Annotated in this window: 55 protein-coding genes and 1 pseudogene (1 of these 56 only partly in view); 33 read left to right on the top strand and 23 right to left on the bottom strand. The window is 71.3% G+C overall.

The window, feature by feature from the left end; all coding sequences use genetic code 11:
* Together E4V01_RS03855 and E4V01_RS03850 are read left to right on the top strand one after the other, a co-directional pair.
* Positions 1-1,428 carry the final stretch of a PAS domain S-box protein gene (locus tag E4V01_RS03855; protein WP_135297444.1) on the top strand. It extends 1,833 nt beyond the left edge of the window, so only the last 1,428 of its 3,261 coding nucleotides appear in the window; the start codon falls outside the window, past its left edge; it ends in the stop codon at positions 1,426-1,428.
* A 48-nt stretch (positions 1,429-1,476) separates the two neighbouring features.
* On the top strand, positions 1,477-2,019 hold the full coding sequence (locus E4V01_RS03850; RefSeq protein ID WP_135297443.1) for a GNAT family N-acetyltransferase: 543 nt from the start codon (positions 1,477-1,479) through the stop codon (positions 2,017-2,019).
* Positions 2,020-2,087: 68 nt separating this feature from the next.
* On the opposite strand, the gene E4V01_RS03845 is transcribed toward E4V01_RS03850, so the two are convergent.
* A complete protein-coding gene (locus E4V01_RS03845; protein ID WP_135297442.1) occupies positions 2,088-4,316 on the bottom strand; it encodes a glycosyltransferase in 2,229 nt (742 codons plus the stop codon).
* Positions 4,317-4,424: 108 nt separating this feature from the next.
* Positions 4,425-4,751, bottom strand: coding sequence for a cupin domain-containing protein (locus E4V01_RS03840; RefSeq protein ID WP_135297441.1), 327 nt, complete (start codon positions 4,749-4,751; stop codon positions 4,425-4,427).
* A 91-nt stretch (positions 4,752-4,842) separates the two neighbouring features.
* Here E4V01_RS03840 and E4V01_RS25540 point away from each other — a divergent pair, with 91 nt between their 5' ends.
* The 4 genes from E4V01_RS25540 to E4V01_RS03825 all read left to right on the top strand — a co-directional run bounded on the left by E4V01_RS25540 (position 4,843) and on the right by E4V01_RS03825 (position 6,966).
* Positions 4,843-5,004 (top strand): hypothetical protein, encoded by a 162-nt coding sequence (locus E4V01_RS25540; RefSeq protein ID WP_193763136.1) that lies wholly within the window; start codon positions 4,843-4,845, stop codon positions 5,002-5,004.
* Between the two features lie 4 nt (positions 5,005-5,008).
* The gene (locus E4V01_RS03835) at positions 5,009-5,659 is read left to right on the top strand and encodes a protein-L-isoaspartate(D-aspartate) O-methyltransferase (protein ID WP_245517412.1); all 651 of its coding nucleotides are present in this window, start codon (positions 5,009-5,011) and stop codon (positions 5,657-5,659) included.
* Between the two features lie 216 nt (positions 5,660-5,875).
* Positions 5,876-6,364: an Hsp20 family protein gene (locus E4V01_RS03830; RefSeq protein WP_135297440.1), complete on the top strand. Its 489-nt coding sequence runs from the start codon at positions 5,876-5,878 to the stop codon at positions 6,362-6,364.
* A gap of 104 nt (positions 6,365-6,468) precedes the next feature.
* The gene (locus E4V01_RS03825; RefSeq protein ID WP_083530923.1) at positions 6,469-6,966 is read left to right on the top strand and encodes a hypothetical protein; all 498 of its coding nucleotides are present in this window, start codon (positions 6,469-6,471) and stop codon (positions 6,964-6,966) included.
* Between the two features lie 133 nt (positions 6,967-7,099).
* Here E4V01_RS03825 and mutL read toward each other — a convergent pair whose 3' ends face one another.
* Together mutL and E4V01_RS03815 are read right to left on the bottom strand one after the other, a co-directional pair.
* On the bottom strand, positions 7,100-9,085 hold the full coding sequence (gene mutL / locus E4V01_RS03820; protein ID WP_135297439.1) for a DNA mismatch repair endonuclease MutL: 1,986 nt from the start codon (positions 9,083-9,085) through the stop codon (positions 7,100-7,102).
* Positions 9,086-9,155: 70 nt separating this feature from the next.
* Positions 9,156-10,382: an acyl-CoA dehydrogenase family protein gene (locus tag E4V01_RS03815; protein WP_135297438.1), complete on the bottom strand. Its 1,227-nt coding sequence runs from the start codon at positions 10,380-10,382 to the stop codon at positions 9,156-9,158.
* 203 nt (positions 10,383-10,585) lie between these two features.
* Here E4V01_RS03815 and E4V01_RS03805 point away from each other — a divergent pair, with 203 nt between their 5' ends.
* On the top strand, positions 10,586-12,451 hold the full coding sequence (locus E4V01_RS03805; protein ID WP_135297436.1) for an ABC-F family ATP-binding cassette domain-containing protein: 1,866 nt from the start codon (positions 10,586-10,588) through the stop codon (positions 12,449-12,451).
* 28 nt (positions 12,452-12,479) lie between these two features.
* Here the strand turns inward: E4V01_RS03805 and E4V01_RS03800 are convergent, their stop codons facing one another.
* A complete protein-coding gene (locus E4V01_RS03800) occupies positions 12,480-12,830 on the bottom strand; it encodes a hypothetical protein (RefSeq protein WP_135297435.1) in 351 nt (116 codons plus the stop codon).
* Between the two features lie 56 nt (positions 12,831-12,886).
* Positions 12,887-13,714: pseudogene (locus E4V01_RS26665) on the bottom strand (MFS transporter); the annotation flags it as partial.
* 221 nt (positions 13,715-13,935) lie between these two features.
* Between E4V01_RS26665 and E4V01_RS03790 the strand changes: the two are divergent.
* Complete coding sequence (locus E4V01_RS03790) at positions 13,936-14,967, top strand: alpha/beta hydrolase (protein ID WP_135297434.1); 1,032 nt, start codon at positions 13,936-13,938, stop codon at positions 14,965-14,967.
* On the opposite strand, the gene E4V01_RS03785 is transcribed toward E4V01_RS03790, so the two are convergent.
* Positions 14,943-15,659 (bottom strand): dihydrofolate reductase family protein, encoded by a 717-nt coding sequence (locus tag E4V01_RS03785; RefSeq protein ID WP_135297433.1) that lies wholly within the window; start codon positions 15,657-15,659, stop codon positions 14,943-14,945. The two genes, E4V01_RS03790 and E4V01_RS03785, sit on opposite strands and share 25 nt — an antisense overlap.
* Positions 15,660-15,795: 136 nt before the next feature.
* Here E4V01_RS03785 and E4V01_RS03780 point away from each other — a divergent pair, with 136 nt between their 5' ends.
* From E4V01_RS03780 to E4V01_RS03760, 5 genes are all read left to right on the top strand, one after another.
* Entirely contained in the window at positions 15,796-16,248 is a 453-nt protein-coding gene (locus E4V01_RS03780; protein ID WP_135297432.1) for an OsmC family protein, read from the top strand.
* Between the two features lie 68 nt (positions 16,249-16,316).
* Positions 16,317-16,754 carry a heme-binding protein gene (locus E4V01_RS03775; protein WP_015952420.1) on the top strand — a complete coding sequence of 146 codons (438 nt, stop codon included), beginning with the start codon at positions 16,317-16,319 and terminating at the stop codon, positions 16,752-16,754.
* A 200-nt stretch (positions 16,755-16,954) separates the two neighbouring features.
* On the top strand, positions 16,955-18,553 hold the full coding sequence (locus E4V01_RS03770) for a peptide ABC transporter substrate-binding protein (protein ID WP_135297431.1): 1,599 nt from the start codon (positions 16,955-16,957) through the stop codon (positions 18,551-18,553).
* Entirely contained in the window at positions 18,550-19,473 is a 924-nt protein-coding gene (locus E4V01_RS03765) for an ABC transporter permease (RefSeq protein ID WP_060771495.1), read from the top strand. Before E4V01_RS03770 ends, E4V01_RS03765 begins: the two co-directional genes overlap by 4 nt.
* The gene (locus tag E4V01_RS03760; protein WP_135297430.1) at positions 19,470-20,564 is read left to right on the top strand and encodes an ABC transporter permease; all 1,095 of its coding nucleotides are present in this window, start codon (positions 19,470-19,472) and stop codon (positions 20,562-20,564) included. Before E4V01_RS03765 ends, E4V01_RS03760 begins: the two co-directional genes overlap by 4 nt.
* Here the strand turns inward: E4V01_RS03760 and E4V01_RS03755 are convergent.
* Positions 20,540-20,830 carry a hypothetical protein gene (locus E4V01_RS03755; RefSeq protein ID WP_135297429.1) on the bottom strand — a complete coding sequence of 97 codons (291 nt, stop codon included), beginning with the start codon at positions 20,828-20,830 and terminating at the stop codon, positions 20,540-20,542. The genes E4V01_RS03760 and E4V01_RS03755 overlap by 25 nt on opposite strands.
* Before the next feature lie 131 nt (positions 20,831-20,961).
* On the opposite strand from E4V01_RS03755, the gene E4V01_RS03750 reads away from it, so the two are divergent.
* Positions 20,962-22,440 carry an MFS transporter gene (locus E4V01_RS03750; protein WP_135297428.1) on the top strand — a complete coding sequence of 493 codons (1,479 nt, stop codon included), beginning with the start codon at positions 20,962-20,964 and terminating at the stop codon, positions 22,438-22,440.
* 122 nt (positions 22,441-22,562) lie between these two features.
* Here the strand turns inward: E4V01_RS03750 and E4V01_RS03745 are convergent, their stop codons facing one another.
* From E4V01_RS03745 to E4V01_RS03735, 3 genes are all read right to left on the bottom strand, one after another.
* Positions 22,563-23,153, bottom strand: a complete 591-nt coding sequence (locus E4V01_RS03745; protein WP_135297427.1) for a hypothetical protein — start codon at positions 23,151-23,153, stop codon at positions 22,563-22,565.
* A 139-nt stretch (positions 23,154-23,292) separates the two neighbouring features.
* The gene (locus E4V01_RS03740; RefSeq protein WP_060771500.1) at positions 23,293-23,991 is read right to left on the bottom strand and encodes a DUF1013 domain-containing protein; all 699 of its coding nucleotides are present in this window, start codon (positions 23,989-23,991) and stop codon (positions 23,293-23,295) included.
* Between the two features lie 231 nt (positions 23,992-24,222).
* Positions 24,223-25,155 (bottom strand): LysR family transcriptional regulator, encoded by a 933-nt coding sequence (locus tag E4V01_RS03735; protein ID WP_193763141.1) that lies wholly within the window; start codon positions 25,153-25,155, stop codon positions 24,223-24,225.
* A gap of 194 nt (positions 25,156-25,349) precedes the next feature.
* On the opposite strand from E4V01_RS03735, the gene wrbA reads away from it, so the two are divergent.
* Positions 25,350-25,949 carry an NAD(P)H:quinone oxidoreductase gene (wrbA, locus tag E4V01_RS03730; protein WP_060771501.1) on the top strand — a complete coding sequence of 200 codons (600 nt, stop codon included), beginning with the start codon at positions 25,350-25,352 and terminating at the stop codon, positions 25,947-25,949.
* 99 nt (positions 25,950-26,048) lie between these two features.
* Here wrbA and E4V01_RS03725 read toward each other — a convergent pair whose 3' ends face one another.
* The 3 genes from E4V01_RS03725 to E4V01_RS03715 all read right to left on the bottom strand — a co-directional run bounded on the left by E4V01_RS03725 (position 26,049) and on the right by E4V01_RS03715 (position 31,665).
* Positions 26,049-28,223 (bottom strand): protein-disulfide reductase DsbD, encoded by a 2,175-nt coding sequence (locus E4V01_RS03725; protein ID WP_135297426.1) that lies wholly within the window; start codon positions 28,221-28,223, stop codon positions 26,049-26,051.
* A 191-nt stretch (positions 28,224-28,414) separates the two neighbouring features.
* Complete coding sequence (mutS, locus tag E4V01_RS03720; RefSeq protein WP_135297425.1) at positions 28,415-31,162, bottom strand: DNA mismatch repair protein MutS; 2,748 nt, start codon at positions 31,160-31,162, stop codon at positions 28,415-28,417.
* Positions 31,163-31,347: 185 nt separating this feature from the next.
* Positions 31,348-31,665, bottom strand: a complete 318-nt coding sequence (locus E4V01_RS03715) for a hypothetical protein (RefSeq protein WP_060771504.1) — start codon at positions 31,663-31,665, stop codon at positions 31,348-31,350.
* A gap of 172 nt (positions 31,666-31,837) precedes the next feature.
* Here E4V01_RS03715 and hrpB point away from each other — a divergent pair, with 172 nt between their 5' ends.
* Entirely contained in the window at positions 31,838-34,351 is a 2,514-nt protein-coding gene (hrpB, locus tag E4V01_RS03710; RefSeq protein WP_135297424.1) for an ATP-dependent helicase HrpB, read from the top strand.
* Here the strand turns inward: hrpB and E4V01_RS03705 are convergent.
* A complete protein-coding gene (locus tag E4V01_RS03705) occupies positions 34,308-35,072 on the bottom strand; it encodes a hypothetical protein (protein ID WP_135297423.1) in 765 nt (254 codons plus the stop codon). The genes hrpB and E4V01_RS03705 overlap by 44 nt on opposite strands.
* A gap of 148 nt (positions 35,073-35,220) precedes the next feature.
* Here E4V01_RS03705 and E4V01_RS03700 point away from each other — a divergent pair, with 148 nt between their 5' ends.
* Positions 35,221-35,592: a hypothetical protein gene (locus E4V01_RS03700; RefSeq protein ID WP_135297422.1), complete on the top strand. Its 372-nt coding sequence runs from the start codon at positions 35,221-35,223 to the stop codon at positions 35,590-35,592.
* A gap of 12 nt (positions 35,593-35,604) precedes the next feature.
* Here the strand turns inward: E4V01_RS03700 and E4V01_RS03695 are convergent, their stop codons facing one another.
* A complete protein-coding gene (locus E4V01_RS03695; RefSeq protein WP_003606818.1) occupies positions 35,605-36,000 on the bottom strand; it encodes a VOC family protein in 396 nt (131 codons plus the stop codon).
* Positions 36,001-36,122: 122 nt separating this feature from the next.
* Here E4V01_RS03695 and E4V01_RS03690 point away from each other — a divergent pair, with 122 nt between their 5' ends.
* Complete coding sequence (locus E4V01_RS03690) at positions 36,123-37,220, top strand: tyrosine recombinase XerC (RefSeq protein WP_135297421.1); 1,098 nt, start codon at positions 36,123-36,125, stop codon at positions 37,218-37,220.
* 99 nt (positions 37,221-37,319) lie between these two features.
* Complete coding sequence (locus E4V01_RS26510; protein ID WP_003606816.1) at positions 37,320-37,454, top strand: hypothetical protein; 135 nt, start codon at positions 37,320-37,322, stop codon at positions 37,452-37,454.
* Positions 37,455-37,535: 81 nt separating this feature from the next.
* On the opposite strand, the gene E4V01_RS03685 is transcribed toward E4V01_RS26510, so the two are convergent.
* A complete protein-coding gene (locus E4V01_RS03685; protein WP_060772391.1) occupies positions 37,536-38,132 on the bottom strand; it encodes a histidine phosphatase family protein in 597 nt (198 codons plus the stop codon).
* A gap of 189 nt (positions 38,133-38,321) precedes the next feature.
* Between E4V01_RS03685 and E4V01_RS03680 the strand changes: the two genes are divergently transcribed.
* The 3 genes from E4V01_RS03680 (at position 38,322) to E4V01_RS03670 (ending at position 42,049) form a co-directional block, all read left to right on the top strand.
* A complete protein-coding gene (locus tag E4V01_RS03680; RefSeq protein ID WP_135297420.1) occupies positions 38,322-39,326 on the top strand; it encodes a polyphosphate kinase 2 family protein in 1,005 nt (334 codons plus the stop codon).
* An 865-nt stretch (positions 39,327-40,191) separates the two neighbouring features.
* A complete protein-coding gene (locus tag E4V01_RS03675) occupies positions 40,192-41,358 on the top strand; it encodes an AAA family ATPase (protein WP_135297419.1) in 1,167 nt (388 codons plus the stop codon).
* A gap of 1 nt (position 41,359) precedes the next feature.
* Positions 41,360-42,049, top strand: a complete 690-nt coding sequence (locus E4V01_RS03670) for an MOSC domain-containing protein (protein WP_060771512.1) — start codon at positions 41,360-41,362, stop codon at positions 42,047-42,049.
* 66 nt (positions 42,050-42,115) lie between these two features.
* Here E4V01_RS03670 and fabI read toward each other — a convergent pair whose 3' ends face one another.
* The 3 genes from fabI to E4V01_RS03655 all read right to left on the bottom strand — a co-directional run bounded on the left by fabI (position 42,116) and on the right by E4V01_RS03655 (position 44,817).
* On the bottom strand, positions 42,116-42,943 hold the full coding sequence (gene fabI / locus E4V01_RS03665; protein ID WP_003605474.1) for an enoyl-ACP reductase FabI: 828 nt from the start codon (positions 42,941-42,943) through the stop codon (positions 42,116-42,118).
* Between the two features lie 245 nt (positions 42,944-43,188).
* On the bottom strand, positions 43,189-44,124 hold the full coding sequence (locus E4V01_RS03660) for a DnaJ C-terminal domain-containing protein (protein WP_135297418.1): 936 nt from the start codon (positions 44,122-44,124) through the stop codon (positions 43,189-43,191).
* 150 nt (positions 44,125-44,274) lie between these two features.
* Entirely contained in the window at positions 44,275-44,817 is a 543-nt protein-coding gene (locus E4V01_RS03655) for an RT0821/Lpp0805 family surface protein (RefSeq protein ID WP_135297417.1), read from the bottom strand.
* A gap of 88 nt (positions 44,818-44,905) precedes the next feature.
* On the opposite strand from E4V01_RS03655, the gene pdxH reads away from it, so the two are divergent.
* On the top strand, positions 44,906-45,550 hold the full coding sequence (gene pdxH, locus E4V01_RS03650; protein ID WP_060771514.1) for a pyridoxamine 5'-phosphate oxidase: 645 nt from the start codon (positions 44,906-44,908) through the stop codon (positions 45,548-45,550).
* Between the two features lie 24 nt (positions 45,551-45,574).
* Here pdxH and E4V01_RS03645 read toward each other — a convergent pair whose 3' ends face one another.
* Positions 45,575-45,958 (bottom strand): response regulator, encoded by a 384-nt coding sequence (locus E4V01_RS03645; RefSeq protein WP_135297416.1) that lies wholly within the window; start codon positions 45,956-45,958, stop codon positions 45,575-45,577.
* 319 nt (positions 45,959-46,277) lie between these two features.
* Between E4V01_RS03645 and E4V01_RS03640 the strand changes: the two genes are divergently transcribed.
* The 5 genes from E4V01_RS03640 (at position 46,278) to E4V01_RS03620 (ending at position 49,690) form a co-directional block, all read left to right on the top strand.
* Complete coding sequence (locus E4V01_RS03640) at positions 46,278-47,000, top strand: SDR family NAD(P)-dependent oxidoreductase (RefSeq protein WP_135297617.1); 723 nt, start codon at positions 46,278-46,280, stop codon at positions 46,998-47,000.
* Positions 46,993-48,138 carry a hypothetical protein gene (locus tag E4V01_RS03635; RefSeq protein ID WP_135297415.1) on the top strand — a complete coding sequence of 382 codons (1,146 nt, stop codon included), beginning with the start codon at positions 46,993-46,995 and terminating at the stop codon, positions 48,136-48,138. Before E4V01_RS03640 ends, E4V01_RS03635 begins: the two co-directional genes overlap by 8 nt.
* Positions 48,135-48,644, top strand: coding sequence for an NUDIX hydrolase (locus E4V01_RS03630; protein ID WP_060771517.1), 510 nt, complete (start codon positions 48,135-48,137; stop codon positions 48,642-48,644). Before E4V01_RS03635 ends, E4V01_RS03630 begins: the two co-directional genes overlap by 4 nt.
* The gene (locus tag E4V01_RS03625) at positions 48,641-49,096 is read left to right on the top strand and encodes a TIGR02301 family protein (protein WP_060771518.1); all 456 of its coding nucleotides are present in this window, start codon (positions 48,641-48,643) and stop codon (positions 49,094-49,096) included. Before E4V01_RS03630 ends, E4V01_RS03625 begins: the two co-directional genes overlap by 4 nt.
* Before the next feature lie 339 nt (positions 49,097-49,435).
* Positions 49,436-49,690: a hypothetical protein gene (locus E4V01_RS03620; protein WP_003604705.1), complete on the top strand. Its 255-nt coding sequence runs from the start codon at positions 49,436-49,438 to the stop codon at positions 49,688-49,690.
* Here the strand turns inward: E4V01_RS03620 and E4V01_RS26070 are convergent.
* Positions 49,627-50,181 carry a hypothetical protein gene (locus tag E4V01_RS26070; protein WP_245517409.1) on the bottom strand — a complete coding sequence of 185 codons (555 nt, stop codon included), beginning with the start codon at positions 50,179-50,181 and terminating at the stop codon, positions 49,627-49,629. The genes E4V01_RS03620 and E4V01_RS26070 overlap by 64 nt on opposite strands.
* A 148-nt stretch (positions 50,182-50,329) precedes the next feature.
* Complete coding sequence (locus E4V01_RS03610; RefSeq protein ID WP_135297414.1) at positions 50,330-51,667, bottom strand: dihydroorotase; 1,338 nt, start codon at positions 51,665-51,667, stop codon at positions 50,330-50,332.
* 103 nt (positions 51,668-51,770) lie between these two features.
* Between E4V01_RS03610 and E4V01_RS03605 the strand changes: the two genes are divergently transcribed.
* From E4V01_RS03605 to E4V01_RS03585, 5 genes are all read left to right on the top strand, one after another.
* On the top strand, positions 51,771-52,625 hold the full coding sequence (locus E4V01_RS03605; RefSeq protein ID WP_135297413.1) for a folate-binding protein YgfZ: 855 nt from the start codon (positions 51,771-51,773) through the stop codon (positions 52,623-52,625).
* Entirely contained in the window at positions 52,622-53,251 is a 630-nt protein-coding gene (locus E4V01_RS03600) for a DNA-3-methyladenine glycosylase I (protein WP_135297412.1), read from the top strand. The genes E4V01_RS03605 and E4V01_RS03600 overlap by 4 nt, the downstream gene beginning before the upstream one ends.
* Positions 53,248-53,874, top strand: a complete 627-nt coding sequence (locus E4V01_RS03595; RefSeq protein ID WP_135297411.1) for an HD domain-containing protein — start codon at positions 53,248-53,250, stop codon at positions 53,872-53,874. Before E4V01_RS03600 ends, E4V01_RS03595 begins: the two co-directional genes overlap by 4 nt.
* A 118-nt stretch (positions 53,875-53,992) precedes the next feature.
* Complete coding sequence (locus E4V01_RS03590) at positions 53,993-54,505, top strand: tyrosine phosphatase family protein (protein ID WP_135297410.1); 513 nt, start codon at positions 53,993-53,995, stop codon at positions 54,503-54,505.
* A gap of 98 nt (positions 54,506-54,603) precedes the next feature.
* Entirely contained in the window at positions 54,604-54,870 is a 267-nt protein-coding gene (locus tag E4V01_RS03585; RefSeq protein WP_060771525.1) for an exodeoxyribonuclease VII small subunit, read from the top strand.
* The last annotated feature ends 90 nt before the right edge of the window (positions 54,871-54,960 follow it).

The raw sequence follows: 54,960 nt of genomic DNA, 5'->3' as shown, positions 1-54,960 counted from the left end.
CCCTACCCGCTCCACGAATGCCCGATCGATCAGGCCTTCCCCGAGAACAACCAGGAGCAGGGCCAGGAGGTCTTCGTCCACCGCGACGGTTCGTTCTACCCCGTCGCCTTTACCGCGAGCCCGATCCGCGACGAGGCCGGCATGCCGATCGGCACGGTGATCGAGGCGCGCAACATCGAGGGCGAGCTGCGTGCCAAGGCGCAGTTGGAGGCGTTCAACGCGAGCCTGGAGCAGCAGGTCGCCGCGCGCACCGCCGAACTGATGCGGGCCGAGGAGGCGCTCCGCCAAAGCCAGAAGATGGAGGCGGTGGGCCAGCTCACCGGCGGCCTCGCCCACGACTTCAACAACCTACTCACCGGCATCACCGGCTCGCTCGAACTGCTGCAGACCCGCCTCGCGCAGGGGCGGATCACCGAGATCGACCGCTACGTCAACGCCGCGCAGGGCGCCGCCAAGCGCGCGGCGGCGCTGACCCACCGCCTGCTCGCCTTCTCGCGGCGCCAGACCCTCGACCCGAAACCCACCGACGTGAACCGGCTGGTGACCGGCATGGAGGATCTGCTCCGCCGCACCATCGGCCCGTCGATCACCCTCGAAGTGGTGGCCGCGGGCGGGCTATGGTCGGTGCTGGTCGATCCGAGCCAGCTCGAGAACGCGCTGCTCAACCTCTGCATCAACGCCCGCGACGCGATGCCGGATGGCGGGCGCATCACCATCGAGACTGCCAACAAGTGGCTCGACGACCGAGGCGCCAAGGAGCGCGACCTCGATCCCGGCCAGTACCTCTCGCTCTGCGTGACCGATACCGGCACCGGCATGAGCCCGGACGTCATCGCCAAGGCGTTCGACCCGTTCTTCACCACGAAGCCCATCGGCCAGGGCACGGGCCTCGGCCTGTCGATGATCTACGGCTTCGTGCGCCAGTCGGGCGGGCAGGTGCGGATCTACTCGGAGGTCGGCCAGGGCACGACGATGTGCCTCTACCTGCCGCGCCACTACGGGGCGGCGGAAGAGCCGGAGGCGGCCCCGGATCTGGCCGCCGCGCCCCGCGCCGAGCAGGGCGAGACGGTGCTGATCGTCGATGACGAGCCGACGGTGCGGATGCTGGTCACGGAGGTGTTGGAGGATCTCGGCTACACCGCGATCGAGGCCGCCGACGGCCCGTCCGGCCTCAAGGTGCTGCAATCGGACGTGCGCCTCGACCTTCTGGTCACCGATGTCGGGCTTCCCGGCGGCATGAACGGGCGCCAGGTCGCCGATGCGGGCCGTGCCCTGCGGCCGGACCTGAAGGTGCTGTTCATCACCGGCTACGCCGAGAACGCGGCGGTGGGCAACGGCCACCTCGAGCCCGGCATGCAGGTCATCACCAAGCCCTTCGTGATGGAAGTGCTGGCCGCGCGCATCAAGGAGATGATCAACGCGCGGTGAGACACTCCAAGAGGCACTGCAAGCCTCCGGCTGTGGGCAGGCATTCATATGCGCAGGGAACCGTTCTCAATCCGTGCCGCCCGCCCGCAGGATGCGGAAGCCCTGGCCGCGATGCACGTTGCCGCTTGGAGGGAGACCTATACGGGGCTTCTGCCGGCGCGCATGCTTTCCAACCTGTCCGTTGAAAGCCGAGCGGAGGCTTGGCGCCGGATCATGGCACGCGGCAAGACGGAAACGATCGTCCGCTTGGTCGAGTGCGACGATCGGGTTGTCGCCTTCGGTTCCTGCGGCCCTCAACGAGACGAGGCACTGGCGAAAAGAGGCTTCGATGGCGAGATCAGCGCGATCTATGTCCTGCGTGCGTGTCAGCGCTTGGGACTGGGACGCTGGATCACGCAGGATCTTTCCAGCCGTCTGATGGCCGGAGGCTGCCGAGCGGTGTCGCTCTGGGTGTTGCGCGAGAACACGGGTGCGCGAGCATTCTACGAAAGGCTCGGCGGTGTCGTGGTCGGCGAAAGGGTCGACGAGCGCCCGGACGGTATCCTCGTGGAATTGGCCTATGGCTGGAAGGATCTGCCGGCCCTCCTTTAGGGCCTCCTCCCGAAAGGCGGCCTCCGGCTTTCGGGAGGAGGCTCTCGCAAGCGAGATAGGTCGCGACGTCAGAACCGCGCCGGATCGAGCTCGAAGGTCGGCGGCAGCGCCTCGAACCACGCGCTGTAATAGGGGTCGCGCGGGATTGCCTCCGCCCAGCGCGCGCGGAAGCGGGCCTGCTCGTCCGCCGCGACAGTGCGCGCCCGGTTGCGGCTCTCGTAATGATAGAGTTCGACCTCGGCGCAATAGACGCTGCGCAGGCCCCGCTCCCACAGCCGCAGGCAGAGATCGACGTCGTTGTAGTTGACGGCAAACCCCTCGTCGAAGCCCTGGATCGCCTCGAAATCGGCCCGCCGCACCATCACGCAGGCGCCCGTCACCGCGAGGTAGTTGCGGTTGCCCGCGGTCGAGAAGAAGTGGCCGGGGTCTTCCCGCGGGTAGGAGCGGCGGGGATGGTCGGGGGTGGCGTCGATCACGGTGACGCCGACATGCTGCAATTCGCCGGTCTCGAACAGGAGCCTGGGGCCGACCGCGCCGACGCCGGGGATCTGCAGAAGCGCCAGCATCGCCTCGATCCAGTCGGGGCTGATGATCTCGATGTCGTCGTTGAGGAAGACCAGCACCGCGCCCGTGGCGGCACGGGCCCCGAGATTCATCTTGGCGGCGACATTGAAGACCGGCTGGTCCCAGGTGACGGAGCGGGCATCGTACCGCTCCAGCGCTTCTTTCGTCGTCGGCCGCAGGTCGCCGTTATCGACCGCCACGATCTCGATCGCCTCGTAGGTGGTCCGCTCGCGGATGCTGGCGAGGCAGGCGGCCAGGAGATCGACGGTGCGGCCGCGAACCGCGCTGTCGCGGCCGGCGGTGGGGATCACGATCGAGACCAGGGGCCGTTCCTTGAGCGGCCGGCGCAGGTGGAAGCTGCCGGCGAAGGCCGTGGGACGCACGGAATCGAGCCCGCCGGTGCGCCGCGCCCGGTCTTCGAGCGCGCGGACGGCCGCGGCGACCACGTAGCCCTTGTTGTCCATGGCCTGGGCGGTCGAGCCGGGGATCGCCCGCCAGTGGTAGAGCACCTGCGGGATGTGGTGCACGCGGGTGACGTGCTCGGTGTAGCGCAGGACGAAATCGTAATCCTGCGCGCCCTCGCATTCCGCCCGGAAGGCGCCGATGCGGGCGACGATATCCATCCGGTAGAGCGCCAGATGGGCCGTGTACATGCAGGCTTCCAGCGTCTCGGGCGACCAGTCCGGCTTGAAGAACGGCTCGTAGCGCTCGCCGCCCACCGTGATCTTGTCCTCGTCCGAGTAGAGGAAATCGATCTGCGGATCCGCGTTCAGGGCGGCAATGAGCGCGTAGAAGGCGTGCGGCGGGATCGCGTCGTCGTGGTCGATCAGGGTGAGCCAGTCGCCGGTGGCCAAGGCGAGCGCGTCGTTGCTCGCCGCGACGATGCCGCCGTTCTTCGATCGCCGGTGCAGCCGCACCCGCGGCTCTTCCGCTGCCAGCGCGTCCAGCATCGGCGCGATATGGGGCGCGCTCGACGCGTCGTCGCAGAGGCACAGCTCCCAATCGGGATAGGCCTGCGCCCGGATGCTCGCGAGCGCCGCCTCCAGATAGGGTTTGGGCGTGTTGTAGACCGGCATGACGATGGAGATGCGCGGCCGCACCCGAAAGCCCGCGATCGCTGCCCGCATCGCCTCCGGGCTCGGCAGGGCCGGGCGCTCGATCGTCTCGATCCAGGCGGCGTAGGAGGCCGCCGCCGGGCGCGGCCGGGCGCTGTCCCAGAACGCCCGCCACAGGGCGGCGGGCGGGCGGCTGACGGCGAGGCGCGCGAGGCGCGCGAGCAGCGCCCCGCTCCCCCTCTCCTCTTCCGGCAGCCGCGCCAGCAACCGGCGGGCGACGGCGAGCGCCGCGGCCGGGCCGCGCAGCGGTTCGAGGGTCGCCCGCGAGAGGCGGAACCGCCCGCTCGCGGCGAGCGGATCGAGCCGCAGGCCCCGCACCCGGCGCGGCAGGCGCACGAGGTCGTCGATGCCCCCGTCCTCCCGCACTTCGAGCCGGACCGCCTCGTCCTCGCGAAAGCCCGAGCCGTCATCGACGTAGAGGAGCGGAACCGGCTTCGTGTGGCCCAGCCCTTCGAGGTCGGCGCGGATGCGCACCCAGCCTTCTGCCAACCGGAACGGAAACAGCCGTCCGCCGCGGGGATGGGTCAGCCGGAATTGCGGATCGGAGCCGGTGGAGCGCCAGACGCCCTCCCCCTCCGGCTCGATCTGTCCCTTCGGTTCGATGCGGCACGCGATCATGGAGCAACGCGTTAGAGCGCATACCGACGCAGTGGCAACCGGTTCGTTGGAACGCGTGTCGAAACGAAGATCGAGCGCCGCCGGCCTGATGCGATCCGGTTGGCGGCGTCAGCGCGGCGCGCAGTGAACCGCGAGCCAGATCGTCGGATTCTGCGTGCGCTCGACGCGATGCCGGCGATGCGCCGCGATCAGCAAGTGATCGCCCGCCGACAACAGACGCGGCGCCGGCTCGTCGGCGAAGCGGAGTTCGGCGCTGCCCTGAAGCACCGCGACCCATTCGTCCTCGTCCTGATCGTACCAGAAGCCCGGCGGGCTCGTTTGGCCCGTCGAGACGATGCGCTCGACCCGCAGACCGGGACGCGTGAGCAGGGTCTCGAAGGCTTCCGCCTCGGTGTGGCCAGGCAGACCGGCGAACAGGTTCGGGCCAGCATTCATGCAGATCTCTCGTTCTCGGCCGAGCGGCGTTCTGGCGCGTTGAAGCAGGGAAGGCCGCGCGTCCCGCGCCGCCGCAGCTTGCGACGGATCGATGCCCGAGACCAAACCCGCCCCGCTCCCACCCGCGACCGAGGATGCCGGGCTGCCGACGCCGCCGAGCCCCGGCCGCCTGCCGCCGCCGAACCTGCCGCCCTCGCCCTCCACGGATGACGGCGCGTCCGATGCCGGGACGGACGGCGCCGACACGGAGTGAGACGATGCCGGATCGCGCCGAGGCCCGAACCCGGATGGTCGAGACGCAACTGGTCGCCCGCGGCATCCGTGATGCGGCCGTCCTCGATGCGATGCGGGCCGTGCCGCGGGAGGCCTTCGTGCCGGACGCTCTGGCGGGGGAGGCCTACAGCGACGGGCCACTGCCGATCGGGGCGGGGCAGACGATCTCCCAGCCCTACATCGTCGCCCTGATGATCGAGGCGCTGGCCCTGCGGCCCGGCGACCGGGTGCTGGAGGTCGGCGCCGGCTGCGGCTACGCGGCGGCCGTGCTGGCGCGGATGGATGCGCAGGTCTTCGCCATCGAGCGCCACGCGGCGTTGGGCAAAGCCGCCCGCGCTCGCCTCGCCGCACGCGGGCTCACGGTGCCCCTGCGTGTCGGCGACGGTCATGCGGGCTGGCCGGAGGCCGCGCCCTTCGACGCGATCCTCGTCTCCGCGGCGGGTCCCACGATCCCGGAGACGTTGAAGGCCCAGCTCAAGGCGGGTGGCCGCCTCGTCATTCCGGTCGGTCCGCCCGGCGGGCAGACGCTGCTGCGGCTGATCCGGCGCGGGCCGGATCGGTTCGAGAGCTGCGATTTCGGCCCGGTCTCCTTCGTGCCGCTGCTGCGGGGCGTGGGAACGGCGGATCCTGTGTGACGCGCCGCCTCTCCCGTCCGGTCCGCACCAGGGCGAACAAGATCTTCCTTCCAGCCCAAGCACCGCGCGCCGATCAAAAATTGCGGAAAAATTTGGAACTCGGATCCGCTGATCGCGTTACGCGCGTGCGAGGCCCGAAACGGGCTCGCCTATGGGGCGCCGGATGCAGGTGTCCGGCGGCCCTCGTCATCACGTTGCTCCAAGGAGGATGTGGTCATGAGGACCTTCGACTTTTCTCCCCTCTACCGGTCCACCGTCGGTTTCGACCGGTTGTTCTCCCTACTCGACCAGGCCGAGACCTCGGCCGCGTGGCCGCCCTACGATATAGAGAAGGTGTCCGAGGACGCCTACCGCATCACCATGGCGGTCGCGGGCTTCGCGCAGGACGAGATCGAACTCACCCAGCAGGACACCACGCTCCTCGTCACGGGCCAGAAGAAGGCCCAGGAGGGCGAGCGCCAGTATCTGCACCGGGGCATCGCCGGCCGCACGTTCCGCCAGAGCTTCAACCTGGCCCAGCATGTGCGGGTCACGGGCGCCAGCCTGGATAACGGCCTGCTCACGGTGGAGCTGAAGCGTGAGGTGCCGGAGGCGTTCAAGCCGCGCCGGATCGCCATCGGCGGCGCGCAGGCCGCCATCGGGCAGGACAACGCGTCGGCCCAGAATACGCCGGCTCAGGTCGAGGACCTGTCCAAGGCCGCCTGACCCTCGGCGCACACCAGACACGAGCTGGCATCCCCGGAGGCTGTGCGCCTTCGGGGACCGCTTCCTTTTCGCACGAAAACCCCGTGCTTTCAGGGAGATGACCCGTGACGACGATGGAAACGCATTCCGCCCATTCCGGCCCGATGAACCCGGCCGGCACACCGGCCGCCTCGTTCGAGACATGGCAGGCGCGCGTCGCCCCCGGCGACGTGTTCCGCCATCCGCGCGAGGTGCTGGCCCACCCGCTCCTGTCGCACGCGGACAAGCGCGCGATCCTGGCCGCCTGGGCGTCCGATGCCTGCGCCCTCGAGAACGCGCCCGCGATGCGCTGCCTTGCCGGCTGCAAGGCCGAGCCGGTGCCGGTCGATACCGTCCTCGCCGCGCTCGGCACGCTCGACCGGGGGCCTCCCTCCGCGAGCACGGCCTCTTCCGGCAGTCCGGCCTGGCCGCGGCGCCCACGGCGCTCGTCGAACCGGCACCGGTTTCTTCGCCCCGGGCGCCGGAACGATGACGACGACCCGCCGCCCTGCCCGGCGGCGGTGATGCCGCGCCCGCGGACGCCCCCGAGCGCGGCGGCCTTGGCGGTCGCCATCCCGGCCTGACGAGAGCGCATTCCGAGAAGGGGTCACCCGTTCATCGAAAGAATGCGCGTCAAACCAAGGATCGGGAGACGCCGGCGTGATGCAATGGGGTCGGATACGGCTCTCGTGCGGCGTCTTCCTCAGGAGGGCGCCGTCACCGCCGCCCGAACAGCCGCTCGATATCGGCGAGTCCGAGGGTCACGAAGGTCGGGCGGCCGTGGTTGCACGAGCCGGAGAGCGGCGTCGCCTCCATCTCGCGCAGCAGGGCGTTCATCTCCTCGGGCTTGAGGCGGCGACCGGCGCGGATCGAGCCGTGGCAGCTCATGCGCGAGAGGATCGCGTCGAGGCGGCGGCTCACCGGATCGGGATCGCCCGCGCCGGCCGGGCCGCCCTCCTCGACGCCGCTGGCCGCCAGCGCGTCGAGCACGTCGAGCACGAGCCCCTTCACCGATCCGCCTGCCAGCGCCGACGGCACGGAGCGCACCAGCACGGCGCCGGGGCCGAACGCCTCCAGGGTGAGGCCCAGCCGCTCCAGATCGGGCGCGGCCTCGACGAGGCGGTCGGCTTCCTCGGGCGCCATCTCGACCACGTCGGGGATCAAAAGCCCCTGGGCGAGTACGCCGCCGCCGGCCCGCTCGCGCTTCAGCCGCTCGTAGACGAGGCGCTCATGGGCGGCATGCTGATCGACCAGCACGATGCCGTCGCGGGTCTGGGCGACGATGTAGGTCTCGTGGATCTGCGCGCGGGCCGCACCCAGCGGATGGGTCTCGGGACGGGCCTCGGCTTCCGAGATCGCCTCCGCGGGCCGCAGGTCGGCGCCCGGCGGGGCAAGGTCGGCGGAGAACAAGGCCTGCGGCGTCTCGGCAAAGCCCGGATCGTCTTCGGTGAAGGCCGGGCGCGGCGCCGGGCGGTAGCCCGCGGGCGCGGCTACCGAGGGGCCGGAGAACAGGCGGCTCGCCGGGCGGGGGTTCAGGGCGCTCGCGGCGGAGGCGCCCGAATGCGCGGCGAACCGGCCCGCACCTGCCGTCATCGGCGGGGCGCTCCCCATGCCGGCGCCGGCCCGCAGCGCGTCGAGGGCGGCCTGGCTGCCCGTGCTGGAAGACCGCGCCCCGGCTCGGCGCAATGCCTCGTGGATCGCGCTGACGATCAGCGCCCGCACCAGTCCCGGCTCGCGGAAGCGCAGCTCGGTCTTGGCCGGATGCACGTTCACATCGACGAGGGCGGGATCGCAGGTGAGATGGAGCGCGAGCACCGGGTGGCGGTCGGAGCTCATGGTGTCGGCATAAGCCCCGCGCACGGCCCCGAGCAGGAGCCGGTCGCGCACCGGGCGCCCGTTCACGACGAAGTGGATGTGGCTCGCCGCCCCGCGGTGGAAGGTCGGCAGGCCGACATGGCCCTGGAGCGCGAAGCCCTCGCGGGCCATGTCGACGGGCACGGCATTGCCTGGGAAATCGGGGCCGAGCACGGCTCCGAGCCGGCGTAGCAGCGCCGCCGGGCCCGGCTCGCTCTCGGCGGGAAACACGGTCGGGCTGCCGCTCTCGGTCCGCAGGGTGAAGCGGATCTGCGGCTGCGCCACCGCGAGCCGGCGCAGGATCTCGGAGACGGCGGCCGTTTCGGCCCGGTCGGTCTTCAGAAATTTCAGCCGGGCCGGGGTCGCGGCGAAAAGCTCGGTGACCTCGATGCGGGTGCCGCGGGTCGCGGGCGCCGGGCGCACCGGGCCCTTGGCGCCGGAATCGAGGGTGAGGCTCACCCCCTCGCCCTCGGCGGTGCGCGAGGTGATCGTGAGCCGCGAGACCGCGCCGATCGAGGGCAGCGCCTCGCCGCGAAAGCCGAGCGAGCCGATCCGGGTCAGGTCGCCATCGGGCAGTTTCGAGGTGGCGTGGCGCTCGACCGCGAGCGCCAGATCCTCCGCCCCCATGCCGATGCCGTCGTCGATGACGCGGATCAGGCGGCGCCCGCCGCCCTCGATCGCCACCTCGATGCTGCGCGCGCCGGCATCGATCGCGTTCTCGACCAACTCCTTGACGGCCGAGGCCGGCCGCTCGACCACCTCGCCCGCGGCGATGCGATCGACCAGGATCGGATCGAGGCGGCGCACATGCGCGGGCGGCGGATCACGGGGCTCGGGGGCGGCGGACATGGTCGGTGAAATATAGGCGGCTTGCCGGCCACCCGATAGGCGAGCGAGCCCAGTATCCTCATCCCTCGGCTCACCCCCGCGGCAGCATCCGGTCGCTGATGATGCGGCGCTGGATCTCGCTGGTACCCTCGAAGATCGTGGTGAGGCGCGCGTCGCGCCAGTAGCGCTCGACCCGCCGCTCGGTGGTGTAGCCGTTCCCGCCGTGGAGCTGCATCGCCTGGTTCGTCACCCGCACCGCCATCTCGGTGGCGAGCAGCTTCACCCCGGCCGATTCGCTCTCGGCGGGCAGCCCCTCGTCGAGGAGGTGGGCGACCTGCTGCCAGTAGGCACGGGCCTGGGCCACCTCGGCGGCCATGTCGGCGAGCGCGAAGCGCAGGGCCTGGAACTGGCCGATCGGCTGGCCGAACTGCTCGCGCTCCTGAAGGTAGGCGGTGCAATCCTCCACCGCGGCGCGCGCCACGCCGACCGCGCGGGCGGCGGTGTGGACCCGGGCGATGTTGAGGCCGCGCTGCACCGAGGCGAAGCCGCCGGAATCGGCATCCGCCCCCTCGTCGCCGTAGAGGCCGGTGAGCCGGTCGCGCTCGGGCACGCGCACGCCGTCGAGGTTCAGCTCGAAGGTGAGGAAGCCGTGGTAGCCGATCTTGTCGATGACGGTGCCGGTCATGCCCTCCGGGAAGGTGCCGGGCTCCTTGACCACGAGGAAGGGTTCGAGCCCGGCCGAGCGCGGCTCGCCGGGCTCGGGGTCGCGCACGCGGGCCAGCACCTCGATGAAGTCGGCGCCCAGCGCGAAGCCGGCCCAGCGCTTGGTGCCGGTGAGCACCCATTCGTCGCCCTCGCGCACCGCGCGGGTCTGCACGCCGGCCAGATCCGAGCCGGCGGTGGGTTCGGAGAGTGCGATCGAGCCGATCCACTGCCCCTTGGCGGATTTGGCGAGCAGCGCCCGGCGGCTTTCATCGTCGAGCGTCTGCGTGCCCAGCCCCTGGCCGCGAGCCAGGATCGACCCGGTGGAGAGCCACGCGCGGGCGAGTTCCTCCGAGATCAGGCAGTACTCGAACACCCCCAGCCCCATCCCGCCATACTCGGCGGGGATGGTGATGCCGAACCAGCCTTTCGCCGCCATCGCGTCGATGAGCGAGCGCGGCATCTCGCCCTTCTGCGGGTCGAGTTCGTCGGCGAGCGGCAGGATCACGTCGCGGGCAAACGCCCGGGCTTCCTCTTGGAGCGCGGCGCGCCTGTCCGTGCGCCAGGGCGAGAGCAGCTCCGGCGGGCGCGGCGCCTTGAATTCAGGCTTGGCCATGGTTCCTCCGCGTCTTTTCTGCCGTTGTTCGTCCGAGCCGAACGCTCAAGCTGGCAAAACGTTCGCGCGGGCCCCGCCGATGGCCTGCGCGAGGTCGCTGCTCCTGGGCTCCCCGGCTCCTGGGCTCCCCGGCTCCTGGGCTCCCCGGCTCCTGAGCTCCCCGGCTCTTGCGCTTCCCGGCGCCCGCCCCCAGAACGCCGCTCATGCTGCGCGTCAACGATCTCACCTACCGCATCGGCGAGCGGGTCATCCTCGATTCGGCGACCTTCGCGATTCCCGACCGGGCGCGGGTCGGCCTCGTCGGCCGCAACGGCGCGGGGAAAACCACCCTGTTCCGGGCGATCCTCGGCGAGTTGCCGACCGATGCCGGTGCGGTCTCCCTGCCCAAGGGCATGCGCATCGGTGCGGTGGCGCAGGAAGCGCCCGCCGGCCCCGAGACCCTGCACGCCGTCGTGCTCGCCGCCGACACCGAGCGCGCCCGGCTGATGCAGGAGGCGGACACCGCCGACGGGCTGCGGCGCGCCGAGATCGAGACGCGGCTCGTCGATATCGGCGCCCATTCGGCGCCGGCGCGGGCCGCGGCGATCCTGCACGGCCTGGGCTTCGATGCGGCGGCGCAGGGCCGTCCCTGCTCGGACTTCTCCGGCGGCTGGCGGATGCGGGTGGCGCTCGCCGCGGTGCTGTTCTCCGAGCCCGACCTGCTGCTTCTCGACGAGCCCACCAACTACCTCGACATCGAGGGCACGCTCTGGCTCTACGACTACCTCGAGAAGTACCCCCGTACGGCCGTCATCATCAGCCACGACCGGGAATTGCTCGACACGAGCGTCGATCACATCCTGCACCTGGATCGGGGCAAGCTCACGATCTACCGCGGCGGCTATACGAGCTTTGCCCGCCAGCTCTCCGAGAAGCGGTTGCTCCAGGCCAAGGCGAAGGCCAAGCAGGAGGTCGAGCGGGCGCATCTCCAGAGCTTCATCGACCGCTTCAAGGCCAAGGCGACCAAGGCGCGCCAGGCCCAATCGCGGATGAAGCGGCTCGCCAAGATGGAGCCCATCGCCGCGCTTCTCGAAGACGACGTGCCGGTGATCCACCTGCCGAGCCCGGAGAAGCCGCTCTCGCCGCCGATCGTGGCGATGGAGCGCGTCCAGGCCGGCTACGGCGAGCGGATCGTGCTCTCGGGGCTCAACCTCAGCCTCGCCCCCGACGATCGCGTGGCGCTCTTGGGTGCCAACGGCAACGGCAAGTCGACCTTCTGCAAGCTGATCGGCGGGCGGCTGCCCCCGCTCGCGGGCGAGATGCGGCGCTCCTCCAAGATGGAGGTCGCCTATTTCGCCCAGCACCAGCTCGACGAGCTGCGCCCGTCCGAGAGCGCGGTGGCGCATGTGCGCGACCGGATGCCCGACGCGCCCGAGGCCAAGGTGCGCTCGGCCGCCGCCCGGCTCGGCTTCCCGGCCTCGAAAGCCGACACGCCGGTGGAGAAACTCTCCGGCGGCGAGAAGGCGCGGCTCCTGATGGGGCTCGCCGCCTTCGACGGGCCGCACTTGCTGATCCTCGACGAGCCGACCAACCACCTCGATATCGAGAGCCGGCAGGCGCTGGTCGAGGCGATCAACGATTACGAGGGGGCGGTGATCCTCGTCAGCCACGACCGCTTCCTGATCGAGGCCTGCGCCGACCGGCTCTGGATCGTCGGTGATGGCTCGGTGAAGTCCTTCGACGGGGACATGGACGATTACCGCCGCCTCGTGCTCGCCGGCCCGGAGCGGGTGGACACGTCCGGCGACGGCACCGGGGGGCAGAAGGCCGAGGCGCGCCGCTCGGCGGTGGAGCGCCGAGCCGCGCTGGCGCCCCTGCGCAAGCGCCTCGACGGGATCGAGGCGCGCATGGCCAAGCTCTCGGGGGCGATCGAGAAGATCGATGCGGCTTTGGCCGACGGCACCGCCTTCCTCAAGGACGCGGCCAAGGCCGGCGATATCGCCCGCATGCGCGCCGAGGCCGCCGAGGCTCTGGCCAAGGCCGAAGAGGAATGGCTGGAGGTGAGCGGGGAGATCGAGGCGGCGGCCTGAGGCCGAAGCGCGCCGGTCTGCCGAAGGGTCAAGCCGGTTCCTGTGACGGGCGCCCGCCGGTCTCCGCCCCCGATCGGCTGAGCCAAGCCGCGACCAGCGCGGCCCCCGCCGTGAGCCCCAGCCAGAGCGCGGACGAGATCGCTTCGGTCGCGTCGAACAGCGCCGGAAGCGGCACGAGGCAGAGCGGGCCGAGCAGCGTCCCGAGCCCGCCCGCGAGGACGAACAATCCGGTCGCCGCGGCATTGCGCGCGGGCGGCGCGGCCCGCAGAAGCGCCAGGACGTTGCCCACGGTGAACAGGCCGCGGCCGAGGCCGAAGGCGAGGAGACCGGCGGCCTGGATCGGCCATGCGCCCGCCGCCCCGCCATCCGGGAGCCCCACGGCGAGAGCGGCGCGGCGGACCGGCCGGCGTAGAAGCCCGCCCCGGCGCTGAGGGCCGCAAGCCCCAGGAACACGACGCCGACACTCTCCTGCAACAGGCCGTCGAGCGCGTTGAGATGGGAGGGAAGGGCCGTGTCCGCCGCGGTGAGGGCGATGTGGCCTGCGAAGGCTGCGGCGAGCGGCCATGCCAGGCCCGGCCGCGCGCGAAGATCGAGCGGCAGCAGCGGCGCCGGCCGCCGCCATTGCTGCCAGATCCACAGCCCCAGCAGCATCAGGCCGAGATTGAGCACCACCAGGGCCGCCACCGGCCGGATCAGCGCGAGCGGCACGGTGGTCAGGAGCAGCCCGAAGCAGAGCACCGAGAGGATGGCGCCGAGTCCGTCGAAACGCGGCCCCGGCGTGTCCTCCTTCGGCAGAGCGATCACGCCGAGGATCAGGCTCGGCCCCGCCAGGAGCAGGGTGGGGACGAGGATGCCAAGGCTTCCCATCCACGGCAGTGCGAACCCGGCCGACATCTGAAGTAGCAGCAGCGCCAGCAGGGCGGCCACTTCCCCCAGTCCGAGGCCGAGCCCGAAGCGCGCCTCGCCGAAGAGGCGGCGCAGCAGGCTCCAGCCCGCGCAGACGAGAAGCGCCGTGGCGATGCCTTGAGCCAGACGCAGACCGAGCAGCGGCACGAGGTCGAGCGGCAGCGCCGCGGCGGGGACGAGCAACGTGAGGGCGAAGAGCGCGGCGAGGAAGCCGCGGCGCGGTCCGAGCCGCGCGGCCAGCGCCGCCATCGGCAGCGCGCCCAGGATCAGCCCGTAGGTGTGCGCCGTCTGAATCACCGCAGCCGTGGAGGCCGGAAACGCCCCCTGCTGCATCACCCATGGCATCAGGAACGCCATTCCCGTGGTGGGCAGCACCGTCATCCCGAGACCCGTCAGGACGGCGACGAGGGCGAGGACGCGGCGCTCGGGCTTGCGATCCGGCATCTGGTTCCTTCCCCCTTCGCTCTCCTGCAAGCTTAACGGGAAACCGCTGCGGCATGAACCGTGGGTGGCAAGCGATCGTGGCAACGCCGGCCCCCGCCCCGCGTTGTCCGACGCGAGAGCGGAACGGAGAAATCATGCACGGCACGCGCCATCCCGGGACACGAAAGAGCGGCAAGGCCCTCGCCCTGCTGCCGCTGGCGGCGGCCGGCGCCTGGATCGCCTGGAGCCATCTCGGGCTGAACCGGGCCGGCCCCCTGCCCCCGGCCCTGCCGGGGCGGCGCAGCACCCTGCGCACGCGGGCGGGCCGGGTGAACCTCTACGCCGCGGATGCGCAGGGCGGACGGCCGCTGCTCCTGATCCACTCGGTCAACGCGGCGGCCAACGCCTACGAGGTCAAGCCGCTCTACGAGCATTACCGGGGCCACCGCCCGGTCTACGCGCTGGAACTGCCGGGCTTCGGCTTCTCCGAGCGGGCGGACCGGATCTACACGCCCCGGCTGATGACCGACGCGATCCTCGACGCGGCGGCTGAGATCGCCGGCCGCCATGGCGGCGTGGCGCTCGACGCGATGGCGCTCTCGCTCCCTTGCGCCTATCTCGCCCGCGCCGCTTTGGAGCGGCCGGACCTGTTTTCGACGCTCGGCCTCATCAGCCCGACCGGCTTCGACGCGCGCCTCTCCGGGCGCGGGCCGGCGGACACCCACCGCGGCAAGCCGCTGGCCCGCGGGCTCGCCGCCTTCCCGCTCTGGGGCCGCCCGCTCTTCGACGCGCTGGTGAGCCGGCCGAGCATGCGCTTCTTCCTGGAAAAGACCTGGGGCAGCCGCGACATCGACGAGGGCCTGCTCGCCTACGACCGGCTCTCGGCCCGCCAACCGGGGGCCGAGCACGCGCCGTTCTCGTTCCTTTCGGGCTACTTGTTTCCCGACGACACCACGCGGGTCTACGAGGCGCTGCGCCTGCCCATCTTCATGGTGCACGGGGCGCGGGGCGACTTCGTCGATTATCGTTATGTCGGCGAGGTGGCGGGCCGCCCGAACTGGACGATCCTCCGGCTGCCCACCGGCGCCTTCCCGCATTTCGAGAACCGGGCGGCGGTCACAGGCGCCTACGACGACTTCCTCGCCGCCCAGCCGCAGCAGGATCAGCCGACCGATTCGATCCGGTAGCGCAGCCAGACGGTGCCGTCGTCGAACGGCTCGCAGGCGGTGCGGGTGAGGCGGCGGCGCGAGCCCATGGACTCGTCTTCCCCGCCCTCGAAATCGAACAGGGCCGGCGTGCCGAGCACGCCGTCGACGGCGGGCGCGAGCAGTAGGCTGAGTTCGTCCACGAGCCCGGCCTTCAGCATCGAGCCGTTGATGCGCCCGCCGCCCTCGACCAGCAGCCGCTCGATGCCGAACAGGCGCTTGAGCTTGGCCAGCGCCAGGGCGAAATCGACGTCGTGCTCACCGGCCAGGATGTAGGACTGGCCGCCGGCCTTCAGGCGGCGCAGGCGGTCGTCCGAAGCCTGTCCCGTGGTGAGCACGATGACGTGATCGCCCTCGATGTCGTTGCGTGCGCCCCAGTCCATCGCGCCACGGGCATCGAGCGCCACCGCGTAGCCGGAGGCGTCGGTGCGGGCGACATGATCCTCGCGGGAGACGGGCTCCTCCGGCGGTGCGGACGCCAAGGGTTTTGCGCTGTCGGCGTAGCCCTGCATGGTGATGCGCCCGCACATCCAGGCGTCGCCCTTCAGTTGCCTGTGAACCTCCTCGTAGTGCGAATCCGCGTCGATGGTGGTCCAGCGCCGGACCTTGATGCGCCCATCGACCGAGGTGGTCATGTGGCACAGGACGTAAGGGCGTTCCGATGTGTCGGCCATGGCGGCGAGCTTCCTGCTGTTCGGGATCGGAGGCCGCAACTAGACCGCCTTCGCCCGCCGGCCAGGGGCGGGGCACGCCGCCTTTGCCGGGCATCGCGAAGCGGATAGGCTGCCCGCGGCAGCGAGGGACAGGAATATGGCGACCTACACCGCGGATGTCCGCTGGGCGCTGGCCGCGGGCGAGGATTTTTCCGCGGGGCGCTACAGCCGCGGCCACACCGTGCGGTTCGATGGTGGCGTCGAACTTCCGGGCTCGGCCTCCCCGCACGTCGTCGGCAAGTGGGCGGTGGCGGCGGCGGTCGATCCCGAGGAGATGCTGGTGGCGGCCCTCTCCACCTGCCACATGCTGAGCTTCCTCCACGTCGCCCGGCTCGCTGGCTTCGTCGCGCAGGCCTACCGCGATCATGCCGAGGGCACGATGGCGGAGATCGCCCCCGGCCGGCAGGCGGTGACGCGGGTGGTGCTGCATCCGCGCCTCGAATGGGCCGGCGCGGCGCCCGACGCGGAGCGGCTCGCCGCGCTCCACCATGAGGCGCACGAGACCTGCTTCATCGCCAACTCGGTGCGGACCGAGGTGACGATCGCCTGAGGTGCGCTTGGCGAAACCGGCCCCGCCGGTGCATGTCCGCGACAACGCGATCCTTCGAGGACATCCGGATGACCGACCTGACGCTCGCCGCCGCCCAGACCCTCGTGGCGACCGCCCTGAAGACCGCCCGCGAGAGGAATCTCAAGCCGCTGGCGGTGGTCGTCTACGATGCCCGCGGCGCCCTCAAATGTCTTGCGGCCGAGGACGGCACGTCCCTGCGCCGGGCGGAAGTGGCCCGTGGCAAGGCCAACGGCGCGCTGGCGCTCGGCCTCGGCTCGCGGGCCATCGCCAAGCGGGCCGAAGAGCAGCCGCATTTCGTGGCCGCCGTGAGCCACCTCGTCGGCCCGGACGCCCTGGTGCCGGTGCCCGGCGGCGTGCTGATCCGCGATGCCGACGGCCGCCTGCTCGGCGCGGTCGGCGTCTCCGGCGACACCTCTGACAACGACGAGATCTGCGCGCTCGCCGGCATCGAGGCGGCGGGGTTGAAGGGGGAGACGGGGGCTTGAAGCTCGTCGATGTCGCCTCCGGATGAGCACTACGGTTCCCCCCTCCCCGGCCAAAGTCGGACTTGCCCGATTTTGGCTACGGCCGATCTGATCCCGGGCAAGCCCGGGATCAGGCGGGGCGAGGGTATCGGGCGTGAGCACTCTCGCTTGTCCGTAGGCCGTTCGGCGCCGTGCCCATCGCCGGAGTGTCGGGTGAGCCCATGAGCCTCCCCCGCCGCACCCTCCTGCAGAGCGGCGTGGCGCTCGCCGCCGGGCTCGCCCTCCCCGCTCCCGCGCGGGCGGCGCCGCGCGTCTACCGCCGCGGCAACGACGCCGACCCGGAGACGCTCGATCCGCACAAGACCTCGACGGTGGCCGAGGCGCACATCCTGCGCGACCTGTTCGAGGGGCTGCTGACCTACGACAACCGCGGCACCATCATCCCCGGCATGGCCGAGCGTTGGACCGTCTCCGACGACCGCCTGACCTACCGCTTCATCTTGCGCCCCGACGGGCGCTGGTCGAACGGCGATGCGGTCACGGCAGACGACTTCCTGTTCTCGCTGCGCCGCATCCTCGATCCGAAGACGGCGGCGAAATACGCCGAGGTGCTGTTCCCGATCCGGGGGGCGGCCGCCGTCAATGCGGGCGAGCGGCCGCCGGAGACGCTGGGGGTGACGGCCCCCGATCCCCGCACCCTGGAGATCGGGCTCGCCGAGCCGGTGCCCTACCTCCTCGAACTCCTGACCCACCAGACCTCGCTGCCGGTCCACCGCCCCTCGCTGGAGCGCTGGGGCGACGCCTTCGCGCGGCCCGGCAACCTCGTCTCGAACGGGCCCTACGCCCTGATCGATTGGGTGCCGAACGATCGCATCACCCTGACGAAGAACCCGCATTACCGCGACGCCCCAGCGATCCCGATCGAGCGGATCGACGTCATCCCGACCCCTGACCTCGCCGCAGCGGTGCGGCGCTACGCGGCCGGCGAGATCGATTCCCTTTCCGATTTGCCCGCCGACCAGATCGCCTCGCTGAAACAGCGCTTCGGAACCCAGGTGCAGCTCGGGCCGGGGCTCGGCCTCCTCGCCATCGCCTTCAACCTGCGCAAGAAACCCTTCGACGACGCGCGGGTGCGCCGCGCCCTCTCGCTCGCCATCGACCGTGAGTTTCTGGCCGAGATCGTGTGGGGACAGACCATGGCCCCGGCCTATTCGTTCTGCCCGCCGGGCCTCGACAACGCCCTGCCGCCCCCGCTCCTGCCGGGGCGCGAGGACGGGCCGATCGACCGCGAGGAGGAGGCTTTGCGGCTGCTGGCGGGGGCCGGCTACGGGCCGGGCAACCCGCTGACGGTCGAGTACCGCTTCAACGTCACCGACAACAACCGCAACACGGCAATCGCGCTGGCCGATGCGTGGCGCGGCATCGGCGTCGTGACCCGCTTCGTCTCCACCGACGCCAAGACCCACTTCGCCTATCTGCGCGACGGCGGCCGCTTCGACCTCGCCCGGATGTCCTGGGTCGCCGACTATTCCGACCCTCAGAACTTCCTGTTCCTGCTCCGCACCGGCAATGACGGCTTCAATGCCGGGCGCTGGTCGAACGCACGCTTCGACGGTCTGCTGACGCAAGCCGCCGGGGAGCGCGACGTGCAGGCCCGCGCGCGGATGCTGTTCGACGCCGAAACCATCGTGCTCGACGAGCTGCCCTGGGTGCCGCTGCTGCATTACCGCTCGAAGGCGCTCGTCTCGCCGCGGCTGCACGGGATGCACCCGAACATCCGCAACGTCGCCCCCACCCGCTATCTCCGGCTCGATCCATGATCCCGCTGATCCTGCGCCGGATCGCGCAGAGCCTGCCGACGCTGTTTCTCGTGGTGGCGGGCAGCTTCTTCCTGATCCGGCTGGCGCCGGGCGGCCCGTTCGATCTGGAGCGGCCGCTGCCGCCGGCGGCGATGGAGAACCTGCGCCGGGTCTACGGCCTCGATCAGCCGCTGATCGTGCAATTCGGGCGTTATCTCCTCAGCCTCCTGCGGGGCGATCTCGGCCCCTCCTTCACCTTTCGCGATCTCACCGTCACCGACCTGTTCGCCCGCGGCCTGCCGGTGTCGGTGACGCTGGGCGGCCTCGCCCTCGTCCTCGCGCTGGTCCTGGGGCTGGGGCTCGGGAGCCTCGCTTCGTTCAACCGCGGTGGGGCCACCGACCGGCTGGTGGGGCTCGCCGCCTCGCTCGGGCTCGCGGTGCCGAACTTCGTCACCGCGCCCCTGCTCCAGATCGTGTTCGGCCTCGGCCTCGCTTGGCTCCCTGTCGGCGGCTGGGCCGACGGCGCGCCGCAAAACCTCGTCCTGCCGGTGCTCACCCTCGCTTTGCCCCACGCGGCCGGCATCGCCCGGCTCACCCGCGCCTCGCTCGGCGAGGTGCTGATCCAGCCGCATATCCGCACGCAGCGCGCCATGGGCCTGTCGCGCGCCCGCATCGCCCGCCACGCGCTGCGCGGTGCGCTGCTCCCCGTGGTCGCGACGCTCGGGCCGCTGGCGGCGGGGCTGATGACCGGCTCGGTGGTGGTCGAGACCATCTTCGGCCTGCCCGGCATCGGCCGCTACTTCGTCGAGGGGGCGCTCAACCGCGACTACACCCTGGTGATGGGCACGGTGATTCTGGTGGCGGTGATGGTGATCGTCTTCAACCTGATCGCCGACCTCATCGCCGCCGCCCTCGATCCGCGCGTGAGGCTGTCGGCATGAGTCCGGCGCTCGTTCGCCGTCTCGCCCGCGACCGGCCGGCGCTTGTGGCCCTTGCGAGCCTCGTGCTGATCGCCCTGGCCTGCTTCGTCGGCCCGCAACTCACCGGCCACCCGCCCGAGCGGATCTATCCGGATTTCGTCCGGGTCGCCCCGAGCCTTGCCGCGCATCCGCGGCCCGACGCGGTGCGGCCGGCCCTCACGCGCCTCGCCTTCCGGATGCGGCTGACGCTGGAAGACGTGGCGCAGGACGGCGACCGGGTGCGGCTGACCCTGACGGCGCCAAAACCCATCGACGCGCGCTCCTTGCGCCTGCTGCCCCGCTCCGGCCTGTTCGGCGAGGCTCGGGTGCTGGAGCGGTCGGCGGATGGCCGCCGGCTCGTGGTCGAGGCGCCGATCCGACGGCTGACGTTCCTCCTCGGCACCGATGCGCTCGGGCGCGACCTCCTCAGCCGCTGCCTCGCGGCGGGGCAGGTCTCCCTGCTGATCGGGCTGACCGCGGCGCTCGCCGCCCTGATGATCGGCGTCGCCTACGGCGCGGTCTCGGGCATGGCCGGGGGCACGGTCGATGCGCTGATGATGCGCCTTCTCGACATCCTCTACGCCCTGCCCTTCGTCTTCTTCGTCATCATGCTGCTGGTGTTCTTCCGCGCCGGCCTGTGGCTGGTGCTGGTGGCGGTGGCCGCGGTCGAGTGGCTCGACATGGCCCGCATCGTCCGCACCCAGACGCTGAGCCTGAAGGACCGCGACTTCGTCCGCGCGGCCTCGGCCCTCGGGGCGGGCATGGGCACGATCCTCGTCCGCCACATCGTGCCGAACACGCTCGGGTCGATCATCGCGGCGGCCACCCTGCTGGTGCCGCGGGTGATCCTCTTGGAAAGCTTCCTGTCGTTCCTCGGCCTCGGCGTGCAGGAGCCCGACACCTCCTGGGGCGTGCTGATCGCGGAAGGCGCCCGCGCGCTCGAATCCGCGCCGTGGATGCTTGCCGCGCCCGCTTGCTTCCTCGTCGTCACCCTGGTGGCCCTGAACCGGCTCGGCGACGGCCTCGGCGAGGCGCTCGACCCGCGGTTTCAGCGCGCTTCGGCCGGCAGGTAGCCCTGGTAGACGATGCGCACCGTGCGCCGCTCGCCGGGCATCTCCGAGACGGGAATGGCCTTGGATCCGCGCAAGACGGGGGCGGGCTCGATCGGGCCGGGCTCCGAGACAGCCGGGGCGGGCGACGCCTTGGGGCGCAGCGCCCAGCGCTCGGCTCCGCCGGCGCTCGCCAGCGTGGAGACCGCGAGGACGGCCCCCATGGAGGCCAGCCCGGCGGCGAGCGGCGGAAGCAGGGATCTGACGGAAAGGCGCGCGAAAAAAGTCATGGCGGGTGGCCCGGCGAATGGGGCTATTCCGCAACCTGAAGCGTTTCCGAACGCCAATATGCCCGGCCCTCGGTCCGCCGCCGGGCGGGACTTGCGAACACATTTGCCGAGTCAGGGTAAACGGAGGGGCAATGACGAGCCGAGCGGAAGGTCAGGCCGGGGCCGCGGCGCCCGAGCGCGTCGCCACCGGCACGATCGTCGACACCGATATCGCCGCCCGGCTCGACCGCCTGCCCTTCGGCCGCTTCCACACCCTCGTCATCGTCGCGCTCGGCATCACCTGGGTGCTCGACGGGCTCGAGGTGACCTTGGCCGGCGCCCTCGTCGGGGCGCTGCGCAAGGCGCCGATGTCCTTCACGGAGTTCGATGTCGGCTTGGCGGCCAGTTCCTACCTCGTCGGCGCGGTCGTCGGCGCCGTCGGCTTCGGCTGGCTCACCGACCGGATCGGACGCAAGAAGCTGTTCTTCATCACGTTGGCGCTTTACCTCGTGGCGACTGCGGCCACGGGCCTGGCGTGGAATATCTGGAGCTTCTGCCTGTTCCGCTTCCTGACGGGGGCCGGCATCGGCGGCGAGTACACCGCGATCAACTCGACCATCCAGGAGCTGATCCCGGCCCGCGTGCGCGGCTGGACCGACCTCGTCATCAACGGCTCGTTCTGGATCGGCGCGGCGCTCGGCTCCTTCCTCTCGATCGCGCTCCTGCGCCCCGAATGGATCGACCCGGCCTATGGCTGGCGCATCGCCTTCTTCGTCGGCGGCGGCATCGGCCTCGTCATCCTGCTCCTGCGCACCTGGATCCCCGAAAGCCCGCGCTGGCTCGTCACCCATGGCTACGCCGCGGAGGCCGACCGGGTGGTGACCGGCATCGAGAAGCGCTTCACGGATGACGGCATCACCCTGCCCCCGCCGGATGCGTCGCGCCGGCTGAAGCTCAAGGTCCGCAGCCACACCCCGCTCTCGGAGGTCGCCAACGCCCTGTTCGTCACGAACCGGCGCCAGACCATGGTCGGCCTCGCGCTGATGATCGCCCAGGCCTTCTTCTACAACGCGCTGTTCTTCACCTACGCGCTGGTGCTCGAGCGCTTCTACAACGTGCCCGGCGGCGATGTCGGCTGGTATCTCCTGCCCTTCGCGCTCGGCTCCTTCCTCGGCCCGCTGCTGCTCGGCCGGCTGTTCGACACGGTGGGTCGGCGGCCGATGATCGCCTTCACCTACGGCATCTCGGCGGTGTTGCTCGTCGTGGTCGGCCTCGTCTTCCGCGCCGACATGCTCGGCCCCTGGGGCCAGACCGCGGCTTGGATGGCCGTGTTCTTCTTCGCCTCCGCCGCGGCGAGCTCCGCCTACCTCACGGTGGCCGAGACCTTCCCGCTGGAGATCCGCGCGCTGGCGATCGCCGCCTTCTACGCCCTCGGCACCGGCATCGGCGGCGTCTCGGGGCCGCTCCTGTTCGGCGCGCTGGTGGAGACGGGCTCGCGCGACCTCGTGCTGGTCGGCTACTTCATCGGCGCGGCCCTGATGGCGGTGGCTGCCATCGTCGGCTGGATCTGGGGCACGGCGGCCGAGGGCAAGTCGCTGGAAGACGTGTCGAAGCCGCTGGCTTCGGCGTAAGGGGACAATGGGCCAGTCGATCCCGCGTACCTCTCGTCCCGCTTGCCCTCGTCCCGCTTGCGGGGAGAGGGGGAGCGTGCCGGTTTACGAACCGATCGACCGCGACGGGCGAGCCTTGAGTCTCAGGTCGGCCCGGAGCGCGACCCCGAACCCTTTCCACGCAGCCAGATCGCCGAGGCCACCGCCAGGGCGTCGAGCGGGAGGGTGACGGCGCCCTGGCGCTTGCCCCACAATTCCAGACCGCCGAAGCCGACGCGGCGGATCTCCAGCCACGCACCGAACGGGAACACCGTCTGGTTGCCCTCGCCGGGGCCGAAGCACTCCTCAAAGGCCAGCGGATCGACCATGATCGCGTCGTACTTGGCGAGGTGGCTGGCGATCGCGACCTTCGAGCGGAACGGGCCGCGGTCGCGGCGGAACGAGGCGAAGCAGGGCTCGAACTCGGTGAGCGTCACCCAGAGCTTGCCGCCGATGCGCAGGTAGGGCGGGTTCGGACCCTCGGCGCCGAAATTTTCCGGCCCCCAGCCCGCTTCGCTCGTCAGGGATTCGGCGAGCGTCACCGGCTCGGCCGTTGGGGCCGCGGGCGGCCGGTCGTCCAGGCCACCCGCGGGGTCGGCGGGCAGGCCGGCTTCGGTCACGCCGGCCTCGACCAGGCCGCCAGGGTTCGAGCCGCTCGGGTGAGAGCCGCTCTCGGTCACGCCACCGTGGATCATGCCACGTCCTCGCGCCTGCCGCCGCTCCGTGGGAGCGGCCGGCCAGCATTATTCCGCATCTGTTGCGGGCGAGCGAGAAGTTTCTTTCACGAATGGATCTGCGCGTATGACGCAGGCCCCCAGCCGAAGAGCGAAACGATCACGCTTCGTCGTCGTCCTCGTCGATCCGGCTCATGCCCTTGAGCTTGGCGAAGACCGCATCGGCGTTGAGATCTTCTTCCTCTTCCTCCCGCTCCGCGGCGGCCGGGGCGGTCGAGACCTCGGTCGGCAGGAGCTTGGCGCCGCCGTCGGTCGGCAGCACGGCGGGGCGGTCCTTGGCGGCGCGCTGCACCTCGAAATCGAGGTCGATCTGCGAGCACAGGCCGAGCGTCACCGGGTCCATCGGCTGGAGCGAGGCCGAGTTCCAGTGGGTCCGCTCGCGGATCTGCTGGATCGTCGCCTTGGTGGTACCCACCAGCCGGATGACCTGCGCGTCCTTCAGCTCCGGGTGGTTGCGGATCAGCCAGAGGATGGCGTTCGGCCGGTCCTGACGACGCGACAGCGGGGTATAGCGCGGGCCCTTGGTGGTGCGCTTGACCTCGGGCAGCTTCACCTTCGAAACCGCGACCTTGAGCCGGTAGTTGGGCGCTTTCTGCGCCTTCTCGATCTCGTCGCGGGTGAGCTGGCCGGTGGTGATCGGGTCGAGGCCCTTGATGCCGGCGGCGACTTCACCGTCGGCGATGCCCTTCACCTCGAGCGGGTGCAGCTTGCAGAAATCGGCGATCTGCTCGAAGGCGAGCGAGGTGTTCTCGACGAGCCACACGGCGGTCGCCTTGGGCATCAGCGGACCTTGGGACATCGGACAAAGCTCCAGACGGTCAGAGTGCGCGGCAGGGAAACGGGCGGGATGCCGGAATGGCTTCCCCGCGGCCTCCGGCCCGGTCAGGCCCGAAGGATCCCATGTCGCGATGAATGAGGGGATCGCCTCTTATACAGGCGGGACCGGCCGTTGCGCAATTGCGTTGAGAGCCGTCGCGCGACGGCGCGCGAGGGCTCCGCGATGCGAAGGGCGCCGCGCCGGGCGAGCGTTTCAGGACTGCGTTCCTGGCAAAGCCTCGAGCCGGGCGGTCACCCTGCTGCGCGGATCGTCCCCTCGGCGCCCTTCCAGGACCGGGCGCAACGGTGCGACCTCGGCGGCCACATGGTCCATGAAGGCCCGCACCCGCGCCGCGTGGCGCAGGTCCGGGTGGGTCAGAAGCCAGAGCGAAGCGGCCAGTTCCGGCTCTGGCCCCGAAAGGCGTTTCAGGGATGCGAGCCGGTCGCCGCGGTAGCAGGGCAGCGGCCCGATGCCGACGCCCTCCACGATCGCCTCGCACAGACCCTGCACGCTGTTGAGGCGCAGCGCGACCCGCTCCGGCCCGGCGCGGGCGGCGACGAAGCGCGCGAAGAGTCCGCCGGCCACCGCTTCGCTCGGGCTGACCCAGTCGGCGTCGCCGCTGTCCGCATCGTCTCGCGCCGGCCCGTAAACCGCCCAGGCAATGGTGGCGAGCCGGCGCCCGACGAGGTTCGGCGGCGGGTCGCGGGTGGCGCGCAACGCCACATCCGCATCGCGGCGGGACAGGTTCAGCGCCTCCTCGGAGGTGACGAGTTCGATCCGGACTTGTCGGTAGCGCGTCCGAAATCGGCCGAGCATCGGCATCAGGAAATCGGTGACGAGCGTTGCCGCAGCGGTGACCCGCAAAAGGCCCGAGGGCGTCTGCGCCCGGTCGGCGACCTCCCGGTCGAAGCGGGCGACCTCCTCCTCCATCCGCACGGCCGCGGCGGCCATGGCCTCGCCGGCCGGCGTCGGCACGTAGCCGGAGCGGTGGCGCTCGAACAGGCGCGCACCGAGTTCCGCCTCGACCGCCGCGAGGCGGCGGAAGGCGGTGGAAGGGTTGATGCCGAGATGCGCCGCGGCCGGAGCCAGCGCGCCCCGGTCGGCGATGGCCTGCACGAGGCGGAATTCGTCCCAGGCCACCGGCACCGCACCCTCCCCCGTCCACTGTTTGCAGATCTGCAAGAGTGATCTTGCATGTCAGGGCATTTCTGCAAACAGCGCGAACCTTCATAGGAGTCGCGCATTCGACGCTCGGGCCGAATCGAGTGCGTCGCCTCCGCCCAAGGGCGGAAAGCCCCTTCCGGGGCGATGCGCCGGGCCCGCGAACAGGAGAGACGACGATGGCGAAGGTTCTGGTGCTCTACTACTCGTCGTGGGGCCATGTGGAGCAGATGGCCAAGGCGGTGGCCGAGGGCGCCCGCGAGACCGGGGCTGAGGTCGCGCTCAAGCGCGTGCCGGAACTGGTGCCGGACGAGGTGGCCAAGCAGTTCCACTACAAGCTCGATCAGGAGGCGCCGATCGCCACCGTCGAGGAATTGGCCGATTACGACGCGATCATCTTCGGCACGCCGACCCGCTACGGCAACATGGCTTCGCAGATGAAGCAGTTCATCGACCAGACCGGCGGCCTGTGGGCCAAGGGCGCGCTGGTCGGCAAGGTCGGCTCGGCCTTCACCTCGACCGCCTCGCAGCACGGCGGCCAGGAGACCACGCTGACGAGCTTCCACACGGTGCTGTTCCATCACGGCATGGTGGTGGTGGGCCTGCCCTACAGCTTCGCGGGGCAGAACGGCGTCGAGCAGGTAAAGGGCAATTCCCCCTACGGCGCGACCACGATCGCCGACGGCGACGGCTCGCGCCAGCCCTCCGAGGTCGAACTCGACGGCGCCCGCTACCAGGGCCGCCACGTGGCCGGCATCGCGGCCAAGCTCGCGGGCTGACATGGCCGTTTCGGCGCCTCACTGCTGTCATGCATGAGGCACGGTTTCCCCCTCTTCCCGCATGCGGGGAGAGGGGATGAACGGGACCGCTCGTGAGCCCTACTGCGCCGCCGCGACGTCCTTCTGCCCGATGGCCGCGAGGACGATCCCTTCCGTCAGGATCTGCGGCAGCACCTGCGCTTCGCTCGTCCCGCGATAGACGAGATACAGCGGCACGCCGCTGCGGCCGTGACGCTCCAGGAGGCGGGTGATCTCCGGGTTCTGGTTGGTCCAGTCGCCCTTCAGATAGACCACCTGTCCCGCCCGGAACGCCGCCTGCACCCCCTCACGGGCAATGACGGTCCGCTCGTTGACCTGGCAGGTGATGCACCATGCCGCCGTCATATCCACGAACACCGTGCGCCCCTCACGCCTCAGCGCGTCGAGACGGGCCTGCGTGAAGGCCTCCTCGCCCTGTGCCAGCGCGGTGCGCGCCGTGGCGCGGTCGCCGTCGAGGACGGCGACGAGGCCGAGCGCCGCCGCGAGCGCCGTGAGTGCCGCCACCCGGCCAAAGCCCGTGCCGAGCCGGCCCGCCCCGCGCGCCCGTTCCCAGGCCCAGGCCGCGAGCGCCACGAGGACGAGGCCGGTGAGCCCCGCGAGCAGCCCGTTGGGTCCGACCTGCTGCGCCAGCACCCAGACGAGCCACGCCACCGTCGCATAGACGGGAAAAGCGAGCGCGCCCTTCAGCACGTCCATCCAGGCGCCGGGCCGCGGCAACAGGCGCAGCGCCTGCGGGACCAGCGTCAGGCCTAGGAACGGCAGGGCGAGCCCGAGGCCGAGGCTTGCGAACACGGTGAGCGCGGCGAGCGGCGACTGCGTCAGCGCAAAGCCCACCGCCGCGCCCATGAACGGCGCGGTGCAGGGCGTCGCGACGAGCGTCGCCAGCACGCCGGTGAAGAACGAGCCCTGGTAGCCCGCCCGCCGGGTCAGCCCGTCGCCGAGCCCGACGATCCCGCCGCCGAGATGCACCGCCCCCGAGAGGCTCAGGCCCATGGCGAACAGGCCGTAGGCGAGAAGCGCCACCACCACCGGCGACTGAAGCTGGAAGCCCCAGCCGATCCCGGCGCCGCCCGCCTTCAGCGCGATCAGGAGCCCGGCAAGCCCGAGGAAGCTCGCGAGCACGCCCGCCGTATAGGCGAGCCCGTGCAGCCGCACGCGGGTTGCGGATTCGCCCGCCTGCCGCACGAGGCTCAAAACCTTGATCGAGAGAACCGGGAAGACGCAGGGCATCAGGTTGAGCAGGAGCCCGCCGACGAGCGCCAGCCCCGCGGCGCTCCACAGCGTCAGGCTCTCCTCCTCCGGTGCGGGCGGCGCCACGGCTGCGGGCGGCGCCTGGGGCGAGGCCGGAACGGCAGCGGCGGTCGTCGGCGCGGGGGCGGGTTCCGGGCCCAGCGCATAGGCCTTGCGTGCGCCGTCCTCGGTGAGGGCGAGGACGCCGGCCAGCGCCTCGGGCAACTGCCCCGCATCGCCCGGCGTCAGGGTGAGATGCAGGCCGGCGGCATCGATGGCGAGATCCTGCGGCGCGGCGTTGTCGAGCGCGCCCTCGGCGTAGGGGAAGAAGGCGGCATCGGTCACACCCGTGAGGCCCGGCCGTTCGAGATGCAGCACGAGCCGGTCGCCCTCGCGGGTCGCGCGATACGAGCCGGGCGCGGCTTCGGCAAGGGCTTTGGGAAGGGCTTCGGGAAGGGCTTCGGGAAGGGCTGCGCGGGCGCGGGCGAACAGGGCCGCCTGCCCCGAAGCCGGCTCGGCTGAGGCCGCCACCGGCAGGTCGAGGCTCAGCTCCGCCGAGCCCGGAATGCAGATCTCCTCGCAGACGAGGTAGGAGAGCGTGCCGGAGAGCCGCACCGTCTCGCCGGCTCGGGCGCTTTCGGGCACGGCAAGCGGCACCAGCAGGGTGACGGCGCCCTCGTAGCCGAAATTCATCAGGGTCTGGACCCGGATGCGCTCCGGGACCGGCCACTGCACCGGGCCGACCGTGAAGCCCTCGGGCAAACGCCACGCCATCTCCGGCGGCAGGCCGGAATCGCCGGGATTGCGCCAGTAGACGTGCCAGCCCGGCTTCATCGCCATGTGCAGGCCGAGCGTCACCGTGCGGCCGGGCACCAGCGCCTCGCTCTCGGAGACGAGGCGCGCGCGCACGAGATCCTTGGCCTTCATCGCCGTCATCGCGCCCTGCGCGCCGGCAAGGCCCGGAGCGGCAAGCGTCAGGAGGAAGGCCAGGAGAAGACGAAGCATCGATCTGTTTCCGAGCGGCCCGGCGCCCCTCCCCGCAAGGACGTCCGGCCCCGGGCAAGCCCGCGACCGCGAAGGGGAATAGGCCGGTTGGGCCGGAGCGGGCCGGCTGGCATCAGCGCGGCTTTATAGCAGATCGTCTCCGCCCCGTGAGCCGCGCCGGCCCGCGGCCTCGAACCGCGCCCGCGCCGCCCTTACCCCGCGGCCCGCTCCTTCTTCAGCCGGTAGAGCGCGTCGAGCGCCTCGCGCGGTGTCAGCGCATCGGGATCGAGGCGGTCGATCAACTGGCCGAGCCGGTCGTCGGGCTCGTGTTTCACCGGCTCCGGCGGCGGGGGCGGTGCGGCGGCGAGGCTGGCGAAGAGCGGCAGGTCGTCGATCTTGCGGCGGGCGGGGCGCTCGCGCTCGGAGGTTTCGAGGCCTTTCAGGATGGCGCCGGCCCGCGCCACCACGCTCGGCGGCAAGCCGGCGAGGCGGGCGACCTGGAGGCCGTAGGAGCGCTCGGCGACGCCCGGCACCACCTCGTGCAGGAACACCACGTCGCCGCGGTCCTCGGCCACCTTCAGCGTCGCGTTGTCGAGGCGCGGCAGGCGCTGGCTCAGCGCCGTCAACTCGTGGAAGTGGGTCGCGAACAGCGCCCGGCAGCCGTTCTTCTCGTGCAGGTGCTCCAGGCAGGCCCAGGCGATGGACAGGCCATCGAAGGTCGCGGTGCCGCGGCCGATCTCGTCGAGCACCACGAGCGACCGGCGGGTTGCCTGATTGAGGATCGCGGCGGTCTCGACCATCTCGACCATGAAGGTCGAGTGGCCCCGCGCGAGGTCGTCGGCCGCGCCGACACGGGAGAACAGCCGGTCCACCACGCCGAGCCGGGCGGAGGCCGCCGGCACGAAGGCGCCGATCTGCGCCAGCACGGCGATCAGAGCGTTCTGGCGCAGGAAGGTCGATTTGCCGCCCATATTCGGGCCGGTGACGAGGCGGATGCGCCCGGCCTCGTCGCCGGAAAGGTCGCAGGCGTTGGCGATGAAGGCCTCGCCGGCCTTCGTCAGCGCCGCCTCCACCACGGGATGGCGCCCGCCCTGAATCGCGAAGGCGAGGCTTTCGTCGATGACCGGCCGGGTCCAGGCGAGTTCGACCGCGAGTTCGGCGTGGCTCGCGGCGACATCCAGGCCGGAGAGGGCCTCGGCGATATCGGCGATCGCCTCCGCCCCCTCGCTCACCCGCGCGCTCAGCCGATCGAAAACCGCGGATTCGAGCGCCAGCACCCGGTCGGAGGCGCCCGCGATCTTCGATTCCAGCTCGCCGAGTTCGACGCTGGTGAAGCGCATCGCATCGACCATGGTCTGGCGATGCACGAAGTCCTGCATCAGGCCCTTGAGACAGGCCTCGCCCACCGCCTGCGGCACCTCGATGTAGTAGCCCAGCACGTTGTTGTGCTTGATCCGGAGCGTCCGGCAGCCGCTGGCCTCGGCATAGCGCGCCTGGAGCGCGGCGATGACCTTTCGCGAGTCCTGGCCCAGCAGCCGGGCCTCGTCGATCTCGGCGTGGTAGCCCGCGCGCACGAAATTGCCGTCGCGCCGGTTGAGCGGCAGGTCGTCGGCGAGCGCCTGCGCCAGTTCCTCGGCCAGCGCCCGGTCGGCCTTGTCGAGGCGGCGGACGAGGCGGGTAAGCCCGTCCGGCAAATCCTCGCGCGACAGCCGCTCGGCAATCGTCGCGGCGGCGTCGAGCCCGTCGCGCAGGGCGGCGAGGTCGCGCGGGCCGGCCCGGTTCAGGCCGATGCGGGAGAGCGCGCGGGCGATGTCGGGGGCGGCGTGCAGCGCGTCGCGTAAGTGAGCCCGCAGCGCGCCGTCCCCGGCGAGGAAGGCGACGGCGTCGTGCCGCCGTCCGATCTTGCTCAGGTCCGTCAGGGGGCCGGCGAGGTGTTCGGCGAGCAGCCGGGCGCCGCCGGCCGAGACCGTGCGGTCGATGGCGTCGAGCAGGCTGCCCTTGCGCTCGCCCGACAGGGTGCGGGTGAGTTCGAGGTTGGCGCGGGTGGCCGCGTCGATGGCGAGCGTCGCCCCCGTCGCCTCCCGGCTCGGCGCGGAGAGCGGCACGCGGGTGCCGAGCTGGGTGCGCTCGAGATAGAGCAGCGCCGCCCCGGCCGCCGCGATCTCCGCCCGGCTGAAATTGCCGAACCCGTCCAGGGTCTTGACGCCGAACTGCTCGCGGATGCGCCGCTCGGCCGAAGCCGGCTCCAGCTCGCCCTGGGCGAGCGGCACCACCGCCGCCTTGGTCTCGCGCCACAGCTTGGCCAAGGCCGGATCGGCGTGGATGACCTCCGAGAGCACGATCTCCCGCGGCTCGTGCCGGGCGATGGCGGCGGCGAGTTCCGAACCCTCCACCTCGCTCAAGGCGAAGCGGCCGGTCGAGATGTCGAGGGCGGCGAGCCCGTAGGCCTCGCTCGTGTCGGAGAGCTTGCGCCGGCCGATGGCGAGCAACAGGTTGGCCCGCGTCGGGTCGAGCAGGCGGTCCTCGGTCAGCGTGCCCGGCGTGACGAGGCGGATCACCTCGCGCCGCACCACCGATTTCGGACCTCGCTTCTTGGCTTCCGCCGCGTCCTCGGTCTGCTGGCAGACGGCGACGCGGTGGCCGAGCGCGATCAGCCGGTGCAGGTAGTCGTCGGACCGCTCCAGGGGCACGCCGCACATCGGGATGTCGGCGCCGCCATGCTTGCCCCGCTTGGTCAGGACGATGCCGAGGGCGCGGGAGGCGATCTCCGCATCCTCGAAGAACAGCTCGTAGAAATCCCCCATCCGGTAGAACAGCAGGCAGTCCGGATTGGCGGCCTTGATCTCGATGTACTGCGCCATCATCGGCGTGGCGCCGGGAATGTCGAGGGGCGAGGAAGTCACCGTATCCGCCGCCTGGGCACGCCGTTCGAGGGGTTGGGAACGCTTGGGTCTGGACATGGGGACGAGGCTAGCAGCCCCGCCGCGGCCGGGCACCGCCGGGCAACCGTGAAGTCCGTGGACAAGTGGGCGCTCTCCCCAGCCGTCGCAAGCGAGGGTGGTGCCGGCGCCGGCCGCAGCAACGGCGAAGGCCCGCCCGGCATGATGCCGGACGGGCCTCGTGAGCCGTCAGCGAATCGAAGCGCTCAGTAGCGCGGGCCGCCCGTGGTGTTGCCGAGCTGCTGCTGATAGCCTGGCCGCTCCGGGTTGCGGGCGTTCGGGTTGCCGTGGTGATGGGTGTTCATCCGGCGGCGATGGCGCTCGGCCTTGGTCGAGTGGTGGTGGCCGAGGACGCTCCGGTGGGGGCGGTGCCAGTCCTGGTGGGAATGGTCGCGAACGGTCTCGACCGTCTGGCCGGCGATCAGGCCGGGGGCCGGCATGGCAGGGGCGGCGGAGGCCGACGCCACTCCCAGGCCGAGGCTGCCGAGCAGCGCACCGGCTGCGAGTGTCAGGGCTATGCGCATCGTCGTCTCTCCGTCGCGTACATGGACCGCACGCTGAGCCCACAAGTCGCAGCTTTCCTTCCCGTTCCGGAAAAATCCCAAGATATGTTAACAAATTTTCGTGGGCGTCGCAGAAGGCGCTGAGCGGCGCCGATGGTTGCGCCCGGGCCCGAACCGCGGCACCTCGCGGACCATGTCGTCCCCCGCGCCATCCTCCGCGCCCCCGCTCCCGATCGAGGCCGCCCTTCCCGCCCTGCGCGCGGCCCTCTCCGGGCGATCCTCCGCCGTGCTCGTTGCCCCGCCCGGCGCCGGCAAGACCACGCGGGTGCCGTTGGCGCTCCTCGACGAAGCTTGGCTCGGCGCCCAGAAAATCATCCTGCTGGAGCCCCGGCGGCTCGCCGCGCGCGGTGCGGCCGAGCGCATGGCCGCCACCCTCGGTGAGCGGGTCGGCGACACGGTGGGGCTCCGCGTGCGGCTCGGCTCGAAGATTTCGGCCCGCACCCGGATCGAGGTCGTCACCGAGGGCGTGTTCACCCGGATGATCCTCGACGATCCGGAACTGACCGGTATCGGCGCGGTGCTGTTCGACGAGTTCCACGAGCGTTCCCTCGATGCCGATCTCGGGCTGGCCTTCGCCCTCGATGCGCAGGGCGCGCTGCGGGAGGATCTGCGCATCCTCGTGATGTCGGCCACCCTCGACGGCGCCCGCGTGGCGGGGCTTCTCGGCGACGCGCCCGTGGTGGAATCGGAAGGACGCGCCTACCCGGTCGAGACCCGCCATCTCGACCGCGACCCGAACCAGCGCATCGAGGACGCGATGGCCGCCGCGATCCTGCGGGCGCTGCGGGCCGATCCCGGCTCGCTGCTCGCCTTCCTGCCGGGGCAGGCGGAGATCCGCCGCACCGCCGAGCGGCTGGAGGGACGCCTGCCGGACGACACCGACCTCGCGCCCCTCTACGGCGCCCTCACCCAGGGCGAGCAGGATCGGGCGGTGGCCCCCGCACCTCCGGGGCGGCGCAAGGTGGTGCTGGCGACCTCGATTGCCGAGACCTCGCTGACGATCCAGGGCGTGCGCATCGTCGTCGATTCCGGGCTCGCCCGCGTTCCGCTCTACGAGCCCGGCAACGGCATGACCCGGCTCGTCACCGCGCGGGCCTCGCGCGCCTCGGTCGATCAGCGCCGGGGCCGCGCCGGCCGCACCGAGCCGGGTGTCTGCTGGCGGCTCTGGCCGGAGGCGGCGACCGCGGCGCTCGAACCCTTCGCCCGGCCCGAGATCCTCTCCGCGGATCTGGCCGGGCTGACCCTCGACTGCGCCGCCTGGGGCGTGACCGACCCGACCGCCCTGCCCTTTCTCGATCCGCCGCCCGCGCCGGCGCTGGCCGAAGCGCGGGCGATGCTGGCCGATCTCGGCGCCCTCGATCCCGACGGCCGTCTCACCGCCACCGGAGACACCCTGCGCAGCCTGCCGCTGCCGCCCCGGCTCGCCCGGATGGTCGCCCGCGCCGCCGAAGCCGGTCAGGCCCGCCCCGCGGCCGATCTCGCCGCCGTGCTGGTCGAGCGCGGGCTCGGCGGCGACGCCGTGGACCTGGCCGAGCGCCTCGACCGCTTCCGCCGCGACCGCGGGGGCCGGGCCGCCGACATGCGCCGCCTCGCGGAAGGCTGGGCGCGGCAGGCGGCCAAAGCGGCGTCCAACGCGGCGGATGCCGTCGAGCCCGATCCCCCGATGGCCGAGCCCGGCGCCCTGCTGGCGCTGGCCTATCCCGACCGGGTGGCGCGGGCGCGGGGCCGGGAGGGCGCCTTCCTGATGGCGAACGGCCGCGCCTGCCTCGTCGATCCGGTGAGCCCGCTCGCCCGCGAGCCCTTCATCGTCGTCGCCGACCTCACGGGTGCGGCGGCCTCCGCGCGGATCCTGTCCGCCGTCGCCATCGCGTCCGAGGCCATCGACGCCTTGTTCGCCGACCGGATCGGCACGGTGCGCAGTGTCAGCTTCGATAAGGAGGCGCGGGCCCTGCGCGCCCGCGAAGGCCGCCGGCTCGGCGCCGTGACGCTCGACGAGCGCACCCTCCCCGTCCCCGCCGACGGGGAGGCGGCGCGGGTCCTGGCCCGCGGCATCGCCGGGCTCGGCCTCGACCGCCTGCCCTGGACGCCCGCCCTGGCGCAGTGGCGCACCCGCGTCCGTTTCCTCCACGGAGCCCAGGGTGGGGCGGAGGGCGGCGAATGGCCCGACCTCTCCGATGAGGCTCTGGCGGCGAGTGTCGAGGAATGGCTGGCACCGGCCATCGTCGGGCGGACCTCGCTGGCAGCGATCACCGCCGACGACCTCGGCCAAGCCCTGCAGGGTCTGCTGCCCTGGACGCTGCGCGCCCGCCTGGAGACGGAGGCGCCGAGCCATGTCGAGGTGCCGACGGGCTCGCGCATTCCGGTCGATTACGAATCGGGCCCCGAACCGGTGCTCGCGGTGCGGGTGCAGGAGCTGTTCGGCCTCGACCGGCATCCCGCCCTCGGCGGGGGGCGGGTGCCGCTGGTGCTCCACCTGCTCTCGCCGGCCCACCGCCCGATCCAGATCACCCGCGACCTGCCGGGGTTCTGGCGCGGCTCCTGGGCGGCGGTGCGCTCGGAGATGCGGGGCCGCTATCCCCGCCACCCCTGGCCGGAAGACCCGCTCAGCGAGGCCCCGACCCGGCGGGTGAAGCCGAAGGGGACGTGAGGGCGGACGTGAGGGCGGACGTGACGGGCGCTCGGGGCATCAGCCAGATCAGGAGCCGGTGGGTCGGCCAGGAGATCAGGAGCGGGATGGCGACGACGAGGCCCGCGAACCACGCCCAGGCCGGCAGGAACGTCTGCGCGGCGGTGTCGCTCATGCCCCAGACATAGTTGATGTTGACCGGCGTCAGCCCCGGATCGGGCCGCGGCGGCGGCATCAGGAAGAAGCAGACGAACAGCAGGATGACCGCCAGCGCCGACCACGCGCCCCAGGCGCGCCGGTCGTAGCCGAGCCGCCAGACCAGGAACACGAGCAGGAACGGCAGCCAGCCGTGGAACAGCGACAGGCCCCGCAGGAACGGCGAGGTCTCCGCGTTGAACATATAGGCGGTCAGGCCGGTGAGCGGAGTGCCCGCGGCCTGCGCCAGGAAATCGACGGCCCAGAGCAGTGGCGGCGCGAGGATGCCGGCGGCGCAGATCGAGACGAGAAGCGCGCTCTCCGCCCAGATGCCGACGAGGGTCAGGATCAGGGCGACGTCGCAGAAGTACAGGAAGTTCGTCGGCCCGTAATGGGCGAGATAGACCGGGAGCAGCACCGCCATGAAGGCCGAATAGGCGAGCTTGAGGCTCAAGGGGATGCGCGACGGGATCGAGCCGCGGCCTCGCCCGATCCTGCTGGTGTCCGCCGCCGCCGCGCTGTCGGCAGGACCTCCGGAAAGACCCATTGTCGCCCCCTGTCGTTTCCGGCTTGACCGTGGACGAGATTCGCCCCGGAGAGCGTGAGGGAACGCACGCGACCTGTCGCGTCCGGCGCGATCGCCGTATCGCGGGAAGCGGTGCCGTTCTGAAAGAGCCGTGGGGGAGAACGATTCGATGCGCTCAGGGGCCGCTTCCGTCTTCTTCCCCCTGTTCGGGCTCGTGCTCACGGCCGGCGTGGCCGGCGCGCAGACGCCGCCCGAGCCGGGCGCTGCCCGGCCGCTGGTGATCCCCCAGGTCGAGGGCGAGCGCCAGGGCAAGGTGCTGGGCCGGGCGCTCGCCTGCGGCGCGGAGCGCGAGCGGGTCGATCGGGTGCTGAGATCCGGCCGCGAGCGCATGATGGCGGCGGTCGGCCGGGCGCTCACGGAGGAGCGCTACGTCCTGGCGCTCGACGACGCGATGCGCCTGGAGACGAGCTTGCCGGCGCCCTCCGCACCCGCGTGCGAGAAGGCGCTGGCCGGGCTCGAACGCCTGGAGAAGGCGCCCTAGACGCCCAGAAGATCAGGCGAAGCGGCCGCCCTTCTGGATCACCTCGATCTTGTAGCCGTCCGGGTCGGTGGCGAAGAAGAAGGTCGCGAGCGCGGTGTCGCCGTGCTTGAGCGTTTTGACGGGGGTAACGGGGAGCCCCTCGCGCTCGAAGCGGGCGTGCTCGGCCTCGGCATCCTCCACCACGAAGGCGAGATGGCCGTAGCCGTCGCCGAGATTGTAGGGCTCGGCGCGGTCCTTGTTGACCGTCAGTTCGAGTTCGAACGGCGAGGACGGATCGCGCAGGTAGAGCAGCGTGAAGTCCGGAAAGTCGAACCGGTCGGCCGGCTCCAGGCCGAAGGCGCGGGCATAATAGTCCCGCGAGCGCGCCTCGTCGCGGACGCGGATCATGGTGTGGACGGGCTTGGCCATCGGCCCTCTCTCCCCGGTACGGATGATGTGTGGATGAGTGCCCATCTGGCGCAGTCCGGCCGGGCGGAAAGGGTTTTTGCCGTTTACGCTTCGTCAACCTTACCGGGTGCTTGCTGCCGGCAATGATGCGCACCGCGTCCCTCCCCAGTGTCGATCCCGAAGCCCTCCTGCCGCCGGGCGACGCCGCCCTGCGCGCGGCGATGCGGGGCTGGCGCGAGGCGCTGGCGCGGGAGCGGCGCATGGCCGCCAACACGGTCGAGGCCTATGAGCGCGACCTGCGTCAGTTCCTGATCCATCGCGCCGCCCGCTCCGGCACGCCCACCATCGCCGGGCTGATCGCCCTGAAGCCCCGCGACCTGCGCGCCTTCATGGCCGCGCGCCGGGCCGAGGGGATCGGCGGGCGCTCCCTGATGCGGACGCTGGCGGGTTTGCGCTCCTTCGCGCGCTTCCTCGAACGGGAGGGGCACGGCAGCGTCGCGGCGCTCGGCGCGGTGCGCTCCCCCAAGGTCGAGCGCCGCCTGCCGCGCCCGCTTCCCATCTCCGCCGCGCTGGCGATGACCGCGCCCGAGACCCGCCCCGACAACGACCGCGCCCCGTGGGTGCTCGCCCGCGACGCGGCGGTGATCGCCCTCCTCTACGGCTCGGGCTTGCGCATTTCGGAGGCGCTGGGGCTCACCGCCCGCGACGCGCCGATGCCGGGCATCGACGAAGTGCGGGTGACGGGCAAGGGCGGCAAGGTCCGCGCCGTGCCGGTGCTGCCGGCGGTCGCCGAGGCGGTGGCCGCCTACCTGTCGCTGTGCCCGCACGCCCTCGACCCGGAGGGGCCGCTCTTCGTCGGTGTGAAGGGCGGGCCGCTCTCGCCGCGGGTGGTCCAGTACGCGGTCTCCGCGCTACGCGGCGCGCTCGGCCTGCCCGAGAGCGCGACCCCGCACGCCCTGCGGCATTCCTTCGCGACGCATCTGCTCGCCCGCCGGGGCGAGCTGCGGGCGATCCAGGAATTGCTCGGCCACGCCTCGCTCTCGACCACGCAGATCTACACCAAGGTCGATGCCGCCCGCCTGATGAGCGCCTTCGAGGACGCCCATCCCCGCGCCCGGCGGCTGCCGCCCCCGGAACCGCCGTCCGCGCGTTCCGAAACCGTTGAGGCAGAGCAAAGCACGAGCGCCCGATCCGGCTATGCTGTCCGGCCGGACAGGCCGGTGGAGCGCAGAAATGCATAAGTTTGCTCCGTTCACCTTGGTCTTGCCGCGATTGAGTGGCGGATTGTCATCAACCAAGCGGTCGCAAGCCGCCCATTCAGCAGCCCCAAGGAGTGTCCGATGCGCGTGAGCGGAATCTGTCTCGCGATCCTGCCGGTCCTCGCCGTCCTGGCCGTCACGGCCACGGTGAAGACGCTCCTCCTCCCCGTCACCGCCGTACGGCTGCTCGCCCGCGGCCGCGCCGCGCGGGCCTGACCGGGCTCGGACGACCCGTTTAGGAAACGCGCTCGGCGGGCCGGCACGGCCTCTCGAGCGCCGTCCCCCAAAAGAATGCCCTCACGCCCAGCGCCAGCCGCCGGGTTCGATGACGAGAATGCTGCCCTGGCGGATGCCGAGCCGTGGGGCAGCGTAGATGTCGAGATGGCCTGCGATGACCAGCAGCGCCCGGGCGACGCCGCCATGGGCGACCATCACGGTCGGGCGGCGTAGCTCCGCCACCACTTCCTCAACCCGCGCCTCGACCATCGCGTAGCTCTCCGCTCCCTCCCCGCGCGGCTGGTAGCCCCAGCGGTCGCGGTCGCGCGCGGCGGCGCCTGCGGGATCGCGCCGCCGGATCTCGGTCCAGGTCCGGCCCTCCCAGGCGCCGAAGCCGATCTCCCGCAGCCGCATATCGGCCCGGTAGCCGCCCGTGGGCAGGCCGATGCCGGCGCGCAGGATCTCCATCGTCCGGCGGGTGCGGGTGAGCGGGCTCGCCACGTAGTCGGCGGTGGGCAGTTCCGCTCCGGCGATGCGGCGCAGCCGCTCGGCCGCCTCCGCCGCGTGGGCGAGCCCGGTGGCGTTGAGATCGGTATCGCGGTGGCCCTGAAGGCGCCCCTCCGCGTTCCAGTCGGTCTGGCCATGGCGCACGAACCAGATCGTCGGCACGCCGCTCATGCGGCGGCTCCGGCGCGACCGGCGCATCCCCTTGAAGACCTCACTCTCGAAGACCCCGCCTTCGAAGGCCCCGACGCGCCGGATCGGGAACGGCGAAGGCGGCGCGTCTGTTGGGGCTCCAAGCTTATTCCTTCCTTGTGGGTCCGCGTAGCGGCCTCGCAATCGGCTCGTGAGCAGGTAATCTTCGGCATGGCGCGCAAGAACGGCAAGGACGGCAAGAGCGCCGGGAGTGAAAAAAGCGTCGAGAGCGACAAAACGACGGAGACACAACCGCAGGCGGCGTGGCCCGACCATCCGCCTTCCTTTGCCGGCTGGGCCCGCGCGGCGATCGCGGGCACGGGCACCGCGCCGAGCCTGTCGCCGCATCTCCACCCGGTCCTGCCGCCGGCCGCGCCCGGCATCGTCACGGTCGAACCCGGCCGGAGCGTCAACCTCGCCGCGATCGATCCCGACGCGACCGGTGGTCTCGAGAAGGCGGCGGCCAAGGCCGAACTCGACGCACAGCGCGTGCGCATCCGGGCGCTGCAGGAGAAGCTCTACGCCGAGCACCGCCGGTCCCTGCTCGTGGTGTTCCAGGCGATCGATACCGGCGGCAAGGACGGCACCATCCGCAACGTGCTGGAGGGGGTGAACCCGCAGGGCTGCCGGGTCTGGTCGTTCAAGGTGCCGAGCACCGAGGAACTCGATCAGGACTTCCTCTGGCGCTACCACCTGCGCACGCCCGGCCGCGGCCTGATCGGCGTGTTCAACCGCAGCCATTACGAGGACGTGCTCGTGGTGCGGGTGAAGGGCCTCGTGCCGGAGGAGACGTGGCGCGAGCGCTACGGGATCATCAACGATTTCGAGCGGCTGCTGACGCTCTCGGGCACGGTGATCCTCAAGTTCTTCCTCCACATCTCCAAGGACGAGCAGAAGGAGCGCCTGGAGGCCCGCCTCGCCGACCCGGAGAAGCACTGGAAGTTCGACCCGGCCGACCTCGTGGAGCGCAAGAGCTGGGACGCCTACCAGACCGCCTTCAACGACGCGCTCGCCCGCTGCTCGACGCCCTACGCCCCCTGGCACGTCGTGCCGGCCAACCGCAAATGGGCCCGCAACGTCATGGTCGCCCGCACCATCGCCGACACGCTGGCAGCGATGGACCCGCGCTTTCCCGAGCCGCGCAAGGGGCTGGACGGTATCAAGGTGCCGGATTGATCTTTGGCCCTGGGCCGAGGTCGTGCGCCAAGAGGTCGGGGAGGGACAAAGCCATCCCGCACGTCGCGGCAAGCCAGCCAAGCCGCCGCACCATTTCCGCCGCGTCGGGGGCGGCACGGGGCAGCCGATCGATGCGGCAGGCCATCCGTTCGAGGGAGAACGACCCAGCCCGGACTCCGGACGGGATCCAGCTCCGATCCTTCTCTCTCCAAGCGACGGACTTTGGTCAAAGCCGCGCCCTCGACGTCAGGGACGATCGCGGTCACGCCGGGGCATCCGCCGCCTTGGAAGTGCCGGGCGCGGCCGCCCCATCGGTCGGCATCACCGAGGTGAGGGGCTCGCCGCAGACGGGATATGAAGTCCGGCCATTCAACCCTGTCGGCCCGGTCCTGCGGGGCAATGACCGCGAAGACGGGCTGCATATCCCGGAGCAGGTCACCGCTCGGTGAGTCCTCCAGCATCTGGCTTACGATTTGTGTGATGTCCTGGTCCAGAACGGCGGCCCAGAGGGTGTAGGCCTGCGCCTGCGCCGGATCGGGCCCGACGCTCCAGATGGGATCGGCCGTTGGCAACGAGCCCGGGATCGTCGATCAGGCGCGCCGCAATCCGTCGCGTCAGCTCGTAGGACCGACGCTTGTTACGATCGTGGAAGTCCGCCTTGCGCGGAAGCGATCCGACGAAGCGCTCTTCTTCCGTCATACGGCATCTCCGACAATCGGAAACGGTTCGCCCCGAAGGCGAACTTCTGCCTGCCAATTGAAAAAGGCGGGTAGAGGGGAGCAACGGCCGGAAGCCGTGTATCCCTCCCCGAATCGCTCTCCGAACGGTCTAGATTGGCTTCGCTTCAGCGCGCGGGAGGTCACCGATGCCGGCGGTTCGCGAGATCGAGGCGGCCGGGTACCGGTCGCTGAAGAACATCCGCTTTCCGGTCGGGCCGCTCTCGGTCTTCGTCGGCGGCAACGGCACCGGCAAGACCAACCTCTACCGTGCCCTCGGCCTGCTCCAGGCGGCTTCCGGCGGTACGCTGACGCGGGCGCTCGCCGCCGAGGGGGGGATGGAATCCGTGCTCTGGGCCGGGTCCCGCCGCAAGGGCGAGCCGGCGCGGGTGCGTTTGTCCGCCGAATTGGCCGACGAGACCACCGGCCACGCCTACACCTACGCGGTCGAGGTTGGCCTCGTGCCGCAGGTGGGCGGCGCGGTCTACGGGGCGGCCTTCGCCCTGGAGCCGCAGGTGAAGAGCGAGCGGCTCACCGTGCAGGCCGGCGCGCGGCCGGTCACGGTGCTCGACCGCGACGGGCCGGCGGGCTTCGTGCGCGACGAGGAGGGCCGCAAGCGCTCCTTCGGCACCGACCTGCTGCCGACCGAGACGGCGCTCGCCGCGCTTCAAGATGCGGTGCGCTTTCCCGAATTGCAGATCGTCCGGCAGGCGTTTGGCGCGTGGCGCTTCTACCACGACGTGCGCACCGATGCGGGCTCGCCCCTGCGCCGCCCCTGCCTCGCGGTGACGACGCCGACTTTGGCCTCCGACGGCGCCGACCTCGCCGCCGTCTTCGCGACGTTGGCCCATATCCGCGGCGACACCGTCGACCTCGACGCAGCCTTCGCCGACGCCTTTCCCGGCGCCCGCCTCGTGGTGCCGCGGCCGGATCGGGAGGCGCGATTCGGCGTGATCTTCGCCGAGTACCCCAAACGGATCTTCGAGCCGTCCGAACTCTCCGACGGCACGCTGCGCTACCTCGCGCTCGCGGGCGCGCTGCTCGCCTACCGGCTGCCGCCCTTCCTCGCGCTCAACGAGCCCGAAACCAGCCTGCACCCGGATCTGACGGAGCCGCTGGCGCGGATGATCGTGCAGGCCTCGAAACGCACGCAGGTCTGGCTGGTGACGCATTCCGAGCGCCTCGCCGCGGCGGTCGCCGAGTCCGGCGGCGTGCGTCCGCGCCTCGTACTCAAGCGCGATGGGGCAACCTGGATCGAGGGCTTGCGGCTCTCCGGCGATTTTTCGCAGGACGAGGCGGGCGAGGAGGACGAGTGAGATGCGGGTCGCGCTTCGGGCCGTGCTGACCGGGCGCGTCGCGCCGCTGGGGGAGAAGGGCGCGGCGAGCGCCATCGCCAAGGCCCCCGTACAGGGGCCGGTCGCGGTGGGGCCGCTCGGTCTTGCGGGCGACGAGCAGGCCGACCGGCGTGTTCATGGCGGCCCGGAAAAGGCCGTGCACCACTACGCCCTCGACCATGCCGCCGCGTGGCGCGGCGATCTGCCCGGCCTGCCCGATCTGTTGGAGCGGCCCGGTGCCTTCGGTGAGAATTTTTCGACCCACGGCCTCACCGAGCACGATGTCTGCGTCGGCGACCTATGGCGGGTGGGCGATGCCCTGCTTCAGGTCTCGCAGGCGCGCCAGCCCTGCTTCAAGCTGAACCTGCGCTTTGGCGTGCCGGACATGGCCCGGCGGGTGCAGGCGAGCGGGCGCACCGGCTGGTACTACCGGGTGATCGAGACAGGCGCCGTGGCGGCCGGCGACGGGCTCGAACGCGTCGCGCGCCCGCATCCGGACTGGCCGCTGTCGCGGCTCCTGCACCACTTCTACGTGGATCGCCTCGACGCGGCGGCCTTGCGGGCGATTGCCGGTCTCGCGCCCCTCACCGAATCCTGGCGGGCGCTCGCTGCCCGCCGGCTCGCGAGCGGCGCCGTGGAGGATTGGCGCCGACGGCTCGGGGAAGAGGGCTAAAGCATCGTCCCGAAAGGTGGCCTCCGGCTTTCGGAAAAAGACGATGCGAAAACAAGAGTCTAAACCCTATTCCCGCTCGCGGGTGATGTCCGGCGCGTCGGGGTTCTTCATGCCGACGACGTGGTAGCCGGCATCGACGTGAAGGATCTCGCCGGTCATGCCGCGGGACATGTCGGAGAACAGGTAGGCCGCCGTCTCGCCGACCTCCTCGATGGTCACGGTCCGGCGCATCGGCGCGTTGTACTCGTTCCATTTGAGAATGTAGCGGAAGTCGCCGATCCCCGAGGCCGCCAGCGTCTTGATCGGCCCGGCCGAGATCGCGTTGACGCGGATCTGCTTCGGCCCGAGATCGGCGGCGAGGTAGCGCACGGAGGCTTCCAGCGCGGCCTTGGCGACACCCATCACGTTGTAGTGGGGCATCCACTTCTCGGCGCCGTAATAGGTCAGGGTCAGCATCGACCCGCCGTTGCGCATGATCTTTTCCGCGCGCTGCGCCACCGCCGTGAACGAGTAGCACGAGATCAGCAGCGACTTGGTGAAGTTCGCCTCCGAGGTTTCGAGATAGCGCCCCGTCAGCTCGTCCTTGTCGGAGAAGGCGATGCAGTGGACGACGAAATCGATGCCGTCCGGGAACACCTCGGCGGTCGCAGCGAAGGCGGAATCGATCGAGGCCGGATCGGTGACGTCGCAATGGCCGACCACATGCGCGTTCAACTCGCGCGCCAGCGGCTCGACGCGCTTCTTCAGCGCCTCGCCCTGGTAGGTGAAGGCCAATTCCGCTCCGTGTGCGGCGGCGCTGCGGGCGATACCCCAGGCGATCGAGCGGTTGTTGGCCACTCCCAACACCAGCCCGCGCTTGCCCGCGAGCAGCCCGCCCGGCTTCTGTTCCGACATGCGTCACCTTCGCTTCGGCCGCGCGGGCGCCTCTCGAGGGACGGCCCTGCGCCGGGGGCTTCCTTAGCCGAGGGTTGCCGGAGGGGGAAGCCTCAAGGCGCGCGGGATCGCCTCGGGGGCGATCCCGGTGTCCTCGTTTGGGCCTCGGGGACCATCTGCCCAGCCGCGGAGTGCGTGAATCCTCACGGCACGCTCCGCTCGCCGCCTCGGCAGACGCCGAGGCCTGCCCCGCGGCACGGCGTCCTCTACGCCGTCCCGGCCTTCGCCTCGCGGCGGCGGCGGGCATACTCGGTCAGCGCCGGGTCGTCGCTGGCCGGCAAGACGATGGCAGTGGTCGCGAACAGGTCGCCGCGGCTGCCATCCTTCTTCGGCAAGCCCTTCCCGCGCAGGCGGAAAGTGCGGCCGGAACTCGTCATCGCCGGCACCTTCATCTCGACCGCGCCGGTCAGGGTCGGCACGCGCAAGGCGCCACCGAGCACCGCGTCCTCCAGTGGAAGATCGACGGTGGCGCGCAGGTCCGCGCCGTCCACCTTGAACACCGGGTGGGGCTGGATGCGGATGGTCAGCAGCACGTCGCCGGGCTCGCCGCGGGGACCGCCCGCGCCGCCGAGGCCCCGCAGGCGGATGGTCTGGCCATCGACGACGCCCTTGGGGATCATCACGTCGACATCGCGCCCGCCGGGCAGGCCGATGCGCATCTTGTCCTCGCTCGCGACCTGTTCGAGCGTCACGCTGAGTTCGGCCGCGACATCGTCGCCGCGGATCGGCCCCCCGCGCCCGCTCGGCCCGGCGCCGCCCGCGCGGAACGCCTCACCGAAGATGTGGCTGATGAAGTCCTCTCCGACGCCGCCCGGCCCGGCCCCGCCGCGTCGCTGCGTGAAGCCTTCGAAGTCGAAGCCGCCGCCACCGCCGCCGCGTCCGCCGCCGAACCCGGAAAAGCCCTCGAAGCCGGTCGCGCGCGGCTTACCCTCGGCGTCGATTTCGCCGCGGTCGAACTGCGCGCGCTTCTCCTTGTCGCCGAGGATTTCGTAGGCGGTGTTCGCCTCCGAGAAGCGCTCGGCGGCCTTCGGGTCTTTGTTGCTGTCGGGGTGGTATGCCTTGGCGAGCTTGCGGAAGGCCTTCTTGATTTCGGCCTCACTCGCGCCCTTGGGGACACCCAGAACGTCGTAGGGGTTTCGCATCGGCATTCTTTTGAGGGGTCGCAACCGAATAGGGATACGGCCTCTGCCGCACGGCTTCAACGTGGGAAGGGCGTTGCGGCTCTGCAACAGCCCCCGAGGCCACGTTCACCGATCCGCGATCACTTTCTTGTCCGGCCGTCCGCGAAAGCCTCAGGAGCGGGCCTGGGGGTTGGAGGCGCGCAGCCGCTTCAGCTCCCACTCGCCGCCGGACGGCTTGCAACCGGTGCCGCGCACGAAGCGGTTGTTGGCGCCGCCCACCACCGTCGCGAGGAAGTCGCGGCAGATCTCGTCGCCGGCGACATAGGGAAGGCCGGTCGGGTTGATGGTGCCGCGCATCGCGGTCTCCGGGTTGTCCCACTTCACCGGGCGCCCGTTGCCCTGCGGATCGAGGGCGACGGAGAGCGCGGCATGGGCGCGGCGCCAATCCTCGCCGTCGAGGTCGCGCCCGAAGCTCGCGGGCCGCTTCGGGATGCTGCCGGTGACGAGCGGCTCGGGCGCGGCCGGCGCCTCCTCCGTCTTGAAGGACAGGATCGGCCCGCTGCACCCGCCGCAGGAGAGGGCGGCGAGGCCGAGGGTCAGCAGACCCGCGATCCGGGCCGCGAGGCCGCGTCGCGGCGCGTGCCCACGCGTCGAACCGGCTCTCCCTTCGGCGGAGAGCGCGCTGGCAAGGCCTTTACACGGACGCAGACGCATTACACCTGAACTCGAGACAGACGGGGGGTCCGACGGCGTTGCTGCCCAACGTCGGTGCCCCCCCGACCCGGCTGCCACAGGGAAGAAAATGGCCATCGATCGGTTAAGAGAGGGTGTTGCGGACGCGCCTTCGGTCCATCCGGACGACTTCACCTTGTCGTGCGACCCCTGGGCGCTGTTCGCGGCGTGGATGGCGGAGGCGGAGGCCTCCGAGCCCGTGGATGCCAACGCGATGGCGCTCGCCACCGCCGATCCGGACGGCCTGCCCGACGTTCGGGTGGTGCTGTTGAAGGGGTTCGATCCGCGCGGGCTCGTCTTCTACACCAACGCCGAGTCGGCCAAAGGCGGGCAACTTCTCGCCAACCCGCAGGCGGCGACGGTGCTGTACTGGAAGTCTCTCGGCCGGCAGATCCGCAGCCGCGGCCCCGTCTCCCCCGTGACGCGCGAGGAAGCCGACGCCTATTTCGCGAGCCGGCACCGCGACAGCCGCATCGGCGCCATCGCCAGCCAGCAATCGCGCCCGCTCACCGACCGCCCGACCCTGATGGCCGAGGTCGCCGCCCTGTCGGAGAAATACGAGAACGGCCCGGTGCCGCGCCCCGAGCACTGGCTCGGCTTCCGCATCGCCCCGGTGCAGTTGGAGTTCTGGCAGAACGGTGCCTACCGCCTGCACGACCGGGTGCGCTTCACCCGCGACGGCGACGGCTGGACCCGCGCGCGGCTCTATCCCTGATTTTGACGCCCTGATCGCGGACGATCAGGGCATCACCGAGCGGATCGCCGCGAGCAGGCTCTCGTCCGTGTAGGGCTTGCGGATGAACAGGCCGTCGGTCGGTACGTCGCCGGGCGAGGGCCGCACCTTGCCGGAGGTGATGACGATGCCGATGTGCGGCCAGCGCCGGTCGATGCAGGCGGCGAGCTTGATGCCGTCGATGCCCAGCGGCATGTCGATGTCGGTCACGACGACGCACACAGCCCCGCCCGCCTCCTGCTCCTGGTCGAGCAGGCGGATCGCCTCGTTGCCGTTGGTGGCCTCGCGCACGGCGAAACCGGCTTCCACGATCATCTCGACCGCGGCGCATCGGATCACGGCATCGTCTTCCACGACAAGGACGGTCAGCCTCGCGTCCGTCTCGCTCACGCCTGTCGCATCCCTCGTCCGATCATGCGTCTGATCCTCCGGCACGATCCCTCGAATCCGCGACACCGCTCCGGGGTTGCATGAAGGCCGGCGCAGAACAAGCGCGGAAGACGAGCCGGGCCGTGTGGCACCGGCCCCGCTTCGGCAGGCGCGGGGCCGCCGCGTCTCCGGCACCTTTCGCAATGCAGCGCGGCCCTGGATTTCCGGCCGGGCGCGGCTTATCCCTTGGCGAAGACCCAGCTTGGCCCGCTCACCCGCGGTGCGCGGGGCGGGCAGCGAGGAACCGGCTTTGGCCTCATCCAACGATCGTCGACGGGTGCTGCTGCTCACCGGCGCCAGCCGGGGCATCGGGCACGCCACCGTCAAACGCTTCTCCGCCGCGGGCTGGCGGGTCATCACCTGTTCGCGCCACCCCTTCCCCGAGAACTGCCCCTGGGAGATGGGTCCGGAGGATCACCTTCAGGTCGATCTCGCCAACGCGGCGGACACGGTGCGCGGGGTGCGCGAGGTCGCCGAGCGGCTCGCCGCCGCGGGCGGCCTGCTGCACGCGCTCGTCAACAATGCCGGCATCTCGCCGAAGGGCCCGGAGGGCGAGCGACTCGGCGCGCTCACCACGGAATACGAGGACTGGGCCCGCGTCTTCCAGGTCAACTTCTTCGCACCGATCCTGCTGGCGCGGGGCCTGTGCGACGAGTTGACCCGCGCGCGCGGCTCGATCGTCAACGTCACTTCGATCGCCGGCTCGCGGGTCCACCCCTTCGCGGGCGCCGCCTACGGCACCTCGAAGGCGGCGCTCGCCGGCCTCACCCGCGAGATGGCCGCGGATTTCGGGCCGCTCGGCGTGCGCGTCAACGCGATCTCGCCGGGCGAGATCGACACCTCGATCCTCTCGCCCGGCACCGACAAGCTGGTGGAGCAGATCCCGCAGCGCCGGCTCGGCACCCCGGACGAGGTCGCCAAGGCGATCTACTTCCTCTGCATCGAGGCGTCGTCCTACGTGAACGGCGCCGAACTCCACATCAACGGCGGCCAGCATGTCTGACCGCCGGGCGGTTCTCGCCGCCCTGCTGTCGCTGACCGCCCTCCCCGCCCTCGCGGTGGAGGATGGGAGCCGGGTCGAACCGGTCGCGCTGCCATTTGCCGTCAAGGCGATGCGCGGCCCCGGCAGCGACGTGGCCCTCTCCGTGGCGACCTCCGGATTGCTGCCGGTCGCCCGCGTCCCCGCAGGCGCCAGCGCCGACCCGAAGGCCACGGGCAACACCGCTCCGCCATCCGTCGTCGTGGTCTGGGGCGAGGGCGGCGGCGCCGTTCTCAGCCTCGACGGCGACCGGTTGCGCACCACGCTGATCGGCGCCGAGGCGATCGAAGGGTTTGCCGCGGCCGAGACACCGCGCGGGGCCGTGCCGGGCTCGCACCGTGCCCATGAGGGGCCGCTCAGCGCCTATCTCACCGGGCCGACCCGTGCGCTCGGTGGCGCGCCGGGCCAGGGGACCGTGCTGACCGTGCGCGAGCGCCAGCCGCTCGGCGTCAGCGCCGAGCCGAAGGCCGTGCCGGTGACGACCCAGACCCTGGCCCCGGGGGACGGCCGGGTCTTTGCCGGCCGCACGCCCCAGATCACCCGTCTCGACGGCCGCCCGGCCGTGGCCGCCGTGACCGCGCAGGGTCCGGCCATCTCCGGCCTTGCCGTCGCGGCGAAGGGAGCGGACGGCGTCTGGACGCTGCGGGCGCAGACGCCGCCGCAGGCCGGCAAGGGACCGGAGGGCGCGCCGCTGGCGCTTGCTGCCATCGCCGACTTCACCGGGACCGGCCAGCCGCAGATCGCTGCGATCCGCGCGCCCGACGGCGAGGGCGTGCTCCAGCTCTGGCGCATCGCCGACGGGACCTTGAGCCTCGCGGGCGAAGCGCCGGGCTTTGCCGGCCCGGTGGCGGGCGAGGCGGCGGATCTCGCCGCCCCCGTTGCCCGAGGCGGTGGTGCCCCACCCGATCTCGCCCTGCCGGTGGCGGGCCGCGGCGCCGTCGCGGTGGTGTCGCTGAAGGGCGGCAGCCCCGTCGAGCGGGCACGTCTGCCCCTGCCCGCTCCGGCCGCCCACGGCGTCGCCGTGCTCGACGCGGGCGGAACCGCCAAAACGATCCTCGTCGGCCTCGCCGACGGGCGCCTCGTCGCGGTCTCCGCGCCTTGAGCGACCCGGGACAGGAGGACGGGCGGCTGTTTCCGGCACGCCCGCTGATCGGCGTTTCGGTCGCGGTGATCCGGGACGGCCTCGTTCTGCTCGCGGCCCGGGCCAATGAGCCGATGCGCGGCGTCTGGACCCTGCCCGGCGGCCTCGTGGAAGCGGGCGAATCCCTCGCGGCCGGCGCCTTGCGCGAATTGCAGGAGGAGGTCGGGTCGCTCGCCGAAGTGGTCGGCCCGAGCCTGACGCCGACCGAGATCATCCTGCGCGACGAGACCGACCGCATCCGCCACCATTACGTGATCCATCCCCATGCCGCCTTGTGGCGCGCCGTCGAGCCGGCACCGGGGCCGGAAGCGCTCGCCGTGCGCTGGGCCAGCCTCGACGAGGTCGCGGGCCTGACCACCACGCCGGGGCTGATCGAGACCCTGCGCGAGGCGTTCTCCCGCATCCGGGCGGCGGCAGATGGTTCGGCGGACGGCTTGGGAAAAGGTTCGGCAAAAGGTTCGGCATGAGAACGGGACTTGCCCGCCTGATCCTGGCCAGCCTGCTCGCACTGACACCGGCGGCGGAGGCGTTCGCGCAGCAGCGCTCCGGCACGGCCCGATCCGCGCCGAAACCGCCGGAGAAGGAGAAGGAGCCGCCTCCCCCGGCGGAGCCGCCGCCCGCGCCCTATGACCGCGACCTGATGCGGCTCTCCGAGATCGTCGGGGCGCTCGCCTTCCTGCGCACGCTATGCGCTGCGCCGGACGCCGCCGAATGGCCGGCGCGGATGAAGGCGATCCTCGACAGCGAGGGGATCACGCAGAGCCGCCGCGACCGTCTCGCCGGCGCCTATAATCGCGGTTTCCGCGGCTACAGCCTGACCTATCGGGTCTGCACCCCCGCCGCGAATGAGGCCGCCCGCCGTTTCGTCGCCGAGGGTGAGCGGCTTTCGCACGCCATCGCCGGGCGGTTCGGCGGTTAAGATCGTATCCGGCTCGATCGCATCGGGTCGGCGTCTCCGGAGCCTCGTCAATCGACCGAAAGCCGCTAGCCGCTTTTCGGGGCGATGCTCTAGATCCCTGTTTTGACAGGCATTCTTCTGCCGGGCCAATTTCCGTTTCATCAGAATCCGCTCCGGATTCGGCCGTGCGATCGCGTTTGTGGCGGCTGCGCCACACTCCGGAGGCCTTGCGAAATTCCTTCGCAATTGCGCCTCCGCGTTAACCTCTTCGCAATTCCCTGCTTCCCGGCCCGTGAAGGCTGCCGTATCGTGACGATGTCTTGCCGGCACTGTTCCGGCCGAGAAACGAAGCCGCCCGCCATGATCCACGATGCCGACACCGCAACCTTCGATGCCGACGCGGAGAGCAAGCGCCTCGCGCTCGGCCTCGTGACGGAAGCTTTCGCGGAGGGCTGCCTCGACGGGATCGACGGCGACTGCATGGCCCAGGCGGCCCTGTTCGCGGCGTTCCAGGAACTGGTCGCCACCTATGGCGAGGATGCGACGGCCCGCTATGCCGAGACTCTGCCGGAGCGGATCCGCGGCGGCGGGTTCACCACGACGCTGCAGCACTGATCGGCGGACGGGGGCGGAGGCGTGAGCCGGCTTCCTTGAACCGCAACGGGAGCGGTGCCGTCTGAAGGCCAGTCCCTACGGATCGGTTCGGCTTCGCCTCGCGGTGACGACGAGGCGGGCCTCCTACCGGCAACCTCCTCTGATCTGTCGCGTCCCGACGGCCTGAAACCGGCCTTCGTAACGTTTTTTGTCGCCAACTTCACTTGATCCCGGCAGGGCTTGAGAGCCTCCAGAGCCTTGCCCGGCGCGATGATGTCGAACGTCACGGGGGCCTTGCCGTCTCTCTCGACGCTGAGTTTCGACGTCGTTTTGACGAGCTTCAGGATATCCTCCGGATCGTTGGATCGGAGCAGGAGGGATCTGGGATCGAGGACGATCCAGTTCAGATCTGAATACACGTGGAAGTCTCCTGTCCGGAGCGTGGCCTTGACCTCTTGGTCCTTGGACCAGTTCCAGCCGGAGAATTTGAACTCCAGGGCTGCGATCTTCACGTTTCTGTCGGGCATCGAGACGAAGGCGACGATCGTGGCGAGTTTCTTGCCGTCTGCGCGGGGGGGGCGGGGCAACCGTCCGTGGTGAAGGCCCAAGAGCGCGAGGGCCGCGAAAAGCCATCCGCCCGATGGATGTCGCGGCGCGGCGCTACCCCGTCGGCAGCGCTTCCTCGAACACCACCGCCTCGCCCCGCGCGGGGTTGGCCAACTCGCCCTGCCACATCACCGGCGTGCCCCGCACCACCGTGCCCACCGGCCAGCCGGTGACGGTCCGTCCGTCATAGGGCGTCCAGCCGCATTTCGAGGCGACCCACGCGTTGCGGATCGTCTCGCGGCGCTTGAGGTCCACCACGGTCACGTCGGCATCGTAGCCCACGGCGAGCCGCCCCTTGCGGGCGATGCCGAACAGGCGCTTCGGGCCGGCGCTGGTCAGATCCACGAGCCGGGCGAGGGAGAGCCGGCCGGCATTCACGTGGTCGAGCATCATCGGCACCAGCGTCTGCACGCCGGTCATGCCGGAGGGCGAGTCCGGATAGGGCTTGGCTTTCTCCTCCAGCGTGTGCGGCGCGTGGTCGGAGCCGAGGACGTCGACCACGCCCTGGGACAGCCCGCGCCAGATCCCGTCGCGGTGCCCGGCGTCGCGCACCGGCGGGTTCATCTGCACCAGCGTCCCGAGCCGAGCATAGGCTTCCGTTCCGTCGAGCGTCAGGTGGTGCGGCGTCACCTCGACGCTCGCGACATCCTTCGCCTCGGCCAGAATCGGCATCTCGTCCGCGGTCGAGATGTGCAGGATGTGGATGCGGGCCCCGGTCTCCCGCGCGAGCGCGATCAGCCGCTGCGTGGCCTTCACCGCCACCTCCGGCGAGCGCCAGACCGGGTGCGAGGCGGCATCGCCCGGCACGCGAAGGCCCTTGCGCTCGCGCAGCATCGGCTCGTCCTCGGAATGGAAGGCGGCGCGGCGGCGGATCCGCTTCAGGATCTCGCGCACGCCGGCATCGTCCTCGACCAGCAGCGAGCCGGTGGAGGAGCCGATGAACACCTTGATTCCCGCCGCACCCGGCAGCCGCTCCAACGCGGCGACCTCGCCGGCATTCTCGTGGGTGCCGCCGACCCAGAAGGCGAAGTCGCAATGCATCCGGTGGTGGGCGCGGGCCACCTTGTCGGCCAGCGCTGCGGCGCTCGTGGTCTGCGGGCTGGTGTTGGGCATCTCGAACACCGCCGTGACGCCGCCCATCACCGCCGCGCGCGAGCCCGTTTCCAGGTCTTCCTTGTGGTCGAGGCCGGGCTCGCGGAAATGCACCTGGCTGTCGATCACGCCGGGCAGGAGGTGCAGGCCGCGGCAATCGCGCCGCTCCTGCGCCGCCGCGCCCGAAAGGTCGCCGATGGCCGCCACTCGTCCGCCGCGGATGCCGAGATCGGCACGATGCTCGCCATCGTGGTTCACCAGCGTGCCGCCGGACAGGACGAGGTCGAAAGGCGCTTCCATCGGACTCTCCCGGTTCGTTCGTTGCGATTGAGACGAGGATAGCGGCGGCTTATGTCAGGCGTCCCACGCGTGCAACGCCGCCGTCCTGATCCGAGGAGATGCCATGCCGATCGCCCTGCTGCCGGACCGCGCCGTCGTTGCCGTCTCGGGTCCGGACGCGCTCCCCTTCCTGCAAGGCATCCTCACCTGCAACGTCGAGACGCTGCCGGAGGGCGAGGCGCGGCTCGGCGCGCTGCTGACGCCCCAGGGCAAGATCCAGTTCGATTTTCTGGTGTCCCGCACCGGGGATGGCTTTCGCCTCGATACCGCGGCCGAGCGCGTGGCCGACCTCGTCAAGCGGCTGGGGCTCTACCGCCTGCGCGCCAAGGTGAGCGTGGCCGCCGACCCGACGCTCGGCGTGGCCGCCGCCTGGGATGGGGCCGAGACCGCGGCCGAGACGGCGCGGGTGCGCGACGGGCGCCTACCCGCGCTCGGCGAGCGGCTGTATTTCGCCGAGGGCGCCTTCTCGGCGGATGCGACGGAGGCGGATTACCATGCCCACCGCATCGGCCTCGGCGTGCCGGAAGGCGGGCGCGACTTCGCCTTCAGCGACGCCTTCCCGCACGAGGCGCTGATGGACCAGCTCGGCGGCGTGGACTTCAAGAAGGGCTGCTATGTCGGGCAGGAGGTGGTCTCGCGGATGCAGCACCGCGGCACCGCCCGCACCCGCATCCTGCCCATCGTCTACCGCGACGGCCCGGCACCGGAGCCCGGCACGGAGGTGATTGCGGGCGCGCGCAGCCTCGGCGTCACCGGCAGCGCGGCCGGTGACCGGGGGCTCGCCACGATCCGCCTCGACCGCCTCGGCGACGCGCTCGCCATCGGTGAGCCGGTGCGGGCGGGCGGCACGATCGCGGCCGTGGCCAAGCCCGATTTCGCCGGCTTCGCCTTCCCCACCGACACGGCCGTGGCCGGATGAGCGCGGATTCCAGCGGGCTGATCACCTCCCATCCCGACGGCTGTCCGCGCTGCTGGTGGCCGGGGACCGATCCGCTTTACGTCGCCTATCACGACACCGAGTGGGGCGTGCCGGAAACCGATTCCCGCGCGCTCTACGAAAAGCTGATCCTCGACGGGTTCCAGGCGGGCCTGTCGTGGATCACCATCCTGCGCCGCCGCGACGGCTTCCGCCGGGCCTTCGAGGGCTTCGAGCCGGAGCGGGTCGCCCGCTTCACGGACGACGATGTCGAGCGGCTGATGGGTGACACCGGCATCATCCGCAACCGCGCCAAGATCCGCGGCGCGATCAGCGGCGCGCGGGCGTGGCTCGCCATCGAGGAGGCGGGGCCGGGCTTCTCGCCCTTCCTCTGGGACTTTTGCGACGGCCGGCCGATCCAGACCAACGCGGCTACCCGCGCCGCGATCGCCACCGAAACCGATGTGTCACGAACGATGGGCAAGGCCCTGAAAGCGAAGGGCTTCACCTTCTGCGGCCCCACCATCGTCCACGCCTTCATGCAGGCGGTCGGCATGGTCAACGACCATCTCACCGGCTGTCACCGTCACGCGCCCTGCGCCGCCCTCGGCGAGGGCCGCCGCCCGTGAGCGCGGCCGCGAACCCGTCCAAGAAGCCGGCGCGGGCGTGGCAGCGGATGCTGTCGGGCCGGCGGCTCGACCTGCTCGACCCCTCGCCGCTGGATGTCGAGATCACCGACATCGCCCACGGGCTGGCCCGCGTCGCCCGCTGGAACGGGCAGACGGCGGGCCCGCACGTCTTCTCCGTGGCGCAGCACTCGTTGCTGGTGGAGGCGATCGGCGGCGCCCTCGATCCGCGGATCGGCGCCCCGGAGCGGCTCGAATTGCTGCTCCACGACGCGCCGGAATACGTGATCGGCGACATCATCTCGCCGCTCAAGAACGCCATCGGCGACGCCTATCGCAGCGTCGAGCGGCGCCTGCTCGCGGCGATCCGCCAGCGCTTCGGGCTCGCCGCGCCCTCCCCGGCGCTCGCCCGTCTCGTCAAGCGCGCCGACCGCATCGCCGCGGCGATCGAGGCCACCCGGCTCGCCGGTTTTTCGAACGCGGAGGCCGACGGGATCTTCGGGCGCCCGCCGGTTCTGCCCGAGCCCATCGACGCCGAAATCGAGCGGCTGGTCGCCGGATGGCCGACGGCGGAGGCGGAGGCGTGCTATCTCGCCCGCTTCGCCGCGCTTCAGCGCGGAGCGTGAGACCTATAGCATCGTCCCGAAAGGTGGCTGCCGGCTTTCGGAAAAAGGATGCGCGTCAAAACAAGAGGATAGAGACGCCGACCTGATGCAATCAGGTCGGATACGGCTCTAGAAGAGAATGCCCGTCATCCACGTCTGCCCCCTCTCGCGCTTGCCGGAAACCGTCGCGGCCTCCGGCGCGAGCCATCTCGTCACGCTGGCCACGCTCGGCAGTGCGGTGGAGCGCCCGGCCGCGATCCGTGCCGAGCACCACCTGCGCGTCGGCTTCAGCGACATCGTCGCGCCGATGGAGGGGCACCTGCCGCCGGGCGAGGCGCATGTGCGCGCCGTCCTCGACTTCGTGGCCGCCTGGCCGCGCGAAAAGCCGATGGTGATCCATTGTTACGCCGGGATCAGCCGCTCCACCGCGGCGGCCTTTGCCGCGGCCTGCGCCCTGCGACCGGATTGGGACGAGGCGGAACTCGCGCAAGACGTGCGGCGGATCGCGCCGAGCGCCACGCCGAATCGCCTGTTCGTCGCGATCGCCGACCGCCTGCTCGGACGCGAGGGGCGGATGAGCGCCGCCGTCGCTGGAATCGGGCGCGGCGCCGAAGCCTTCGAGGGCACGCCGTTCCATCTCACCTTGGCGTGACGGGCGCGCCGCGCCGGGGGAGATCGGTCGCACGCAATCGACCCGGGCTTGTGCGACCGCACGTCGCCCGTCATAACCCGCCCCAAAGGGAATCCGGGATGAACGATCTTACACCCGACGCATCTGCCGCGGCGGCGCCGGGCGATCTGCCGTTCGAGCGGGCGCTGGAGCAGCTCGAGGAGATCGTGCGCCGGCTGGAGCGCGGCGACGTGCCCCTCGACGAATCGGTGGCGATCTACGAGCGCGGCGAGGCGCTCAAGCGTCACTGCGAGACCCTGCTGAAGCGGGCCGAGGCCCGCATCCAGAAGATCGCCATCGGACCGGACGGCCGGGCCGCCGGCACCGCGCCGCTCGACGTCGAGTAGGTGGCGCCGGTGCTGTATCAATCACGACAAAACTCATCGCGCGCAAAGGTTTGCGCGCCGTTCCTTACTTCGGGCATGAGGCTGGTCCGG

This window comes from Methylorubrum sp. Q1, from assembly GCF_004683995.1.
GTDB lineage: Bacteria > Pseudomonadota > Alphaproteobacteria > Rhizobiales > Beijerinckiaceae > Methylobacterium.
Note: the sequence above shows the minus strand (reverse complement) of the source record. Positions and strands in the feature narration are given on the sequence as shown.

Coding starts and splice junctions, on each gene's coding strand:
- E4V01_RS03845 (WP_135297442.1), bottom strand. CDS start 4,316: ATGATCGCGTGCCGCATCGAACCGAAGGGACAGATCGAGCCGGAGGGG.
- E4V01_RS03745 (WP_135297427.1), bottom strand. CDS start 23,153: ATGATCCACGGTGGCGTGACCGAGAGCGGCTCTCACCCGAGCGGCTCG.
- E4V01_RS03700 (WP_135297422.1), top strand. CDS start 35,221: ATGCGCTCAGGGGCCGCTTCCGTCTTCTTCCCCCTGTTCGGGCTCGTG.
- E4V01_RS03705 (WP_135297423.1), bottom strand. CDS start 35,072: ATGGGTCTTTCCGGAGGTCCTGCCGACAGCGCGGCGGCGGCGGACACC.
- E4V01_RS03600 (WP_135297412.1), top strand. CDS start 52,622: ATGAGCGCGGATTCCAGCGGGCTGATCACCTCCCATCCCGACGGCTGT.
- E4V01_RS03605 (WP_135297413.1), top strand. CDS start 51,771: ATGCCGATCGCCCTGCTGCCGGACCGCGCCGTCGTTGCCGTCTCGGGT.
- E4V01_RS03660 (WP_135297418.1), bottom strand. CDS start 44,124: ATGCGAAACCCCTACGACGTTCTGGGTGTCCCCAAGGGCGCGAGTGAG.
- E4V01_RS03740 (WP_060771500.1), bottom strand. CDS start 23,991: ATGTCCCAAGGTCCGCTGATGCCCAAGGCGACCGCCGTGTGGCTCGTC.
- E4V01_RS03840 (WP_135297441.1), bottom strand. CDS start 4,751: ATGAATGCTGGCCCGAACCTGTTCGCCGGTCTGCCTGGCCACACCGAG.
- E4V01_RS03625 (WP_060771518.1), top strand. CDS start 48,641: ATGAGAACGGGACTTGCCCGCCTGATCCTGGCCAGCCTGCTCGCACTG.
- E4V01_RS03770 (WP_135297431.1), top strand. CDS start 16,955: ATGAGCCTCCCCCGCCGCACCCTCCTGCAGAGCGGCGTGGCGCTCGCC.
- E4V01_RS03590 (WP_135297410.1), top strand. CDS start 53,993: ATGCCCGTCATCCACGTCTGCCCCCTCTCGCGCTTGCCGGAAACCGTC.
- mutS (WP_135297425.1), bottom strand. CDS start 31,162: ATGTCCAGACCCAAGCGTTCCCAACCCCTCGAACGGCGTGCCCAGGCG.
- E4V01_RS03775 (WP_015952420.1), top strand. CDS start 16,317: ATGACCGACCTGACGCTCGCCGCCGCCCAGACCCTCGTGGCGACCGCC.
- E4V01_RS03690 (WP_135297421.1), top strand. CDS start 36,123: ATGATGCGCACCGCGTCCCTCCCCAGTGTCGATCCCGAAGCCCTCCTG.
- E4V01_RS03765 (WP_060771495.1), top strand. CDS start 18,550: ATGATCCCGCTGATCCTGCGCCGGATCGCGCAGAGCCTGCCGACGCTG.
- E4V01_RS03790 (WP_135297434.1), top strand. CDS start 13,936: ATGCACGGCACGCGCCATCCCGGGACACGAAAGAGCGGCAAGGCCCTC.
- E4V01_RS03835 (WP_245517412.1), top strand. CDS start 5,009: ATGCCGGATCGCGCCGAGGCCCGAACCCGGATGGTCGAGACGCAACTG.
- E4V01_RS03610 (WP_135297414.1), bottom strand. CDS start 51,667: ATGGAAGCGCCTTTCGACCTCGTCCTGTCCGGCGGCACGCTGGTGAAC.
- fabI (WP_003605474.1), bottom strand. CDS start 42,943: ATGTCGGAACAGAAGCCGGGCGGGCTGCTCGCGGGCAAGCGCGGGCTG.
- E4V01_RS03850 (WP_135297443.1), top strand. CDS start 1,477: ATGCGCAGGGAACCGTTCTCAATCCGTGCCGCCCGCCCGCAGGATGCG.
- E4V01_RS03675 (WP_135297419.1), top strand. CDS start 40,192: ATGCCGGCGGTTCGCGAGATCGAGGCGGCCGGGTACCGGTCGCTGAAG.
- E4V01_RS03585 (WP_060771525.1), top strand. CDS start 54,604: ATGAACGATCTTACACCCGACGCATCTGCCGCGGCGGCGCCGGGCGAT.
- E4V01_RS03680 (WP_135297420.1), top strand. CDS start 38,322: ATGGCGCGCAAGAACGGCAAGGACGGCAAGAGCGCCGGGAGTGAAAAA.
- E4V01_RS26510 (WP_003606816.1), top strand. CDS start 37,320: ATGCGCGTGAGCGGAATCTGTCTCGCGATCCTGCCGGTCCTCGCCGTC.
- mutL (WP_135297439.1), bottom strand. CDS start 9,085: ATGTCCGCCGCCCCCGAGCCCCGTGATCCGCCGCCCGCGCATGTGCGC.
- E4V01_RS03755 (WP_135297429.1), bottom strand. CDS start 20,830: ATGACTTTTTTCGCGCGCCTTTCCGTCAGATCCCTGCTTCCGCCGCTC.
- E4V01_RS03750 (WP_135297428.1), top strand. CDS start 20,962: ATGACGAGCCGAGCGGAAGGTCAGGCCGGGGCCGCGGCGCCCGAGCGC.
- E4V01_RS03695 (WP_003606818.1), bottom strand. CDS start 36,000: ATGGCCAAGCCCGTCCACACCATGATCCGCGTCCGCGACGAGGCGCGC.
- E4V01_RS03655 (WP_135297417.1), bottom strand. CDS start 44,817: ATGCGTCTGCGTCCGTGTAAAGGCCTTGCCAGCGCGCTCTCCGCCGAA.
- wrbA (WP_060771501.1), top strand. CDS start 25,350: ATGGCGAAGGTTCTGGTGCTCTACTACTCGTCGTGGGGCCATGTGGAG.
- E4V01_RS03635 (WP_135297415.1), top strand. CDS start 46,993: ATGTCTGACCGCCGGGCGGTTCTCGCCGCCCTGCTGTCGCTGACCGCC.
- E4V01_RS03815 (WP_135297438.1), bottom strand. CDS start 10,382: ATGGCCAAGCCTGAATTCAAGGCGCCGCGCCCGCCGGAGCTGCTCTCG.
- E4V01_RS03685 (WP_060772391.1), bottom strand. CDS start 38,132: ATGAGCGGCGTGCCGACGATCTGGTTCGTGCGCCATGGCCAGACCGAC.
- E4V01_RS25540 (WP_193763136.1), top strand. CDS start 4,843: ATGCCCGAGACCAAACCCGCCCCGCTCCCACCCGCGACCGAGGATGCC.
- E4V01_RS03780 (WP_135297432.1), top strand. CDS start 15,796: ATGGCGACCTACACCGCGGATGTCCGCTGGGCGCTGGCCGCGGGCGAG.
- E4V01_RS03760 (WP_135297430.1), top strand. CDS start 19,470: ATGAGTCCGGCGCTCGTTCGCCGTCTCGCCCGCGACCGGCCGGCGCTT.
- E4V01_RS03715 (WP_060771504.1), bottom strand. CDS start 31,665: ATGCGCATAGCCCTGACACTCGCAGCCGGTGCGCTGCTCGGCAGCCTC.
- E4V01_RS03725 (WP_135297426.1), bottom strand. CDS start 28,223: ATGCTTCGTCTTCTCCTGGCCTTCCTCCTGACGCTTGCCGCTCCGGGC.
- E4V01_RS03830 (WP_135297440.1), top strand. CDS start 5,876: ATGAGGACCTTCGACTTTTCTCCCCTCTACCGGTCCACCGTCGGTTTC.
- hrpB (WP_135297424.1), top strand. CDS start 31,838: ATGTCGTCCCCCGCGCCATCCTCCGCGCCCCCGCTCCCGATCGAGGCC.
- E4V01_RS03670 (WP_060771512.1), top strand. CDS start 41,360: ATGCGGGTCGCGCTTCGGGCCGTGCTGACCGGGCGCGTCGCGCCGCTG.
- E4V01_RS03785 (WP_135297433.1), bottom strand. CDS start 15,659: ATGGCCGACACATCGGAACGCCCTTACGTCCTGTGCCACATGACCACC.
- E4V01_RS03620 (WP_003604705.1), top strand. CDS start 49,436: ATGATCCACGATGCCGACACCGCAACCTTCGATGCCGACGCGGAGAGC.
- pdxH (WP_060771514.1), top strand. CDS start 44,906: ATGGCCATCGATCGGTTAAGAGAGGGTGTTGCGGACGCGCCTTCGGTC.
- E4V01_RS03805 (WP_135297436.1), top strand. CDS start 10,586: ATGCTGCGCGTCAACGATCTCACCTACCGCATCGGCGAGCGGGTCATC.